General features: G+C 72.0%; 49 protein-coding genes, 1 tRNA gene and 3 pseudogenes (1 of these 53 cut by a window edge). 38 read left to right on the top strand and 15 right to left on the bottom strand.

Features of this window, described 5'->3' with window-relative positions; genetic code table 11:
• Nucleotides 1–1,030, bottom strand: a pseudogene (locus ACK8GG_RS20350) (hypothetical protein); the annotation flags it as partial.
• A gap of 3 nt (nucleotides 1,031–1,033) precedes the next feature.
• On the opposite strand from ACK8GG_RS20350, the gene ACK8GG_RS20355 reads away from it, so the two are divergent.
• Both ACK8GG_RS20355 and ACK8GG_RS20360 read left to right on the top strand, forming a co-directional pair.
• Nucleotides 1,034–1,987 (top strand): tetratricopeptide repeat protein, encoded by a 954-nt coding sequence (locus tag ACK8GG_RS20355; protein WP_440357009.1) that lies wholly within the window; start codon nucleotides 1,034–1,036, stop codon nucleotides 1,985–1,987.
• Nucleotides 1,984–2,862 (top strand): annotated as a pseudogene (locus ACK8GG_RS20360) (HAD-IIA family hydrolase); the annotation flags it as partial. The gene ACK8GG_RS20355 and the pseudogene ACK8GG_RS20360, both read left to right, overlap by 4 nt.
• Nucleotides 2,863–2,968: 106 nt before the next feature.
• Here ACK8GG_RS20360 and ACK8GG_RS20365 read toward each other — a convergent pair.
• Both ACK8GG_RS20365 and ACK8GG_RS20370 read right to left on the bottom strand, forming a co-directional pair.
• Nucleotides 2,969–3,121 carry a tetratricopeptide repeat protein gene (locus ACK8GG_RS20365; RefSeq protein WP_440357010.1) on the bottom strand — a complete coding sequence of 51 codons (153 nt, stop codon included), beginning with the start codon at nucleotides 3,119–3,121 and terminating at the stop codon, nucleotides 2,969–2,971.
• A gap of 83 nt (nucleotides 3,122–3,204) precedes the next feature.
• The gene (locus tag ACK8GG_RS20370) at nucleotides 3,205–3,543 is read right to left on the bottom strand and encodes an SCP2 sterol-binding domain-containing protein (protein ID WP_440352197.1); all 339 of its coding nucleotides are present in this window, start codon (nucleotides 3,541–3,543) and stop codon (nucleotides 3,205–3,207) included.
• A gap of 111 nt (nucleotides 3,544–3,654) precedes the next feature.
• Between ACK8GG_RS20370 and ACK8GG_RS20375 the strand changes: the two genes are divergently transcribed.
• From ACK8GG_RS20375 to ACK8GG_RS20435, 13 genes are all read left to right on the top strand, one after another.
• A complete protein-coding gene (locus ACK8GG_RS20375) occupies nucleotides 3,655–4,398 on the top strand; it encodes a phasin family protein (protein ID WP_440357011.1) in 744 nt (247 codons plus the stop codon).
• Nucleotides 4,395–4,646: a hypothetical protein gene (locus ACK8GG_RS20380; RefSeq protein ID WP_440352199.1), complete on the top strand. Its 252-nt coding sequence runs from the start codon at nucleotides 4,395–4,397 to the stop codon at nucleotides 4,644–4,646. The genes ACK8GG_RS20375 and ACK8GG_RS20380 overlap by 4 nt, the downstream gene beginning before the upstream one ends.
• A gap of 34 nt (nucleotides 4,647–4,680) precedes the next feature.
• Nucleotides 4,681–5,526: a TlyA family RNA methyltransferase gene (locus ACK8GG_RS20385; protein WP_440353305.1), complete on the top strand. Its 846-nt coding sequence runs from the start codon at nucleotides 4,681–4,683 to the stop codon at nucleotides 5,524–5,526.
• Nucleotides 5,523–6,407, top strand: coding sequence for an NAD kinase (locus ACK8GG_RS20390; protein ID WP_440352201.1), 885 nt, complete (start codon nucleotides 5,523–5,525; stop codon nucleotides 6,405–6,407). The genes ACK8GG_RS20385 and ACK8GG_RS20390 overlap by 4 nt, the downstream gene beginning before the upstream one ends.
• Before the next feature lie 100 nt (nucleotides 6,408–6,507).
• A complete protein-coding gene (recN, locus tag ACK8GG_RS20395; protein WP_440352202.1) occupies nucleotides 6,508–8,265 on the top strand; it encodes a DNA repair protein RecN in 1,758 nt (585 codons plus the stop codon).
• 113 nt (nucleotides 8,266–8,378) lie between these two features.
• Entirely contained in the window at nucleotides 8,379–9,557 is a 1,179-nt protein-coding gene (steA, locus tag ACK8GG_RS20400; protein ID WP_440352203.1) for a putative cytokinetic ring protein SteA, read from the top strand.
• Between the two features lie 28 nt (nucleotides 9,558–9,585).
• Entirely contained in the window at nucleotides 9,586–10,521 is a 936-nt protein-coding gene (locus ACK8GG_RS20405) for a copper transporter (protein WP_440352204.1), read from the top strand.
• Nucleotides 10,522–10,577: 56 nt separating this feature from the next.
• Nucleotides 10,578–11,438, top strand: coding sequence for a hypothetical protein (locus ACK8GG_RS20410; RefSeq protein WP_440352223.1), 861 nt, complete (start codon nucleotides 10,578–10,580; stop codon nucleotides 11,436–11,438).
• 1 nt (nucleotide 11,439) lies between these two features.
• A complete protein-coding gene (gene murJ, locus ACK8GG_RS20415) occupies nucleotides 11,440–13,098 on the top strand; it encodes a murein biosynthesis integral membrane protein MurJ (protein ID WP_440352205.1) in 1,659 nt (552 codons plus the stop codon).
• A 13-nt stretch (nucleotides 13,099–13,111) separates the two neighbouring features.
• Nucleotides 13,112–14,284 (top strand): glycosyltransferase family 4 protein, encoded by a 1,173-nt coding sequence (locus ACK8GG_RS20420; protein WP_440352206.1) that lies wholly within the window; start codon nucleotides 13,112–13,114, stop codon nucleotides 14,282–14,284.
• The gene (locus ACK8GG_RS20425; protein ID WP_440357012.1) at nucleotides 14,281–16,626 is read left to right on the top strand and encodes a hypothetical protein; all 2,346 of its coding nucleotides are present in this window, start codon (nucleotides 14,281–14,283) and stop codon (nucleotides 16,624–16,626) included. Before ACK8GG_RS20420 ends, ACK8GG_RS20425 begins: the two co-directional genes overlap by 4 nt.
• A gap of 145 nt (nucleotides 16,627–16,771) precedes the next feature.
• Entirely contained in the window at nucleotides 16,772–18,514 is a 1,743-nt protein-coding gene (pyrG, locus tag ACK8GG_RS20430) for a CTP synthase (RefSeq protein ID WP_440357013.1), read from the top strand.
• On the top strand, nucleotides 18,511–19,158 hold the full coding sequence (locus tag ACK8GG_RS20435) for an NUDIX domain-containing protein (protein WP_440352208.1): 648 nt from the start codon (nucleotides 18,511–18,513) through the stop codon (nucleotides 19,156–19,158). The genes pyrG and ACK8GG_RS20435 overlap by 4 nt, the downstream gene beginning before the upstream one ends.
• 75 nt (nucleotides 19,159–19,233) lie before the next feature.
• Here ACK8GG_RS20435 and ACK8GG_RS20440 read toward each other — a convergent pair whose 3' ends face one another.
• Entirely contained in the window at nucleotides 19,234–19,485 is a 252-nt protein-coding gene (locus ACK8GG_RS20440) for a TM2 domain-containing protein (RefSeq protein ID WP_440357014.1), read from the bottom strand.
• 271 nt (nucleotides 19,486–19,756) lie between these two features.
• Here ACK8GG_RS20440 and ald point away from each other — a divergent pair, with 271 nt between their 5' ends.
• The 10 genes from ald to ACK8GG_RS20490 all read left to right on the top strand — a co-directional run bounded on the left by ald (nucleotide 19,757) and on the right by ACK8GG_RS20490 (nucleotide 29,274).
• On the top strand, nucleotides 19,757–20,872 hold the full coding sequence (gene ald / locus ACK8GG_RS20445; RefSeq protein WP_440352210.1) for an alanine dehydrogenase: 1,116 nt from the start codon (nucleotides 19,757–19,759) through the stop codon (nucleotides 20,870–20,872).
• 2 nt (nucleotides 20,873–20,874) lie between these two features.
• Nucleotides 20,875–21,867, top strand: a complete 993-nt coding sequence (locus ACK8GG_RS20450; RefSeq protein ID WP_440357015.1) for a site-specific tyrosine recombinase XerD — start codon at nucleotides 20,875–20,877, stop codon at nucleotides 21,865–21,867.
• 217 nt (nucleotides 21,868–22,084) lie between these two features.
• A complete protein-coding gene (locus tag ACK8GG_RS20455; RefSeq protein ID WP_440352212.1) occupies nucleotides 22,085–23,008 on the top strand; it encodes a ParA family protein in 924 nt (307 codons plus the stop codon).
• A gap of 51 nt (nucleotides 23,009–23,059) precedes the next feature.
• On the top strand, nucleotides 23,060–23,977 hold the full coding sequence (locus ACK8GG_RS20460) for a segregation and condensation protein A (RefSeq protein WP_440353295.1): 918 nt from the start codon (nucleotides 23,060–23,062) through the stop codon (nucleotides 23,975–23,977).
• Nucleotides 23,974–24,849: an SMC-Scp complex subunit ScpB gene (gene scpB / locus ACK8GG_RS20465; RefSeq protein WP_440357016.1), complete on the top strand. Its 876-nt coding sequence runs from the start codon at nucleotides 23,974–23,976 to the stop codon at nucleotides 24,847–24,849. The genes ACK8GG_RS20460 and scpB overlap by 4 nt, the downstream gene beginning before the upstream one ends.
• Nucleotides 24,839–25,600, top strand: coding sequence for a pseudouridine synthase (locus ACK8GG_RS20470; protein ID WP_440357017.1), 762 nt, complete (start codon nucleotides 24,839–24,841; stop codon nucleotides 25,598–25,600). Before scpB ends, ACK8GG_RS20470 begins: the two co-directional genes overlap by 11 nt.
• Nucleotides 25,601–25,747: 147 nt before the next feature.
• Nucleotides 25,748–26,419, top strand: coding sequence for a (d)CMP kinase (gene cmk / locus ACK8GG_RS20475; RefSeq protein ID WP_440357018.1), 672 nt, complete (start codon nucleotides 25,748–25,750; stop codon nucleotides 26,417–26,419).
• Nucleotides 26,416–27,816 (top strand): ribosome biogenesis GTPase Der, encoded by a 1,401-nt coding sequence (der, locus tag ACK8GG_RS20480; protein WP_440357019.1) that lies wholly within the window; start codon nucleotides 26,416–26,418, stop codon nucleotides 27,814–27,816. The genes cmk and der overlap by 4 nt, the downstream gene beginning before the upstream one ends.
• 235 nt (nucleotides 27,817–28,051) lie before the next feature.
• Nucleotides 28,052–28,125, top strand: a tRNA-Pro gene (locus ACK8GG_RS20485).
• Nucleotides 28,126–28,341: 216 nt separating this feature from the next.
• On the top strand, nucleotides 28,342–29,274 hold the full coding sequence (locus tag ACK8GG_RS20490; protein WP_440357020.1) for a GNAT family N-acetyltransferase: 933 nt from the start codon (nucleotides 28,342–28,344) through the stop codon (nucleotides 29,272–29,274).
• A gap of 245 nt (nucleotides 29,275–29,519) precedes the next feature.
• Here ACK8GG_RS20490 and ACK8GG_RS20495 read toward each other — a convergent pair.
• A pseudogene (locus ACK8GG_RS20495) lies at nucleotides 29,520–29,790 on the bottom strand (site-specific integrase); the annotation flags it as partial.
• Nucleotides 29,791–29,879: 89 nt separating this feature from the next.
• On the opposite strand from ACK8GG_RS20495, the gene ACK8GG_RS20500 reads away from it, so the two are divergent.
• The gene (locus ACK8GG_RS20500; RefSeq protein ID WP_440357021.1) at nucleotides 29,880–30,689 is read left to right on the top strand and encodes an isocitrate lyase/PEP mutase family protein; all 810 of its coding nucleotides are present in this window, start codon (nucleotides 29,880–29,882) and stop codon (nucleotides 30,687–30,689) included.
• A gap of 237 nt (nucleotides 30,690–30,926) precedes the next feature.
• Here the strand turns inward: ACK8GG_RS20500 and ACK8GG_RS20505 are convergent, their stop codons facing one another.
• On the bottom strand, nucleotides 30,927–31,265 hold the full coding sequence (locus ACK8GG_RS20505; RefSeq protein ID WP_440357022.1) for a hypothetical protein: 339 nt from the start codon (nucleotides 31,263–31,265) through the stop codon (nucleotides 30,927–30,929).
• Nucleotides 31,266–31,316: 51 nt separating this feature from the next.
• On the opposite strand from ACK8GG_RS20505, the gene ACK8GG_RS20510 reads away from it, so the two are divergent.
• The 3 genes from ACK8GG_RS20510 to ACK8GG_RS20520 are packed head-to-tail and all read left to right on the top strand — an operon-like array spanning nucleotide 31,317 to nucleotide 33,000.
• Nucleotides 31,317–32,126 carry a DUF5984 family protein gene (locus ACK8GG_RS20510; protein ID WP_440353289.1) on the top strand — a complete coding sequence of 270 codons (810 nt, stop codon included), beginning with the start codon at nucleotides 31,317–31,319 and terminating at the stop codon, nucleotides 32,124–32,126.
• The gene (locus tag ACK8GG_RS20515) at nucleotides 32,123–32,665 is read left to right on the top strand and encodes a CbrC family protein (protein ID WP_440353288.1); all 543 of its coding nucleotides are present in this window, start codon (nucleotides 32,123–32,125) and stop codon (nucleotides 32,663–32,665) included. Before ACK8GG_RS20510 ends, ACK8GG_RS20515 begins: the two co-directional genes overlap by 4 nt.
• 38 nt (nucleotides 32,666–32,703) lie before the next feature.
• Nucleotides 32,704–33,000, top strand: coding sequence for a DUF3885 domain-containing protein (locus ACK8GG_RS20520; protein WP_440357023.1), 297 nt, complete (start codon nucleotides 32,704–32,706; stop codon nucleotides 32,998–33,000).
• A gap of 149 nt (nucleotides 33,001–33,149) precedes the next feature.
• On the opposite strand, the gene ybiA is transcribed toward ACK8GG_RS20520, so the two are convergent.
• A complete protein-coding gene (gene ybiA / locus ACK8GG_RS20525; RefSeq protein WP_440357024.1) occupies nucleotides 33,150–33,719 on the bottom strand; it encodes a riboflavin biosynthesis intermediates N-glycosidase in 570 nt (189 codons plus the stop codon).
• A gap of 320 nt (nucleotides 33,720–34,039) precedes the next feature.
• Between ybiA and ACK8GG_RS20530 the strand changes: the two genes are divergently transcribed.
• Nucleotides 34,040–34,255 (top strand): hypothetical protein, encoded by a 216-nt coding sequence (locus ACK8GG_RS20530; RefSeq protein WP_440352114.1) that lies wholly within the window; start codon nucleotides 34,040–34,042, stop codon nucleotides 34,253–34,255.
• Nucleotides 34,256–34,265: 10 nt separating this feature from the next.
• Here the strand turns inward: ACK8GG_RS20530 and ACK8GG_RS20535 are convergent, their stop codons facing one another.
• Nucleotides 34,266–35,057, bottom strand: coding sequence for an aminoglycoside adenylyltransferase domain-containing protein (locus ACK8GG_RS20535; protein WP_440353285.1), 792 nt, complete (start codon nucleotides 35,055–35,057; stop codon nucleotides 34,266–34,268).
• A 219-nt stretch (nucleotides 35,058–35,276) separates the two neighbouring features.
• Between ACK8GG_RS20535 and ACK8GG_RS20540 the strand changes: the two genes are divergently transcribed.
• Entirely contained in the window at nucleotides 35,277–35,711 is a 435-nt protein-coding gene (locus ACK8GG_RS20540) for a phosphotransferase (protein ID WP_440357025.1), read from the top strand.
• Nucleotides 35,712–35,825: 114 nt separating this feature from the next.
• Here ACK8GG_RS20540 and ACK8GG_RS20545 read toward each other — a convergent pair whose 3' ends face one another.
• Entirely contained in the window at nucleotides 35,826–38,873 is a 3,048-nt protein-coding gene (locus ACK8GG_RS20545) for an alpha-mannosidase (RefSeq protein ID WP_440357026.1), read from the bottom strand.
• Between the two features lie 332 nt (nucleotides 38,874–39,205).
• Here ACK8GG_RS20545 and ACK8GG_RS20550 point away from each other — a divergent pair, with 332 nt between their 5' ends.
• Nucleotides 39,206–40,321: a glycoside hydrolase family 183 protein gene (locus tag ACK8GG_RS20550; protein WP_440357027.1), complete on the top strand. Its 1,116-nt coding sequence runs from the start codon at nucleotides 39,206–39,208 to the stop codon at nucleotides 40,319–40,321.
• Nucleotides 40,322–40,530: 209 nt separating this feature from the next.
• Here ACK8GG_RS20550 and ACK8GG_RS20555 read toward each other — a convergent pair whose 3' ends face one another.
• Nucleotides 40,531–41,151: a hypothetical protein gene (locus ACK8GG_RS20555; protein ID WP_440352119.1), complete on the bottom strand. Its 621-nt coding sequence runs from the start codon at nucleotides 41,149–41,151 to the stop codon at nucleotides 40,531–40,533.
• A 141-nt stretch (nucleotides 41,152–41,292) separates the two neighbouring features.
• Here ACK8GG_RS20555 and ACK8GG_RS20560 point away from each other — a divergent pair, with 141 nt between their 5' ends.
• From ACK8GG_RS20560 to ACK8GG_RS20575, 4 genes are all read left to right on the top strand, one after another.
• Nucleotides 41,293–41,847 carry a hypothetical protein gene (locus tag ACK8GG_RS20560; RefSeq protein WP_440352120.1) on the top strand — a complete coding sequence of 185 codons (555 nt, stop codon included), beginning with the start codon at nucleotides 41,293–41,295 and terminating at the stop codon, nucleotides 41,845–41,847.
• A gap of 27 nt (nucleotides 41,848–41,874) precedes the next feature.
• Nucleotides 41,875–42,324, top strand: coding sequence for a hypothetical protein (locus ACK8GG_RS20565; protein ID WP_440357028.1), 450 nt, complete (start codon nucleotides 41,875–41,877; stop codon nucleotides 42,322–42,324).
• A 136-nt stretch (nucleotides 42,325–42,460) separates the two neighbouring features.
• Nucleotides 42,461–43,309: an ATP-grasp domain-containing protein gene (locus tag ACK8GG_RS20570; RefSeq protein WP_440353366.1), complete on the top strand. Its 849-nt coding sequence runs from the start codon at nucleotides 42,461–42,463 to the stop codon at nucleotides 43,307–43,309.
• 122 nt (nucleotides 43,310–43,431) lie between these two features.
• Nucleotides 43,432–43,872 (top strand): hypothetical protein, encoded by a 441-nt coding sequence (locus ACK8GG_RS20575; RefSeq protein ID WP_440353280.1) that lies wholly within the window; start codon nucleotides 43,432–43,434, stop codon nucleotides 43,870–43,872.
• A 9-nt stretch (nucleotides 43,873–43,881) separates the two neighbouring features.
• Here the strand turns inward: ACK8GG_RS20575 and ACK8GG_RS20580 are convergent, their stop codons facing one another.
• The 5 genes from ACK8GG_RS20580 to ACK8GG_RS20600 form a co-directional block, all read right to left on the bottom strand.
• Nucleotides 43,882–44,757, bottom strand: coding sequence for a metal ABC transporter permease (locus ACK8GG_RS20580; RefSeq protein ID WP_440353279.1), 876 nt, complete (start codon nucleotides 44,755–44,757; stop codon nucleotides 43,882–43,884).
• Entirely contained in the window at nucleotides 44,754–45,689 is a 936-nt protein-coding gene (locus ACK8GG_RS20585) for a metal ABC transporter permease (protein ID WP_440353278.1), read from the bottom strand. Before ACK8GG_RS20585 ends, ACK8GG_RS20580 begins: the two co-directional genes overlap by 4 nt.
• A complete protein-coding gene (locus ACK8GG_RS20590; RefSeq protein ID WP_440352127.1) occupies nucleotides 45,686–46,474 on the bottom strand; it encodes a metal ABC transporter ATP-binding protein in 789 nt (262 codons plus the stop codon). The genes ACK8GG_RS20585 and ACK8GG_RS20590 overlap by 4 nt, the downstream gene beginning before the upstream one ends.
• Before the next feature lie 2 nt (nucleotides 46,475–46,476).
• Entirely contained in the window at nucleotides 46,477–47,379 is a 903-nt protein-coding gene (locus tag ACK8GG_RS20595) for a metal ABC transporter substrate-binding protein (RefSeq protein WP_440352128.1), read from the bottom strand.
• Nucleotides 47,380–47,564: 185 nt separating this feature from the next.
• Nucleotides 47,565–48,824: a PucR family transcriptional regulator gene (locus ACK8GG_RS20600; RefSeq protein WP_440353277.1), complete on the bottom strand. Its 1,260-nt coding sequence runs from the start codon at nucleotides 48,822–48,824 to the stop codon at nucleotides 47,565–47,567.
• A gap of 219 nt (nucleotides 48,825–49,043) precedes the next feature.
• Here ACK8GG_RS20600 and ACK8GG_RS20605 point away from each other — a divergent pair, with 219 nt between their 5' ends.
• Nucleotides 49,044–50,813 carry a fatty acyl-AMP ligase gene (locus tag ACK8GG_RS20605; RefSeq protein ID WP_440357029.1) on the top strand — a complete coding sequence of 590 codons (1,770 nt, stop codon included), beginning with the start codon at nucleotides 49,044–49,046 and terminating at the stop codon, nucleotides 50,811–50,813.
• A protein-coding gene (locus tag ACK8GG_RS20610) for an SDR family NAD(P)-dependent oxidoreductase (RefSeq protein WP_440357030.1) crosses the window boundary here: on the top strand, nucleotides 50,810–56,599 show its 5' portion. It continues 594 nt past the right edge of the window; only the first 5,790 of its 6,384 coding nucleotides appear in the window; it begins with the start codon at nucleotides 50,810–50,812; its stop codon lies beyond the right edge, outside the window. Before ACK8GG_RS20605 ends, ACK8GG_RS20610 begins: the two co-directional genes overlap by 4 nt.

Genomic DNA, 56,599 nt, shown 5'->3' on the forward strand with positions numbered 1-56,599 from the left:
TGGCGACCGTGGTGCCTCCCGTGAGGGTGGCTTCCGGGGCGGCGATCGCGATTCGCGTGGTGGCGACTTCCGTGGTGCCCCCCGTGAGGGTGGCTTCCGCGGTGGTGACTCCCGTGGTGGTTCCCGCGAGGGTGGCTTCCGTAGCGGCGGTGACCGTGGGGCGCCCCGTGAGGGTGGCTTCCGGCGGGACGACCGTCCGCGTGACGAGAACCGTGGTGCCCCCCGTGAGGGCGGTTTCCGCAGTGGTGGCGACCGTGGTGCCTCCCGTGAGGGTGGCTTCCGGGGCGGCGATCGCGATTCGCGTGGTGGCGACTTCCGTGGTGGTTCCCGCGAGGGTGGCTTCCGTAGCGGCGGTGACCGTGGGGCGCCCCGCGAGGGCGGCTTCCGGCGGGACGACCGTCCGCGTGACGAGAACCGTGGTGCCCCCCGTGAGGGTGGCTTCCGTGGCGGCGATCGTGATTCGCGTGGTGGCGACTTCCGTGGTGGTTCCCGTGAGGGTGGCTTCCGCAGTGGTGGCGACCGTGGTGCCCCCCGTGAAGGTGGCTACCGTGGTGGCGATTCCCGTGGTGGCTCCCGTGAGGGCGGCTTCCGCAGTGGTGGCTCCCGTGAGGGTGGCTTCCGCAGTGGTGGCGACCGTGGTGCCCCCCGTGAAGGTGGCTTCCGGCGGGACGATCGTCCGCGTGACGAGAACCGTGGTGCCCCCCGTGAGGGTGGCTTCCGTAGCGGCGACCGTGACTCCCGCGGTGGATCGCGCGAGGGTGGCTTCCGGCGGGACGACCGTCCGCGTGACGAGCACCGTGGCGGCTCCCGCGAGGGTGGCTTCGGCGGCGGTGACCGCGACTTCCGTCGCGATCGTGACGCCGCGCCGGACCGCGCCCCGCGCGACGACCGCGGTGGCCGGCGGGAAGGCGGAGACCGCGCCCCTGAGCCGACTCTGGCCGACGACATCCTTGCCACCGATCTCGACACCTCGGTCCGCGCTGAGCTGCTCTCGCTGACCAAAGCGGTCGCCGAGTCCGTCGCGCGGCACCTGGTGGCCACCGGAAAGCTCCTCGACGAGGAGCCGGCGGAGGCACTCGCCCACGCCCTGGCTGCACGCCGCCTGGCCTCCCGTATCGCGGTTGTCCGCGAGGCGGTCGGTCTCGCCGCGTACCACGCCGGTGAGTGGCAGACGGCGATCGCCGAGCTGCGGACGTACCACCGGATGAGCGGGCGGCAGACGCACCTGGCGGTGCTCGCCGACTGTGAACGGGCACTCGGCCGTCCGGAGCGAGCGATCGACCTGTTCCGGGGCGCCGACCGTGACGCCCTGGACCAGGCAACCGCGATCGAGTTGCTGATCGTGGCCGCCGGCGCCCGTGGCGACATGGGGCAGACCGACGCTGCGGCAGCGATGCTGCAGGTGCGGGAGCTCACCAGCGAAAGCACCGAGCCCTGGACCGCCCGGCTGCGCTACGCGTACGCCGATGCCCTCCTCGCCGCAGGTCGGCGCGAGGAAGCACGGGAGTGGTTCTCGCGCGCCGCGGACATCGACGAGACCGGCGAGACCGACGCGGCCGAGCGGGTGCTCGAACTCGACGGCGTGGTCATCGAAGGCGACGACGAGATCGAGGAGGAGTCGGCAGAGGAGGACACCAACGCCGACACCGATTCGGACGACGCCGACGACGACGACGACGACGATGACGACGCCGATGACGACGATGACGACGACGACGATGACGACGATGACGACGATGACGACGATGACGATGACGACGACGACGCCGATGACGACGACGATGACGCGCCGGTGAAGGGCGACGTTGACGTCACCAGCGTCGACAGCGTCGATGACGGTGCCGATATCTCGGACGAGCAGCGCGTCGAGGCCGGTACGGTGGAGCCGGTCGCGGCCGACGAAGCCCCGGCGGGCGCGCGGGCCGAGGCCGACAAGCCGGCGGACGCCGACGTCGTGCAGGACGAGACGGAGTCGGAGAAGCGGTGACGCGGACGGTGCCGGGACGGCTGGTTGACGGTTACGACCTCGTCATCTTCGACCTCGACGGGGTTGTCTACCTCATCGATCAGCCGATTCCCGGCGCCGTCGCCGCCGTCGAGCGACTCCACGCCGACGGCATCCCCATCGCGTACGCGACCAACAACGCCTCCCGGCGCTCCGCCGAAGTCGCCGATCTGCTCACCGGAATCGGCGTGCCCGCCTCCGCGTCGGAGGTCTTCACCTCGGCTGCTGCGGCGGCGGAGGTGCTGCGGGAACGACTGCCGGCCGGCTCCGCCGTCCTGGTGGTCGGTGCCGATGCGCTGCGTGCCGAGGTACGGGCCGCCGGTCTGCGGCCGGTCGCGCTCGCCGCCGACGCGCCGGCGGCGGTCGTGCAAGGGTACGGCCCGCTCGTCGACTGGGCTGCCCTGGCCGAGGCGAGCGTCGCCATCCGCGCCGGCGCCCTCTGGGTCGCCACGAACACCGACCGGACACTGCCCAGCGGCCGTGGCCCGCTGCCCGGGAACGGGGCGCTCGTCGCCGCTCTGTGTGCCGCGCTGCAGCGGGACCCCGACGTGGTGGTCGGCAAACCCGAGTCGGCACTGTTCCGTACGGCGGCCCAACTGCACGGTGCCACGCGTCCACTGGTTGTCGGAGACCGGCTGGACACCGACATCGAGGGCGCCGTCCGGGCCGGGCTCGACAGCCTCCTCGTACTCACCGGTGTCGACACCGTCGACGATGTGCTCGCCGCACCGGCGGCGCGCCGCCCCACCTACATCGCCCGAGATCTCGCCGGTCTCGTCGAGCCCGGCGCGGCGCTGCCGGTGCCGGCCGCCGACCCGGCCGACGGTACGTCTGACGACGGCTGGGCGGCCGTACGAGCGCTCTCTGGCCGCTAGGCGAGCGGCCCTTCTTTCTCGTCGGGCCGGTGCAGCCGGTTGCTGTCTGCCCGGTGCAGCCGGGTGACTGCCCGTCCGACGGGACGGCTCAGCTGAGCTCGACCAGGAGCCGGGCGTAGTTGGCCATCGCCTGCTGATAGCGCGGCAGGTGCCGGGCAAGCGCCGTGACCGCTACCGACACCGCCTCCCGTTCCCGGCCGACGCTGGTCGCGCCAGGGCGAGCGTCGCGCTGAGTCTGCATGACAGAACCCAACGAGACCGGGTTCACAGGTCGCGACGCTCGGCTGCCGGCGGCGGCCGGGCAGCGGCTGCTGGGGAAAGCCGTCAGAGCAGCTTGCGCAGTTTGAGCAGGTCCAGCGGACCGGCCTTGATCGAGATGCGCCGGCCCGCCATTGCGCGGGCGACATCCAGCTCGCCGTTGACCAGCGCCAGCAGGTCGTCGCTGGAGGTGATCAGGGCGATCTTCGCCTTCGGGTCGTCGCCATCGGCGATGTCGAGCAGCCGCCCGCCGGCCAGCCGGCCGTGGAACGCCGCCTCGAGGTCGGTGATCCGGCAGGCCAGGGTCCGGTCGAGGTCGATGCGGCCCTGCACCTCGTCGGCATTGCGGTCAAGCTTGGCGGCCAGGTCCCGCAATGCCTGCCGGCACTCGTCCATACTGGCCACTTCTGCTCCTTCGCCTCGCCGATGTCCGCTTCCGGCACCGTACCTCACCAGGTCAGCCGGGCTGGCGGTAGCGTGACAGGCAGCGACCCGCCCGTGGAAAGGACCCCAGGGATGCAGGATGCGTGGCGCACCTACCTGGAGCTGGCCGTCGGCATGACCGACGAGACCCGCCGAAAGGTGCAGACGGTTGCCCAGAAGCTGGCCGGATCCAGCGGCGCCACCGCCGCACAGGTCCAGGCCTTCGCCGAGGAGCTCGTCTCCACCGGCCTGGCCAACCGTGAGGCGCTGACCAAGATCGTTCGCTTCGAGGTGGACCGTGCGCTGGGCGCGGTCGGCCTGGCCACCGCGGAGGAGGTCGCCGACCTGACCGCGCGCGTGCGGCAGCTCGAAGGGGAGTTGCGCCGCAGCAGGGCAGGCCGCGGGGCCGAGGTCAGCCCCGAGGAGGCCGGGGCCTTCCTGGCCGCCGCTGCGGACGCGGACTCCGCTCACGCCGGCACCGCCGGGGCCGGGGCCTCACCCGCCGCAGGTCGGGCAGCCCCGCAGAAGACCATGGCGAAGAAGACTGTGGCCAAGAAGACCGTGGCCAAGAAGGCACGGCCTGCCGGGCCGGTGGCCAAGAAGGCGGTCGCCAAGGCGCAGCTCGACAGTGCGGTGGCGAAGAAGACGCCGCCTGGGAAGGTCGTGGCCAAGAAGACCGTCGCCAAGAAGGCGATCGCCAAGGCGCAGCCCGACAGCACCGCTTCGCCGCAGCCGCAGCCGCAGCCGCAGCCGCAGCCGGGCACCGGCAAGCCGGTCAAGAAGATGGCGAAGAAGACGGTCCGGCCGGCGGCGAACCGGCAGTCGGAGCAGCGGTGAGCACTCCGGGACCGTTCCGCCCGGGTCCGCCGCCCCGCCTGCGGCCCGGCCCGCCGCCGCACCGCCCGCAGTCCGTCGCGCCGTCACCACCACCCCTCGACGAGGAGGCCGCGAGCCACCCGGCGGTGGACGCGGCCGTCACCGCCGTGACCAACGCCGCCGGGCTCTCGCCCGCCGACCAGATTGCGCAGTACGAGGCCGCGTACGAGACACTGCGTGAAACCCTCGCCACCATCGACCAGGCCTGAGGGCCGCACACCCCCGCGGAAGTGAACTCGCACGATGGCACGACGTACCCGCTTGGACGCTGAACTGGTCCGCCGCGGCCTGGCCCGTTCCCGTGAACAGGCCGCGGCCCTGGTGACAGCCGGCCGCGTCCAGGTGCGCGGGGTCACGGCCGCGAAGGTCGCGGCCATGGTCGACCCGGCTGACGCCCTGCACGTGCTCGGGGAGGACCCGCGCGACGAGTTCGTCTCCCGGGGCGGGCACAAACTCACCGGCGCGCTCGCCGCCTTCGGCCCGAAAGGGCTGACCGTCACCGGTCGCCGGTGCCTGGATGCCGGCGCTTCCACCGGCGGTTTCACCGACGTGCTGCTCCGCGCCGGCGCCGCCGAGGTCGTCGCCGTCGACGTCGGCTACGGCCAGCTCGCCTGGTCGCTGCGGACCGACGAACGGGTTCGGGTCTTCGAGCGCACCAACGTGCGTACGCTCACGCCCGAGGTCATCGGAGGTCCGGTCGAGCTGACCGTTGCCGACCTGTCGTTCATCTCCCTGCGGCTGGTGCTGCCCGCCCTCGCCGGCTGCACCAGCGCCGACGGGGACCTGGCGCTGATGGTCAAGCCGCAGTTCGAGGTCGGGAAGGAACGTGTCGGCGCCGGGGGAGTGGTCCGCGACCCGGCGCTGCGGGCCGAGGCAGTCCTCGACGTGGCCGCCGCGGCGGCGGCGCTCGGGCTGGGGCTCGCGGACGTGACGGCGAGCCCGCTGCCTGGGCCGAGCGGAAACGTGGAGTTCTTCGTATGGTTGCGCCGTGACGCGCCTCCCGCCGACCCGGACCGGGTGAGTGCGGTGGTGGCGGCCGGCCCTGCCGGTCTGCCGCCGGGGGAGCCGACGCAGGAGGAGGCCCGGTGAGCCGTACCGCGCTGTTGGTGACCCACACGGGGCGCCGGGACAGCACCGCGCATGCCCGGACGGTGGCGGGGGACCTGATCGCCGCCGGATTCGAGGTGCGGGTCGTCGCCGAGGAGGTCGCCGACCTCGATCTGCCCGGTGTGGTGCCGGTCTCGGGCGTGACCGCCGCGGAGGGGGCCGAGATCGTCTTCGCGCTCGGCGGGGACGGCACCTTCCTGCGCGCCGCCGAGCTGGCCCGTCCGGCGAAGGCGCCGCTGCTCGGCATCAACCTCGGCCGGGTCGGTTTCCTCGCCGAGGCCGAGATCTACGACCTCGACAAGGCCGTCCGCGACGCGGTGGCCCGCAACTACACCGTGGACGAGCGGCTGACCCTCGACGTCTCGGTGGAGTACGAGGGTCGGGTCACCATCGAGTCGTGGGCGCTCAACGAGGTCAGCGTCGAGAAGGGCGAGCGGGCCAAGATGCTCGAGCTGCTCGTTGACGTCGACGGCCGGGCGTTGTCCCGATACGGCTGCGACGGCGTGGTCTGCGCGACCCCGACCGGCTCCACCGCGTACGCCTTCTCCGCCGGCGGGCCGGTGGTCTGGCCCGAGGTGGAGGCGATCCTGCTGGTGCCGATCAGCGCGCACGCCCTGTTCAGCCGGCCGCTGGTGACCGCGCCGACCTCCACCCTCTCGATCACAGTGGACCCGTTCACGTCGCTGGCGGTGCTCAACTGTGACGGACGGCGGGTCTGGGACCTGCCCCCGGGGGCGCGGGTGACCGTGCGCCGCGGCCACCAGCCGGTGCGGGTGGTCCGGCTGCGGCACCAGGCCTTCACCGACCGGCTGGTGGCGAAGTTCGGGCTGCCGGTGGACGGCTGGCGCGGCGGACGACACTGACCGGGGCGTCGCCGGCCGGCGGCGTTGACGGGAGACGATGTCCACAGCGCCGGGCTGCCCGCTGGTCAAGTGTCGGTGCCCGCTACTACTGTCGGTTGCTGTGCTGGAAGAGCTGCGTATCACCGGACTCGGGGTCATCGAGGACACCACGCTGTCCCTGACGGCCGGCATGAACGTCATCACCGGCGAGACCGGCGCGGGAAAGACGATGGTGGTCACCGGGCTGGGTCTGCTCTTCGGCGGGCGCGCCGACGCCGGCCGGGTGCGGTCGGACCCTGGCCGGGCCGTGGTGGAGGGCCGGCTGCGACTGGCCGAGCCGGCCGCGACGACCGTCGGCACCCGGGTGAGCGACGCCGGCGGCGAGCCCGACGAGGACGGCAGCCTGCTGCTGAGCCGTACGGTCACCGTGGAGGGACGTTCCCGGGCCCACGTCGGCGGACGTAGCATGCCGGTGTCGATGCTCGGTGAGATCGGCGAGCAGGTACTGGCGGTGCACGGCCAGTCCGACCAGCTGCGGCTGCTGCGCCCGGCCGAGCAGCGCGCCGCCCTGGACCGTTTCGCCGGCGGCGAGCACGAGAAGCTGCTCGCCGCGCTGCGCGAGGCGTACACCGGCTGGCGCCGGGTCAGCGACGACCTGGCCGACCGTCGCCGCAACGCCCGTGAGCGCAGCCAGGAGGCGGACCTGCTGCGCCTCGGGCTCGACGAGATCACCCGGGCCGATCCGCAGCCGGGGGAGGACGCCGACCTCAAAGCCGAGGCACAGCGGCTGGAGCACGCCGAGGGGCTGCGAACGGCGGCGCAGACCGCACAGCAGTGCCTCGCCGGCGACGCCGATCCCACCGATGAGACTCTGGACGTCACCACGCTGCTCGGGCTCGCCCGGCGCACCCTCGAGGCGCAGTCGGGTGTCGACCCGGCGCTGGGGGAGCTCTCGGCGCGGCTGGAGGAGGCCGCCACCCTCGTCGGGGACGTCTCCGCCGAGCTGTCGGGCTACCTGGCGTCACTCGACGCCGATCCGGCGCGCCTGCAGACCGTCTACGAGCGCCGGGCCGTGCTGCGCGGCCTGACCCGCAAGTACGCCGACGACGTCGACGGCGTCGTCGAATGGGCCGACCGCGCGCGGGCACGCCTGTCCGAGCTGGACACCTCCGACGATCTCCTCGAGGAGCTGGAGCGGGAGCGGCAGCGGCTCGCCGACGAGGTCGCCGAGATGGCGGCCCGGGTGACCGCCTCCCGACGGGAGGCGGCCGGGCGCTTCGCCGATCAGGTCACCGTCGAGCTGGCGGGACTGGCGATGCCGCACGCCCGTATCGAGGTCGCGGTGCTGCCCCGTCCGGCCGGACGCAGCGACCCGACGCTGCGGGTGGACGGGATCGAGGTGGGGGTCAGCGCCGACGGCGCCGACGAGGTCGAGCTGCGGCTGCTGGCACACCCCGGCGCTCCGGCCCTGCCGCTGCAGCGCGGCGCCTCCGGCGGTGAGCTCTCCCGGGTGATGCTCGCCATCGAGGTCGTCTTCGCGGGCTCCGGCGGTCCACCGACCCTGGTTTTCGACGAGGTCGACGCCGGTGTCGGTGGCCAGGCGGCGGTGGAGATCGGCCGCCGGCTGTCCCGGTTGGCCCGCACCCACCAGGTGCTCGTCGTCACCCACCTGCCCCAGGTGGCGGCCTTCGCCGACCGGCACCTGGTGGTGGCCAAGGACACCGGTGGGGCGGTCACCACCAGTGGCGTTCGCGTGGTGGAGGACACTGAACGGGCCCGTGAACTCGCCCGGATGCTGGCCGGTCTGCCCGATTCCGATCTGGGCATCGCCCACGCCGAGGAACTGCTCGCGGTCGCGGCCCGGGAGCGTCGCCTTTAGTCGGCTGTGAGCTGCCGCACGACGGCAGGCCGGCGGGTGTGCTTCCCTGGGAGTGCGGCCCTGCTCTGCATGTCGCTACAGAAAACCCTGTCTCCCATGCCAGGATGGCCCCGATGCGTCTACCCACCTTGCGCCGAACCCGGACCGCCGAGCCCGGCAGAGTCGTCGGCGTCGCACGCCTCGACCGCCGGACCAAGCGGCTGACCGGCCGCCTGCGTCCCGGCGACATCGCGGTGATCGACCATGTCGACCTTGACCGTGTCGCGGCCGACTCGCTGGTCGCCGTGGGCGTGGCGGCGGTGCTCAACGCCAAGCCGTCGGTCTCCGGGCGCTATCCGAACCTCGGCCCCGAGGTGCTGATCGAGGCGGGCATCCCGCTCGTGGACGACCTCGGCGAGAGCATCTTCCAGCAGCTGCGCGAGGGCGATGTCGTCCGCATCGAGGGCAGCAAGATTTTCGTCGGTGACGAGGCCGTCGCCGCTGGCGTAGCCCAGGACGCCGAGAGCGTGGCGAAGGCCATGGCCGACGCCCGCGAGGGGCTCTCGGTGCAGTTGGAGGCCTTCGCCGCCAACACCATGGAGTACCTCAAGCAGGAGCGGGAGCTGCTCCTCGACGGGGTCGGCGTACCGGACATCCAGACCGAACTGCGGGGCCGGCACTGCCTGATCGTGGTTCGCGGCTACGACTACAAGGCCGACCTGGACGTGCTGCGCCCCTACATCCGCGAGTTCAAGCCGGTGCTGATCGGTGTCGACGGCGGTGCCGACGCGCTCGTCGAAGCCGGCTACACCCCCGATCTGATCATCGGCGACATGGACTCGGTCACCGACGACGTGCTGCGCTGCGGGGCCGAGGTGATCGTGCACGCCTACCCCGACGGGCGGGCGCCGGGCCTGGCCCGGGTGGAGGGGCTCGGCGTGCCGGCGCAGACCTTCCCGGCCGCCGCCACCAGCGAGGACCTGGCGATGCTGCTCGCCGACGAGAAGGGCGCCTCCCTGCTCGTCGCGGTCGGCACCCACGCCACCCTGGTCGAGTTCCTGGACAAGGGGCGCGGCGGCATGGCCTCGACCTTCCTGACCCGCCTCAAGGTCGGCGGAAAGCTGGTGGACGCCAAGGGCGTGAGCCGGCTCTACCGGCAGAGCATCTCCGGTTCGTCCCTGCTGCTGCTGGTGCTCTCCGCGATCGCGGCCATGGCGTCCGCGGTAGCCGTCTCCACCGTCGGAAAGGCGTACCTGGGCGTCGTCTCCGAGTGGTGGGACAATTTGGTATTCCAGCTCGGGCAGCTCTTCTAGCACCTCAACCGATCAAGAGGCTTCTGGCGTGATCAACTTCCGCTATCACGTGGTGTCCCTCACCGCGGTCTTCCTCGCACTGGCCATCGGCCTGGTGGTCGGCACCGCCGCCCTCAACGGGCCGGTCGCCGACTCGCTCAAGGCGAGCGTCGACGGGCTGAGCAAGGACAACCAGCAGCTGCGCCAGAGCGTGCAGAACCTCGAGAAGGAACTGGAGCTCGAGGAGGATTTCGCCGCCGAGGTGGCGCAGGTCATGCTCCCCGGCACGCTCACCGGCCGCCGGGTGCTCGTGGTGGTCCTGCCCAGCGGCCGCGACCAGGCCGACGGCATCGTCGAGATGCTCGCCACCACCGGCGCGACCATGACCGGCCGCGTCGACGTGCAGGAGAAGCTGGTCAACCCCGAGAACAACAGCGCCCTGATGGAGCTCGCGGTCACCGCGGCCCGGCCCACCGTGCCCACCGACGGGCTGCCCGGCAACGGCCACGGCGTCGAGACCTCCAGTGCCCTGCTCGCCAGCGCGCTGCTCGACCGGGCCGCAGGGGGGACACCGGCCAGCGAGTCCGACCGGCGTGCCGTGCTCAAGACCTACGCGGACGAGGGCTATCTCAACGTCGAGGAGCCCGTGGCCGCCGCCGCCGAGGCCGTCGTGGTGATCAGCGGACCGCCGTACGTCGACAAGGACGCCACCACCAAGGACGACTCGGTGGTCAAGGTCGTCGAGCAGTTCGACCAGCACGCCCACCTGGTGGTGGCCGGCAACGGCTCCGCCGGCGGCAATGTGGTGGCCCAGGTCCGGGCCGACCCGGCGCTGTCACAGACGATCTCCACCGTCGACAACGCCAACACCATCCAGGGGCAGTTGGTCACCGCCCTCGCGCTGGCCGAGCAGATCACCACCGACGTCGTCGGCCAGTACGGCGTCGGCACCGACGCGGCGCTGTTGCCTAAACTGCGCCAGTGACCGACAACGCCCGTTCGACGGGAACCTCCGCGCCCCGCAAGACCGGAACGGGAAGGTTGCGGCGCACCGCGGCCTCCGGGGCGGGAGCCCTGCTGGCACGCCTCGCGCTGCGCGCGGTGACCGCCCAGCCGGCGGCGGCCGCGCTGCGGCGTACCAACTTCCAGGGCCGTGAGGTGACGCTGGCGGCGGGTCCGGCGCTCGCCGCAGGTGCGGCCCTCGGCGGCGCGTTCGGCGCGCCCTCACGGCAGGCTGCCGCCGCCACCCTCGTCGCCGGCCTCGGCGCCGGCGCCGTCGGACTCTACGACGACGTCGTCGGCGCCCGCCCCGACCAGCGCACAGCCAAGGGCTTCGCCGGCCACCTCGGCGCGCTGCGCGAAGGACGGGTCACCAGCGGGCTGGTCAAGATCGTCGGCGTCGGGGCCGCCGGGCTGGCCGCCGCCGCGTTGCTCGCCGCCGACAACAGCGGCAAGGCCGGCCGCCGCCGTGCCCGGCAGGGACGGCTGACGCGCACCACCGACGTCCTGCTCGGCGCCGGGGTCGTCGCCGGCACCGCCAACCTGCTCAACCTGCTGGACCTGCGCCCCGGCCGGGCGCTCAAGACCGGTCTCCTGCTCGGTGGCCCGCTGTCGCGGGGCCCGCACGGCGGGGTCGCCGCCGGTGCCGTCGGCGCCTGCTCCGGGCTGCTCCGCGAGGACCTCGACGAGCGGGTGATGCTCGGCGACAGCGGGGCCAATGCGCTCGGTGCCCAGCTCGGCGTCGCACTCGCCGCGCGTACCGGCCCGGCCGGACGTGCCGGACTCCTCGCGGTGCTGGTGGCCCTCACCGCCGCCAGCGAGAAGGTCAGCTTCACCCAGGTGATCCAGGGCACGCCCGTGCTGCGTGAACTGGACGCGCTGGGCCGGCGGCCCACGGCCTGACGTGTCCATCCGGGCCGCCTCCACGGGTACCGCGCGTCTCGCCGGCGCCGCCGCGCTCATCGCGGTCCTCACCGTGCTGGCCCGGCTCGCCGGCTTCGCCCGTACGGGACTGTTCAGCTGGCTGTTCCAGCAGTCCGACCTCGGCAGCCTCTACGTCGTCGCCAACACGGTGCCGAACATCATCTTCGAGATCGTCGCCGGCGGGGCGCTCGCCAGCCTGGTCGTGCCGGTGCTCGCCGGGGCCGTCGCCGCCGGCGACCGGGAAGCGGTGGCCCGCACCGCCGGCGCCCTGCTGACCTGGGTGGTCACCCTCCTGGTGCCGCTGGCGGTGCTGGTGGCGGTCTTCGCCGCGCCGATCGTCGCGGTCATCGCCGACGACCCCGACCCGCAGCAGGTCGCCGCGGGCGCCCGGATGCTGCGGCTCTTCGCCCCCCAACTGCCGCTGTACGGCACCGGCATCGTCCTCACCGGTGTGCTGCAGGCACACCGGCGCTTCGCCTGGCCCGTCATCGCTCCGCTGCTCAGCAGCGTCACGGTCATCGGCGTCTACCTGCTGTTCCTGGCACTGGAGGGACGTGCCCCCACGGTGGCCGGTGTGGGCGCCGGCGGGGAGCTGCTGCTCAGCGGCGGCACCACCCTCGGGGTGGTGGCACTGTCGCTGCCGCTGCTGATCCCGCTGCGACGGCTGGGAGTGCGGCCCCGGCTCGGCTACCACTTCGACGCCGAGGCGCGCACCAGGATCGGGCCGCTGGTGATCGCCGGTGTCGTCACGGTCGCCGCGCAGCAGATCGCGCTGCTGGTCATCCTCAAGCGCCTCCCGATCGACCTCGGCGCGCCGATCATCTACAACCTGGTGCAGACGGTCTACCTGCTGCCCTGGGCGGTGTTCGCCGTGCCGCTCGCCGTCGCCGCGTACCCCACGCTGGCGGCCGCGAGCGCGGTCGGCGACGAGCAGGCGTACCGGCGCACACTCGCGCCGACGGTGCGCGGGGTGCTGCTGTTCAGCAGCCTCGGCGCGGCCGTCCTCGTCGGGGTCGCCGGACCGGTCGCCCGGTTCTTCTTCGACGCGCCGCAGATGGTCGAGCCGACCGCCGCGGCGGTGACCGCCTTCGCGCCCGGTCTGCTCGGCTACGGCCTCTTCGCGGTCCTCTCCCGGGCCCTCTACGCCCGTGGCGCCGTCCGCGACGCCACCCTCGCCATCACCGTCGGCTGGCTGGTGGTGCCCGCCGCGGTGATCGGATTCGCCCTGCTGGTGCCGCGCGAGGAGCGGGTGAGCGCCGTCGGCGCCGCCAACTCGCTCGGCATGCTGGTGCTCGGCGCGTTGCTCGTCGCCGCCGTGTACCGCTCGGCGGGAGCGGGCAGCCTCGCCGGCGCCGGCCGGGCCGCCGCCGCGGGAATCACGGCCGCACTCGCCGGAGCCGCCGCCGCCCGCGCCGTGCTGGCCGTACTGCCGCAGCTGGCCGGCAAAGCCGGTGCCCTGGCGCAGGGCGCGCTCGCCGCCGCGGTGGCCGCCGCCGTCTTCCTCGCGCTGGCGTACCTGCTGGACCGCCCCGATGTGCGGCCGTTGCTCGCCGCCCTCGCCCGCCGATTGGGTAGGTTGACCCGCCGGGGCCGCGGCGGTCGTGCCGACGGGGACACGAAGGAGACGGTGGCCCGGTGAGAGGGTTGGTTCGGTGAACGCGCAAGAGCCGCGGTCCGGCTGGGGCGGATCGGTACTGCAGCTGCTCGCATCGAGCACCGGCGGCGTGGGGCAGCACGTCGCCTCCGTCACCCGTGGCCTGCTGGCGCGGGGGGTGCCGGTCGTCGTCGCCGGTCCCGCCGCCACCGACGAACAGTTCGGCTTCGCCGCCGCCGGTGCCCGCTTCGTCCCGATCGAGATCCCTGCCAGCCCGACCCCGGCAGACGCCCGTGCCGTCGGGGCGCTGCGCGGGGCGCTGACCGCCCAGCCCGTCACCCTGGTGCACGCCCACGGCCTGCGGGCCGGGCTGGTGGCGGTGCTCGCCCGGCCGGCCGTGCCGGTGGTGGTCACCCTGCACAACGCGGTGCTCGCCGGCGGCGTACGGGGCCGGGTCTCGCGTCTCGCCGAGCGGTTCGTGGCCCGCTCGGCCCGGGTCACGCTCGGTGCCTCCGCCGACCTGGTGGAGCGGGCGGCGCAGCTCGGCGCCGCCGACGCCCGGCTGGCGCCGGTGGCCGCGCCCGCGCTGCCCGCGCCGCGCCGTGCTCGCGCCGCCGTCCGCGCCGAGTTCGGGATCCGCTCCGAGCAGCCGCTGATCCTGTCGGTGGGACGGCTGCACCCGCAGAAGCGGTACGAACTGCTCGTCGACGCCGCCGCCCGGTGGCGCGAGCGCAGCCCTGTCCCGGCCGTACTGGTCGCCGGCAGCGGCCCCAGCTACCTCCAGCTCGCGGCGCGCATCTCCGCCGCCCGCGCCCCGGTGACCCTGCTGGGACACCGCACCGACGTGGCCGACCTGCTCGCCGGCGCCGACCTGGCAGTGGTCACCAGCGACTGGGAGGCGCGTCAGCTCTTCGCCCAGGAGGCGCTGCGCGCCGGGGTGCCGCTGGTCGCCACCGCCGTCGGCGGACTACCCGAACTGGTGGGCGACGCGGCGGTCCTGGTCCCACCGGGGGATGCCGATGCCCTGGACGCGGCCGTCCGGGAACTGCTCGACGACCCCGAACGCCGCGCCGAGCTCGCACGGCGCGGTCCGGAGCAGGCGGCCGGCTGGCCGGACGAGTCCGACACCGTCGCCGCGCTGACGGCCCTCTACGCCGAGATCGCACCGGCCGCACCGGCACCGCCGGGTACGCCCGGCGGTGCGGACCAGGCGGGGGAGGACCGGGCATGACGCTGCGCCGCGGCGTCTACGCCCTGCTGACGATGCTGGTGGTCGCCGTCGGCATCACCGCGCTGGTGGTCCGCCCCGGCGTCCCCGAGCAGCGACCGGAGGCCGACTACGTCATCGTGGCCGGGGTCGCCGGGCTGCGCTGGGAGGACGTCGATCCGCAGACCACCCCGACCCTGTGGCGGATGGCCGGCACCGGCGGAATCGGTTCGCTGGCGGTCCGCTCGGCGCAGCCGACCACCTGCCCGGTCGACGGCTGGCTGACTCTCGGTGCCGGCAACTACGCGGCCTGGAATGACGCGCCGGTGCCCGCCGAGTGCCCGGAGGTCAACGTCGTCGTCGAGCAGCCCGACGGCATCGGCGCCTACCTGCCCGAACAGCAGACCGCGGTCTGGCACAACCAGCAGACCCGCAACTGGGGCGCGGTGCCCGGTTCGCTCGCCGAGTCGGTGCGCTGCACCGTCGCGGTCGGCACCGGCGCGGCGGTCGCCGCCGCCCGCCCCTTCGGCCGGGTCGACCGGTACGCCCCGGAGCTGCCCGAGAACCCCCGTGAGCTGCTCGCCTCCTGTGTGCTGAGCCTCGTCGACCTCGGCACGGTCAGCGGTGACGACCCGCAGGCCCGCCGGATGGCCGCGGCCGCCGCCGACGCGCAGCTGGCCCGGGTGCTGGCGGCCCGGCCGGCGGACTCCCTGGTGGTGGTCGCCGGGCTGGCCGACACCGATCAGACCAACCGGCTGCACGTGGTGGTCGCCGACGGCCCCGGCTGGGAAGGGCGCTGGCTGACCTCCGCCAGCACCGGCCGCCCCGGCTATGTGCAGCTTGTCGACCTGGCGCCGACGGCGCTGACCGTGCTGGACCGGCAGATCCCCGAACGCCGTTTCATCGGCCATGCGCTCGCCCCTGCCCAGGAGCGTCCGGCGGACCTGACCGAGGCGATCGGCGGGCTCGCCGACGCCGACGGCGAGGCCCGGGCCCAGCGGGCGGTGGCCGAATGGTTCTTCGCCCTGCTGGTCGCCGTCCAGGTGGCGCTCGCGGTGGGAATCCTGCCGTTGCTGCGCCGCGCCCGCCGCCCCGCCGGTCCGGTCGCCCCGGTTCCGGTCTCGCCGCGGGTCGTCGCGGTGATGGAGGTGCTGCTCATCGCCGCGGCCGTGGCGATTCCGGCGGCGCTGCTGGCCGATGTGCTGCCCTGGTGGCAGGGGAGCCACGCCGGCTGGTACTTCGCCGCCACCACCATGGTGCTGATCCTGGCCGCCACCGCCGCGGTGCGTTTCCTTCCCGGTTACCAGCAGACCCTCACCCCGCTGGGGGCGGTCGCCGCGCTGACCACGCTGGTCGTCGGCGCCGACGTGATCACCGGTGCGCGGCTGCAGCTCAACGGCGTGACGGGCTACTCCGCGCTGGAAGGCGGCCGCTACTCCGGGGTCGGCACTGTCGGGCTCGGTGTGCTGATCGCGGCGGCCCTGCTCAGCTCCGGCTGGCTGGCCCAGCGGATGCCCCGGCCGTGGCGTCCCGCGGTGGTGGTGCTGATCGGGATGGCGACCGTCGTGATCGTCGGCAGCCCGTACCTCGGCGCCGACGCGGTCGGTGCGATCGCGCTGACCGCCGGGGTGAGCATCGCCGCGGCGCTCTGCACCGGCGGATGGCTCACCGTCACCCGGGCGGCCTGGACGACGCTGGCCGGGCTCGCGGTCACCGTCGGCTTCGCGGTGGTCGACCTGCGCCGCCCGCCACAGGACCGGGGCAGCCTCGGTCGCTTCATCAACGCCCTCGCCGACGGCACCGGTGGCTCCACCCTGCACCGCTCCACCTCGGCGAACCTGACGGCGCTCGCCGGCAGTCCGCTGACGATCCTGGCCGTGGTCGGGGTGGCGCTGGTCGCTTTCGCGTTGCTGCAGCCCTGGGGCGGCCTGCGGCGGCTCTTCGGCATCTATCCGACGATGCGGGCAGCGATGGCCGGCATCGCCGTGGCCGCCGTCAGCGGTGGCCTCCTGGCCGGGGCGGGACTCGACGTGGCCGGAGCCGCGGCAGCGGTCACCGTGCCGATGGCGTCGCTGGCCGCGCTGCGGGTGCTGGGCCACGCCGCCGACCGCACCCAGCCCGACGGGCCGCGCCCGGTCGACTTCGGTCCGCCGCGCCCGGACTCCGCCGGCCCGCCTCCTCCGGAGCAGTCCGATCCGGCCGGCGGTGGCGGGAGTCCGCGTACCCGCCCGGTGGCCCCTGCCGCCCGGGCCTCTGGTGATGGTCTCGCCCGCGGGGACGGGGCGAGCGGAGACCGGGCCTGCGGTGACGAACCCGTCGGTTCCGGGCCGGCCCCGGGCCGCCAGGGGATGGCGGCCGCACCCTAGCGGGTGGCGTTCCGGGCGCTGCGACCGGTGCGACGGGCGCGGGCGGCTGTGGAGGTGTTAGCGTGGAATCCCGTGGATCGCGTGATCAGTTGGCTGATCGGCACGGCGGTCTGCACGACCGCTACGGATGACACGGGAGCAGGCGTTGGCGCCTTCAGCACGGACGACCAGGCACATTTTCGTCACCGGAGGCGTCGCCTCCTCGCTGGGTAAGGGGCTCACCGCCTCCAGCCTCGGCAATCTCCTCACCGCCCGCGGGCTGCGCGTGGTGATGCAGAAGCTGGACCCCTACCTGAACGTGGACCCGGGCACGATGAACCCGTTCCAGCACGGAGAGGTCTTCGTCACCGAGGACGGCGCGGAGACCGACCTCGACGTCGGGCACTACGAGCGTTTCCTGGACCGGCCGCTGTCGGGCAAGGCGAACGTCACCACCGGGCAGATCTACTCGGCGGTGATCGCCAAGGAGCGCCGCGGCGAGTACCTCGGCGACACCGTCCAGGTGATTCCGCACATCACCAACGAGATCAAGTCCCGGATCCTGGCGATGGCCGACCCGGATGACGACGGCCGCACCCCGGACGTGGTCATCACGGAGGTCGGCGGCACCGTCGGCGACATCGAGTCGCTGCCCTTCCTGGAGGCGATCCGCCAGATCCGCCACGAGCTCGGCCGCGACAACTGCTTCTACCTGCACGTGTCGCTGGTGCCGTACCTGGCGCCGTCGGGTGAGCTGAAGACCAAGCCGACGCAGCACTCGGTGGCACAGCTGCGCAACATCGGCATCCAGCCCGATGCGCTCGTCTGCCGCTCGGACCGGGAGATCCCGGCGAAGCTGAAGAACAAGCTCTCGCTCTACTGCGACGTCGACGAGGAAGCGGTCATCGCCTGCCCGGACGCGCCGAGCATCTACGACATCCCGAAGGTGCTGCACCGGGAAGGGCTCGACGCCTACGTCGTACGCCGGCTCGGGCTCTCCTTCCGCGACGTCGACTGGAGCAGCTGGGACGACCTGCTGGAGCGGGTGCACCACCCGAAGCACACCGTCGAGGTGGCGATCGTCGGCAAGTACGTCGACCTGCCGGATGCGTACCTGTCGGTCAGCGAGGCGATCCGGGCGGGCGGCTTCGCCCACCGGGCGCGGGTGAAGCTGCGCTGGGTGGCCAGCGACGACTGTGAGACCCCGGCGGGCGCGGCGAAGGTGCTGGCCGGTGTGGACGGCATCCTCATCCCCGGCGGGTTCGGCGTGCGCGGCATCGAGGGCAAGCTCGGCGCTTCCCGCTACGCCCGCGAGAACGGCGTGCCGATGCTCGGGCTCTGTCTCGGCCTGCAGTGCATGGCAATCGAGACGGCGCGCAACCTGGCCGGGGTGACCGGCGCGAATTCGCTGGAGTTCGACGAGCAGTGCGCCGCCCCGGTCATCGCCACCATGGCCGACCAGGAGGAGATCGTGGCCGGCAAGGGCGACCTGGGCGGCACGATGCGGCTGGGGGCGTACCCGGCGAAGCTGGTCGAGGGTTCGATCGTCGCCGAGGCGTACGGCACCACCGAGGTCAGCGAGCGGCACCGGCACCGCTACGAGGTCAACAACGCCTACCGGGAGACTCTGGAGAAGGCCGGGCTGCGCATCTCCGGTACCTCCCCGGACGGCCGGCTGGTCGAGTTCGTCGAGCTCGACCGCGAGCTGCACCCGTTCTTCGTCGCCACCCAGGCGCATCCGGAGCTCAAGAGCCGGCCGAACCGTCCGCACCCGCTCTTCGCCGCTTTCATCGCGGCGGCGCTGGCCCGCGCCGGCGCCGACCGGACCGCCGAGGCCGAGCCGGAGACGGGCGCCCGGGCGGGGCGCAACGGTGTGGCCCGTGGCGGCCGAAGCGGCGCCGCCAAGTGAGCACCGCGCCGGGCGCACAGCCCGAGGAGAGCGCCCCGGCGCACCGCTACGAGGTGTGCGAGCGTCAGGAGCGCTACCGCGGCCCGCTCTTCGGCGTGGTCACCGACCAGGTGCGGATGCCGGGCGGCGAGGTCGCGGCCCGCGACTACCTGCGGCACATCGGCGCGGTCGGCGTGGTCCCCCTCGATGACCAGGGCCGGGTGGTCCTGGTCCGCCAGTACCGCCACCCGGTCGGTGTGCGCCTGTGGGAGCTGCCGGCCGGGCTGATGGACGTCGGCGACGAGCCGCTGGTCGCGGCGGCGGCGCGGGAGCTGGCCGAGGAGGCCGATCTCACGGCGGGGCGCTGGGACACGCTGGTGGACCTGCACACCTCGCCGGGCTGCTCGGACGAGCGGATCCGCATCTTCCTGGCCCGCGACCTGGGTGAGGTGGCGGCCACGCGGCGGCACGAGCGCACCCACGAGGAGGCCGAACTCGAGGTGGCCCGCGTCGATCTGGACCGGGCTGTCGAGATGGTGCTCGCCGGCGAGATCACCAACGCGGCCTGCGTGGCCGGGCTGCTCGCCGCGGTGCGGGCCCGGGACGCCGGCTGGACCGGGCTGCGCCCGGTTGACGTGCCGCTGCCCGGCGGCGACCGGGTCTGAGCACGACAGGCTCTGCAGACGAGGGTGCCCGGGCGTTCAACGCCCGGGCACCCTCGTGCTTGCAGTGGTGTGAGGTCAGTCGCGCAGCGGGCGGCCCTGGCCGTCGACGCCACCGTTGACGAGGATCAGGATGCCGTCGATGACACCCCAGATGCCGCCTACGAAGCAGGTCAGCAGGCTGACGACGAGCTGCAGCACACCGGTCTTGGTGTCGCCCATGTAGAAGCGGCCGGCGCCGAAGCTGCCGAGGAAGATGCCGAGGAGACCGGCAACGGTCTTGCTCTTGTCAGAGACGTTCGGGTACTGAGGGGTTTGGGGGTAGGTCATGAGGCGACACTGTAATTGATCTGCACCACCGCTGTACTGCCGGTGGACACCGCAGCGTGACTATTGACCTCTCGGTTGACGTAAGCGCAGCTACAGAGACGATGTGGACCTGACATTCTGTAGTGAGACGCCCACAGTGGCTGTCATCGTGTCGCCTGTCCGGCTTCCCGTAGCGCCATAGACTCCCGTCACAGCCCACCAGCGCAGCGGGACACAATCCCGCGGGTGCGGTGGCGATTCGTGGCCCACCGGCCCGGGAAGGGTGTCAGTCATGAAGGTCGGAGTACCGCGCGAGGTAAAGAACAACGAGTACCGGGTGGCGATCACCCCGGCCGGGGTCAACGAGTTCGTCAGCGCCGGTCACGAGGTCGTCATCGAGGCCGGCGCCGGCCTCGGCTCCAGCATCACCGACGACGAGTTCGCCGCCGCGGGCGCCCGGATCCTCTCCAAGCCCGAGGAGGTCTGGGACGCCGCCGAACTGGTCCTGAAGGTCAAGGAGCCGATCGCCGAGGAGTACCCCCGGATGCGACCCGGCCAGGTCCTCTTCACCTACCTGCACCTGGCCGCGTCCCGGGAGTGCACCGACGCGTTGCTGCAGCGCCGGGTCACCGGCATCGCGTACGAGACTGTGGAGACCTCCGACCGGGCGCTGCCGCTGCTGGCGCCGATGTCCGAAGTGGCGGGCCGGCTGGCCCCGCAGGTCGGGGCGTACCACCTGATGCGCTCCGGCGGCGGGCGCGGCGTGCTGATGGGGGGCGTCTCCGGCGTCTACGCGGCCAAGACCGTTGTCATCGGCGCCGGCGTCTCCGGCATGAACGCCGCCGCCATCGCGCTCGGCCTGCAGGCCGAGGTGCTGCTGCTGGACAAGAACGTCGCCCGGCTGCGTCAGGCCGACGCCATCTACCGTGGCCACCTGCAGACCGTCGCCTCCAACGCGTACGAGATCGAACGGGCCGTCCTCGACGCGGACCTGGTCATCGGCGCGGTGCTGGTACCCGGGGCGAAGGCGCCGAAGCTCATCTCCAACGAACTGGTCTCCCGGATGAAGCCCGGCAGCGTGCTGGTCGACATCTCCATCGACCAGGGTGGCTGCTTCGAGGACTCGCGCCCCACCACCCACGCCGATCCGGTCTACCGGGTCCACGACTCGGTCTTCTACTGTGTCGCCAACATGCCCGGCGCCGTTCCGCACACCAGCACCTACGCGCTGACCAACGTCACCCTGCCGTACGCGCTGGAACTGGCCAACCACGGCTGGCGCGCGGCGCTGCGGCGCGATCCCGCGCTGGCGCTGGGCCTGAACACCCACGACGGGCACGTCACGTACGCCGAGGTCGGCCAGGCCCACGACCTGGACGTGCTCCCCACCGCGGAGGTGCTCGCCTGAGCGTGCAGGAGTTGTCGACGACCGGGGCCGGCGCCGAGCCGCAGCCTGCGCCGGCGCTGCGTCGCGCGGTCCGCGGCTACCTCGACCACCTGACCGTCGAGCGTGGCCTGTCGGCGAACACGCTCTCGTCGTACCGGCGGGACCTGGAGCGGTATCTGCGGACGCTGGCGCAGGCGGGGGTGGCCGACCTGGCGGCGGTGACGTCCGCGCACGTCACCGCGCACGTGGCCCGGCTGCGCAGCGGCGAAGAGGCGCACCCGGCGCTCTCGGCGTCGTCGGCGGCGCGGGCGGCGAGCGCCGTGCGCGGGCTGCACCGCTTCGCGCTGCGCGAAGGGCAGGTCGACCACGACGCCGGCCGCGACGTCCGGCCGCCGGCCGCGCCCCGCCGGCTGCCCCGCGCCCTCGACGTCGACCAGGTCGTCCGGCTGCTGGAGAGCGCCGGCGCCGTCGACGCCGAGGGCGTGCCCGCGGCGGCGCTGCGGGACCGGGCGCTGCTGGAGTTCCTCTACGGCACCGGGGCGCGCATTTCGGAGGCGCTCGGCGCGGCCGTCGACGACCTGGACCCGGCCGAGTCGGCGGTGGTGCTGCACGGCAAGGGTGGCCGGACGCGGATCGTGCCGATCGGCGGGTACGCCATCGAGGCGCTGCAGGCGTACCTGGTGCGGGCGCGGCCCGCGCTCGCGGCGGCCGGCCGCGGCACCCCGGCGGTCTTCCTCAACGCCCGCGGCGGTCCGCTGTCCCGGCAGAGCGCCTGGACGATCCTGCGCCGGGCCGCGCAGCGCGCCGGGCTGCCCACCGAAGGGCCCGGCGCGGTCTCGCCGCACACGCTGCGTCACTCCTACGCCACGCATCTGCTTGACGGCGGCGCCGACGTCCGGGTGGTGCAGGAGTTGCTCGGTCACGCCTCGGTGACCACGACCCAGGTCTACACCCTCGTCACTGTGGAGCGGCTGCGCGAGATCTACGCCACGGCGCACCCCCGGGCGCGGGCCTGAGCAGCGCCAAGCCGCCTCGACGGCGGCCCGACACGCCGAGCGGCTGCCGGTCGCGCCGTCGCCAGGTGGCGTAGAGTCGGACGCGGCGCGGGCTTCGTGGGGCGGCAACCCGGGCGTGGAGCGCAGTGGTCCGGCGCGGACAGTCACGGGGTTGCGGCGCCCAGCCGTCGCGGGACGTTGCGGCAGCGGGCAGTCGTCGGGAGGGGGCGAAAAGGACATGGCTGGCAACGATGACCGTGCCGAGGCGTGGACGTCAACGCTCCGGGAGCAGCAGGCGTCCCTGAACGCCGAGTTCGGGCCGGCGGATCCCGCCGCGTACACCATGCGCAAGCCCATCCCCGAACCGATGCCGACCGACCGGCACGGCCCGGCCCGCATCATCGCGATGGCCAACCAGAAGGGTGGCGTGGGGAAGACGACCACGACCATCAATCTCGGCGCCGCGCTCGCCGAGTACGGCCGCAAGGTGCTCCTGGTCGACTTCGACCCGCAGGGCGCCCTCTCCGTCGGGCTCGGCGTCAACCCGCACAACCTCGACCTGTCGGTCTACAACCTGCTGATGCAGGACGACATCACCGCCGAGGACGTCCTGATCAAGACCGATGTCGCCGGGCTGCACCTGCTGCCGGCGAACATCGACCTCTCCGCCGCCGAGATCCAGCTGGTCAACGAGGTCGCCCGCGAGATGGCGCTGGCCCGCGTGCTGCGCACCGTCCGCAAGGAGTACGACTTCATTCTGATCGACTGCCAGCCCTCGCTGGGGCTGCTGGCGATCAACGCGCTGACCGTGGCGCACGGCGTGCTGATCCCGCTGGAGTGCGAGTTCTTCAGCCTGCGCGGGGTGGCGCTGCTGCTGGACACCATCGACAAGGTCCGCGAGCGGCTCAACTTCGACCTGGAGCTCGAGGGCATCCTCGCCACCATGTACGACAGCCGCACGACCCACTGCCGGCAGGTGCTGCAGCGGGTCGTGGAGGCCTTCGGCGACAAGGTCTACCAGACGGTGATCACCAAGACCGTCAAGTTCCCCGAGTCGACCGTCGCCGGCGCCCCGATCACCACCATGGATCCCTCCTCCTCCGGTGCGCGCAACTACCGGCAGCTGGCGCGTGAGGTGATCGCCGCCGAGTCGGAGCGGTAGCCCGGCGGTGCGCCGACACCGCGTACCCGGGCGGTCGACTACGGTCGTCGGGTGACCACCGCCCCTGTCGACCCGCAACCGGCTCCCGCCGAGATCCCGGCACAGCCCGAGGCGGGAGCCGAGAGCGACCGGTCCGGTTTCACCGTCCGGCTGGCGAACTTCACCGGTCCCTTCGATCTGCTGCTGCAGCTCATCGGCAAGCACAAGCTCGACGTCACCGAGCTGGCGCTGCACCGGGTCACCGACGAGTTCATCGCCTACATCCGGGCGATGGGCGACGGCTGGGATCTGGACGAGGCGAGCGAGTTCCTGGTGATCGCCGCCACCCTGCTCGACCTCAAGGCCGCCCGGCTGCTGCCCGCCGCCGAGGTCGAGGACGAGGAGGACCTGGCGCTGTTGGAGGCCCGGGACCTGCTCTTCGCCCGGCTGCTGCAGTACAAGGCGTTCAAGGAGGCGGCCGCGCACATCGCCGCACTGGAGGCGGTCGGTTCGCGTCGCTGGCCGCGGGCGGTGACCCTGGAGCCCCGGTACGCCGAGGCGCTGCCGGACCTGGTGCTCGGCATCGGCGCGCAGCGGCTCGCCCAGCTCGCGATCAAGGCGATGACCCCGAAACCGGTCCCGACGGTCTCGATCGACCACGTGCACATGGTCCGGGTCAGCGTCCGCGAGCACGCCGGCATCCTGCGCGACCGGCTGCGCCGGGCCGGCACTGCCACCTTCACCCTGCTCTGCGCCGACTGCGAGTCGACCCTCGAGGTGGTCGCCCGCTTCCTGGCGCTGCTGGAGCTCTACCGCGAAGGGCTGATCGACTTCACCCAGGAACAGGCCCTCGACGAGCTGACCGTACGGTGGACCGGGCCCGCCGACGGCGGCGACGAGCTGCGGGTCGACGAGTACGCCGGCAGCCCGGAACCGGCCGCGGAGACGCCGCCGGAGACCGGCGCAACGAAGGAGGGAGCGCTGTCGTGAGCAGTGACGAACGCGGGAACTCCCTGGCCGACCAGGCCGCCGCCTGGGTGCCGCCCTGGGCCCGCCAGCCCGCCGAGCCTCAGTCCGCCGAGCCCCAGCCCGGGCCGGAAGAGCCCGACGAGCCGGCGCCGGCCGTGGCCGACGAGGTGCCGGAGCAGACTGCTGGCACCGAAACCGCGGGCGCGCCCGCGACCGCCCCCGACGAACCGGTACCGGCCGCAGTCGCGGCATCGGCCCCGGGGCCCGCGGACGTACCCGTGACCGGAAACCGGCGGCGGGTGCCGCGGCGGCCGGAACCGCGCCCCGCCGTTGACCTGCCGGCGCTGGACGACGACGCCGAGCTCGACGCCGCGCTGGAGGCGATCCTGCTGGTGGTCGACCAGCCGATCGGCGAGATGCTGCTGGCCCAGACTCTGGAGCAGCCCGTCGAGCGCATCGGCGCCGCGCTGGAGCGCCTCTCGGCCGGCTACACCGCGGCCGGGCACGGCTTCGACCTGCGCCGGGCCGCCGGCGGCTGGCGTTTCTACACCCGCGCCGAGTACGCCGGCTACGTCGAGCGCTACATCCTCGACGGGCAGACCGTACGCCTGACCCAGGCCGCGCTGGAGACACTCGCGGTGGTCGCCTACAAGCAGCCGGTCACCCGTTCGCGGCTCGCGGCGGTACGGGGTGTCAACTGCGACGGGGTGCTCCGTACCCTGGTAGTGCGCGGCCTGGTCGAAGAGTGCGGCACGGAACCGGACAGCGGTGCGTTCCTCTACCGGACCACCACGATGTTCCTGGAGAAGCTGGGCCTGAACACCCTGGCCGACCTGCCGCCCCTGGCCCCGTTCCTGCCGACCGACATAGAAGAGCTGACAGATGCCCCGTAACACCCGTACGACCCGCACTGAGAACCCCGACAACGTGCAGCGCCTGCAGAAGGTCCTCGCCGCCGCCGGAGTCGGCTCCCGCCGTGCCTGCGAGGACCTGATCTTCCGTGGCCGGGTGACGGTCGACGGCCGCCCGGCGCAGCTCGGCGACAAGGTCGACCCGGCCGCCGCGGTGATCCACGTCGACGGGGAGCGGCTGGTCGTCGACACCCGGCTGGTCTACCTGGCGATGAACAAGCCCCGCGGTGTCGTCTCGACGATGGCCGACGAGAAGGGCCGCACCGCGCTCGCCGACTTCCTCGACAGGGTCGATCAGCGGGTCTACCACGTCGGCCGGCTCGACGCCGACAGCGAGGGCCTGCTGCTGCTCACCAACGACGGCGACCTCGCCCACAAGCTGATGCACCCCTCGTACGCCGTGCAGAAGACCTACCTCTGCGAGGTGGCCGGCCCGCTGCCCCGTAACCTTGGCAAGCGGCTGCTGGGCGGAATCGAGTTGGAGGACGGGCCGGTCAAGCTCGACGCCTTCAAGGTCGTCGACACTCTCGGCCGCACCACGCAGGTCGAGGTGACCCTGCACGAGGGGCGCAAGCACATCGTGCGTCGGCTCTTCGACGAGGTCGGGCACCCGGTCTCGCGACTGGTGCGTACCTCGATCGGTCCGATCCGCCTGGGTGACCTGCGGACCGGGCGCACCCGCCGGCTGACCAACGCCGAGGTGGCGGCGCTCTTCAAGGTGGTTGGTGACTGAGCCGCCCCCGATGGGTAACTCTGCGCGGTGAGGCTGCTGTCGCCGGTGCCGCGCCGCTGTGGCGTGGGCCGGATGCGGCAGCAGGCCGCCGGAGCGTACGGGGCATGATTGACGGCGACAGGCGGCGAAGGAGGAACGGTGTCGGAGATGGCGCGTAGTGGTCGGTGTGTGGTGGCGGTCGACGGACCCTCGGGCTCGGGTAAGTCCACGGTCTCCCGGCGGCTCGCCGCGGAGCTGGGCGCCGGGTACCTGGACACCGGTGCGATGTACCGGGCGATCACGTGGGCGGTGCTGCGCAGCGGGGTGGAGCTCACCGACGCCGACGCGGTCGCCAAGGTCGCCGCCGACGTCGACCTGCGCATCGGCACCGACCCGCAGGGCTACCACGTGACCGCCGACGGCGTCACGGTCGACGCGGAGATCCGCGGCCCCGAGGTCACCGGCGCGGTCTCGGCGGTGTCGGCCGTGCCGACGGTGCGGACCATGCTGGTGGAGCACCAGCGGGCCATCATCGACCAGCTCGGCCGGATCGTGGTCGAGGGCCGCGACATCGCCGGTGTGGTCGCCCCCGACGCCGACCTGAAGGTCTTCCTCACCGCCTCCGCGGCGGCCCGCGCGGCCCGGCGCAGCGCCGAGATCGCCGCCGACGTCGCCGCCACCGCCGAGGACCTGGCCCGCCGGGACCGGCTGGACTCGACCCGCAAGGCCAGTCCGCTGCAGAAGGCGGCGGACGCGGTTGAACTGGATACCACCGAGCTGGGCATCGACGAGGTCGTCGCCCGGCTCCGCGAAATGCTGAACAGTAAAGGCGTGGCATGACGGATGATGGCTGGATCGAGCTGACCGAGAGCGACGAGGTCGCTGAGGAGACCGGACCTGTTCCGGTAGTCGCGGTGGTCGGCCGGCCCAACGTCGGCAAGTCGACCCTGGTCAACCGGATCATCGGGCGGCGTCAGGCCGTGGTCGAGGACAAGCCGGGGGTGACCCGGGACCGGGTGCCCTACGACGCGCAGTGGTCCGGCCGGCAATTCACGGTCGTCGACACCGGCGGTTGGGAGCCCGACGCGAAGGACCGGGCGGCGGCGATCGCCGCCCAGGCCGAGGGGGCGGTGCAGACCGCCGACGTGGTCCTCTTCGTCGTCGACGCGATGGTCGGCTCCACCGACGTGGACGAGGCCGCGGTGAAGATGCTGCGCCGCAGCGCCAAGCCGGTGATCCTGGTCGCCAACAAGGCCGACAACGCCAACATCGAGATGGACGCCACCTCGTCGCTCTGGTCCCTGGGGCTGGGGGAGCCGTACCCGATCTCGGCGCTGCACGGACGCGGCGCCGGTGACCTGCTCGACCTGATCCTGCGGGCGCTGCCCGACGCCCCGCCGATCATCGAGAACCGCCCGCGCGGCCCCCGCCGGGTGGCGCTGGTCGGCCGCCCGAACGTCGGCAAGTCGAGTCTGCTCAACCGGCTCGCCCGCGAGGAGCGCGCGGTCGTCGACTCGGTCGCCGGCACCACCGTCGACCCGGTCGACAGCCTGGTGCAGATCGGCGGCGAGACCTGGCAGTTCGTCGACACCGCCGGCCTGCGCAAGCGGGTCGCCCGGGCCAGCGGCACCGAGTACTTCGCCAGCCTGCGGACCGCCGGCGCCATCGAGGCCGCCGAGGTGGCCGTGGTGCTGCTCGACGCCAGCGAGCCGATCAGCGAGCAGGACCAGCGGGTCCTCTCGATGGTCGTCGAGTCCGGCCGGGCCCTGGTGATCGCCTTCAACAAGTGGGACCTGGTCGACGAGGACCGGCGCTACTACCTCAAGAAGGAGATCGAACGGGAGCTGCGCCGCATCCCCTGGTCGATCCAGCTGAACCTCTCGGCCCGCACCGGCCGGGCGGTGGAGAAGCTCGCCCCGGCGCTGCGCAAGGCCCTGGCGAGCTGGGAGACCCGCGTCCCCACCGGCCAGCTCAACCAGTGGCTCACCGAGCTGGTCCAGGCCACCCCGCACCCGGTACGCGGTGGACGCGCTCCGCGCATCCTCTTCGCCACCCAGGCGGGTGTCGCGCCGCCGCGCTTCGTGCTCTTCACCACCGGTCCACTCGACCCCGGCTACCAGCGGTTCGTCGAGCGCAAGCTCCGCGAGACGTTCGGCTTCGAGGGCAGCCCGGTGGAGATCTCCGTACGCGCTCGCAAGAAGCTGGGCCCTGGCGGCCGCGGCAAGGCGCACGGCTAGTTCTTCGTACGTCCCTGATGCCGGGTGGAAGCTTGTCTTCCACCTGGCATCACCTTTTAACCCACCCTCCTAGGATGCTTTAGAGGGAGTGGCGGCGCTCGCACGCGGCACCGCCCGCGAGGGTGGCCTTCCGAGGCGTCGGAGAGGGCCGGCGATCGGGGTGGGGCGTGTGCGCACTGTTCGGGGCACTGCGCTACGCTGTACCGGCTGCCGCAGGGGAGTTCCACTGCGGCAACGGGACGTGGCGCAGCTTGGTAGCGCACTTGACTGGGGGTCAAGGGGTCGTCGGTTCGAATCCGGCCGTCCCGACAGGATGTAACCGCAGGTCAGAAGGCTGATTCGAGTAATCGGGTCGGCCTTCTTGGGTTCTTGGGGACCACGCGGGTCAAGTGGGCCGTCTGTAGCGCTCCTTCACCGTTGGTCAAGCCAGGTGGCTAGCCCTTGCCCTGCCTGATGGTGCTCTTCGCGTCGTCAAGGCAGCCTCGGCTCCTACGAACATGGTGGGAGCTTCGCTAGCCTCTGCAGGTGATCTCCTACCGCGCTACCGCCCCCACGGACATCGACTGCGTGACCTCGTGGATCGTGACCGAGCCTGTGGGGTGGATCCCCGCCGACCGTTACCTGGCCGAACTGGCCGAGGGCATGTACCGGCCGGAGTGGACATGGATCGCCGAGCACGACGGCCGGGTCGTGGGACGGGCGTTGTGGTGGGGGGCGAAGGCCAGCCTGCATCCGGTCGCGCTCGATTGCCTCGACGTCGATCCTGCCGTGGGCGACCGTGCCGCCGTCGCCGCCGAGCTGATCGGGGCCGCGCTGGCCGGGTTCCCGGAGCCGGTGCAGTACGAGATCAAGGTCACCGGTGGCTGGCGTGACGATCCGGCCACCTTGGCGGCCGTGGAGTGGCGGCGGGCGGCGGCGCACGCGGCGGGCCTCACCCGCGAGGTGGAGCGGCTGCAGTTCGAATGGGCACCCGCCGACGGGGTGCCCCCCGCGGCCGGCAGGCTGCGGTTCACCGAGGCCTCCGACGAGGAGTTCCTCGCGGTGTTCAGGAGAATCGCCGAGGGCAGCCTGGATGCCCAGACCCGTGCGAACCTGGCCGCCAGGGGCGTGGACGCGACCGCGCGTGAGGAGATGGACTTCTATCTCGGGGCGCCGGGCAAGCGGGAGTGGTGGCGGATCGCCTCCACGCGCGAGGGCGAGGTGGCGGGCATGGCGATTCCCTCCGCCACGCCGTACAACGTGAACGTCGGCTATCTCGGGGTGGTGCCGGAGTTCCGCGGACGCGGCTACGTCGACGAGGTGCTCGCCGAGATCACCCGCCTTCACGCGGCGAACGGGGAGTCGCGCATCACCGCCACCACCGACCTGGGCAACGCGCCTATGGCGGCCGCTTTCGGTCGCGCCGGATACCGCAACACGGAGATCCGGATCAACCTTTCCAACGACATCCAGCCCTAGACGAGTAAAGGCCGGCACCCTGGGACCAGGTGGGGACCACACGTCGTACGCGATGGCGGTCGGCATGCCGTCGACCTCACGGCCTGACGTTGCGGATAGCGTGTGTGACGTGCGTGGACGTGTGGCAGATCGTCCTGGGGGTAGAGGGGTCGTCGGTTCGAATCCGGCCGTCCCGGCACAGCTCAGAGGGCACATCCGATCGACGGACGTGCCCTCTTGTCGTAGCTGGGTGTCCAACTGGGTGACTATCCCTCAGCGCCGAAGATCCGGTCCATGGTGACGGCACCGCCCAGAAACACCGGCCGGAGTTGGTGCAGGTAGACGCTCTCGGTGACAGTCGTGCCAAAGTGCCCGCAGAGGTCGGCAATCTGCTCGATGCTCATCCCGCTGTCCGTTGTGTCGATCAAGGGCGGTGTCGACGGTGGAGCTGAAGACCAGACGGGCAGGGGTTGGCCGGCACTGGCGCGGCCCGCTCCCCAAGGGGGCGCGGGTCGAGGGCGTACGTGATGGCAAGGAATCAAGGCTAGGGGCAGCGGCGTGACACCGTGACGGCGTGGTCTGATACCCGCCAGACCGGTTGCCCGATTGGCGGTTTACTTAGGTCCATGACCAACTCGCACCACGAACAAGCCCTGCACTTCCGCTCCCTGCACCGCCCCGGTCAACCGCTGGTGCTGCCCAACGCCTGGGACGCCGCGAGCGCGCGGCTGATCGAGGAGGCCGGAGCAGCCGCCATCGCAACTACCAGCGCCGGGGTGGCCTGGAGCATAGGCGCGGGCGATGGCGAGGCGGTGGGCCGTGACCGCGCACTCGACCTGATCGCCCGCGTAGCGTCCACGGTCAGCGTGCCGGTCAGCGCCGATATCGAAGGCGGGTACGCGGAGGACCCCGACGGGATCGCCGAGACGATCCGTGGGGTGCTCGACGCCGGAGCGGTAGGTGTCAACCTGGAAGACGGTCCGCGACCGGCCGCCGAACATGTCGAACGGATTGCGGCTGCGCGGAAGGCCGCCGGTTCGGCGCTGTTCATCAACGCCCGGATCGACACCTACCTGATGTCCCTCGGAGATCCCGCCACCCGACTGCGGGACACGCTTGACCGGGCGGCGGCCTACATCGCCGCCGGCGCGGACGGCATCTTCGTGCCCGGCGTGGCCGACGCCGAAACCATAGCGGCGCTCGCCGCCGAGCTCGCGGTGCCGTTGAACGTCATGGCCGGGCCGGGCTCACCCTCGATCAGTGAGCTTGCCGGCCTGGGCGTCACGAGGGTCAGCCTCGGCCCGGCGATCGCCCTGGCCGCCTACGCGGCGGCGCGGCGCGCCGCCCGCGAGTTGCTGGCCGCTGGGACCTACCAGGCCCTCGACGGCTCACTGGGCTTCGCCGAGACCGATGCGCTGATGGCTGCGCAGGCCTGACGGGTGACGAACTGAGTGCAGCAGCGAAGTACCGCAACCAACCAGATCAGACGGGACCACGCTGACCACCATCAGACCGTGGACCAGCGGTCCAAGCCGAACCAGGCCGCGTTGCCGATCTCTGGGGGTCAAGGGGTCGTCGGTTCGAATCCGGCCGTCCCGACACAGATCAGAGGGCATATCTGATCGGCGGATATGCCCTCTTGCCGTAGTTGGGTGACTGCTCGGTGCCGAAGATCAGGGCCCGGCGGGCAAGGGGAGGTCCACGCGTCGTCCCATTCCGAACTCCTCCGCTTCGTCGTCGGTGACCATCGCGAAGGCCCCGGCGGGCACCCGGTCAAGAGCCGCCACCCGGGAGGCGACAGCGAGCATGGCCTCCTCGCAAACGCCGGTCACAAAGAAGACGTAGACGTCTCCGTACTCTTCACCGTTGTCGTACTCCTGGACGTCGCCCTGTTCGTCCAGGTCGGCGAGGAAGTCTTGGACGTCGTCGATCCATGGGAAGGCGTACTCATCCTCTGCGATTCCTGAAGCAGCCACGAGCGGGACATGAATCTCAACAATGGTGTTTGGCACGGAGCCATCTTCGTCCAAGTCGGCGGAGACGTTGAGGGATACTCTGCCGTAGTGATCAAGTTCCGGTTCGAGCTGTATCCGCTGGACGAGGTGTCGCCGTGGGGCGGTGACCGGCCAGGGCTCCACTGGTTTGGACTCACCGAGGGCTGGTACTGGATCGAAGCAAGCGGGCAGGAACTGCTGCGCCGCACCCGGCAAGTCGACCCGCATCCCTACATCGACTACTACCTGGCCCGGTTCTGGGAAGACCTCATCGCGCTCACACCCGAGGTGCTGGAGCCGGTGCCCGATGATCTGCAGCCGTTCATCGCCTCCGAGGATGCGCAGTGGTTGATCGACCCACTCGAGTTCGTGCAGGAACCGGATGAGCAATGGCCCGACGGCGGGAGCGCGGACGTGCCCGACCATCCGGTCGTTACAGCCGCGATCTGGCACAGCGAGCACCGCCTGGACTTCGGCTACCTACGCAACCCGCCCAAGCTCCGACTCTGGCGTACCACCCGCGGCGATCGCGACGAGATCACGATGAATTGGCGACACGAGGACGACGGCGAGATCGGCTTCACCGCCGACTCGACGGTCCGGCTCAGCGTTCCGACCACCGCATACCTTGAAGCCGTACATGTCCTGGACCGTGAGCTGATGGACGCCATGGGGAAGCGGGTCCAGGATCTGGAACGGCGCGGTGGGCTACCTGGCGTGGACCTCGACCTCGTCCATCTGCGGCAGGAACACGAAGACCGGCGGCATTGGCTCGCCAAGAACCTTGACCGCTCTCCGAAGACCGACTGGAACGTCGTCCGCCAAGGTGCCCGCCTGCTCCTCGGTGACGTTCAAGCGGATCTGAGAGGAATCAGATGACACCGTCATTTCGCTACCACCCCGATCCGGTTGCGACGGGATCGGCCATCCCCACGGCCGAGGGGTGTGTGCTGTGCGGGGTTGAGCGCGGCTCGCGGTACGCCGGGCCGATCTACGGCCGTCAGGTCGATGTTCTGTGCCTGTCCTGTATTGCCTCGGGTGCAGCGGCGCGGGCACTGACGGGCGTTGCTGATTACCCGTGTACGTTCACGGACGCGACCGACGTGCCGCCGGACGTACCGTTCGTGGTCGTGGAGGAAATCACGCAACGCACGCCGGGGTTCGTGTCCTGGCAGCAGCCAGGCTGGCTGTATCACTGCGGCGACGGAGCCGCGTTTCTCGGTGCCGCCGGCTACGAGCAGTTGCGCGCCCACCCTGACGCGCTGACGATGATCCGGGAGGATCTGCACCAGCTCGGGTGGTCGGCGGAGCAGGCCGACTCGATGCTGCGGCGGATGGACCGCGGCGGTGAGCCGACGGCGTACCTGTTTCGGTGCCTGCACTGCGGCGTGCACCTGGCCTCCTGGGATATCGGATAACCGGCGGGGAGCCTTTCCGGTCACCGGAAACCGTCGCGGTGCACCCGAAGGCCGGGTACTGGACGAGCGTCTGCATGAATGACGAACCGGGCTTGGAGAGCTGGATGCACCTGTATGTGAGCCGGATGGCGTGGTCACCCGGCTCTCTCGATGCGCTTTTGCGGAAGGTCGCCGACGACGTGATTGCCAACGTGCTCATCGCCGACCTCGGGTTGCGGTGGCTGTATCACCCGTATGACGGCGGCATGGACGTGCTCATGTCCTCCAACGCTGAGCGGGACGCGTTGCGGGAGCGGCACCGCTACTGGCTGTCCACACACCCGGCCGGGTGGTAAGCGCCTTGTATGGCGCGAGGTGTGGCGGTGTCACGCTGCCGGTCAGGCGCTTTGTCACCGCCATCTGACGAGGTAGATGCCTTGCCCGGGCAGATGACGCGGAACTGCTCGGCGCCCGAGGCGGCTCTGATGTACGCGGATTCCGAGCTTCATCCGGTGGCGAGCTGCGCGCGGGCGTGCATCAGGGCGAACCCGAGGAGGTTACGGCCGCGCCATCGGGCGGGATCGTGTGCGCGTGGGTCCGTGGCGGTCAGGCCGATGCCCCAGACCCGGTCCACCGGACTGGCCTCCACCAGTACCCGCTCGCCGGTGCGGGACAGGTACTGCCCGAGGTCCGGGTGCTGGCCGAACTTGGCCACGTTGCCCGCGCCCACCAGGTCGAAGGCGTGCGCATCCCAGACGGCCTGGTCGAAGCCGCGGACCTTGCGCCCCAGCGCTTTGACCGCACCCGGATGCCCCGTGGTGAGCATCTGCTCGGCAATCGCTTCATCGCCGAAGAGACGGGCCTTGCCGACCATCATGTAGTGCTCGGCCGTGGCGTACCGGATGCCCTCGACGACGAACGGGGCCGGCCACCACTGGCTCAGGCAACCCGCTCCGATGCTGCCGTCGGGATGGGCCTGGTGACCCCAGAAGAACAGGTACTTGACCCGCCGGCCCTTAGCGGCGAGTGCGCGCAGTTCGGGCAGGTCGCGGGGCGGAGAGGCGAGGTCGGGCATGTTCGGCAGGGTGGCAGAACCATTTGGGCACGCGCCACAGGTTTCTCAGTGAGTAGGGCCGTGGCCCTGGCCGTGGATCGTGGCATCTCCAAGTGCCGGGTCCTGCTGTCCGAGTCGTGTGCCGCCGGCGGACCAGCGCGAACAGCGCGTTGCTGGCGGTGGACGTCCCTGCGTGTGCCCACCTTTCGCGGGCTGGAGACCGTTGATCCGACAGGCTCGGCGTTGCGATACCGTCAGGGTGCCCACACCGGCGTCGAGTACTTCGCGTCCGTCGGCTGTCGATGGCCGACAGGGCGCCCCACGAATCCAGGGAGATACCGATGCCGGAGCCTGAGCTCGTCCAGGACGACCACGTGGCGGATGCCGACGCCTCGACCACGGGTGAGACCGACCAGCCTGCCGTTCAGGAGAATCGGGCTGCCCGACGCGCGAAGGGCAAGGCCACCTCGCCCCAGCCGTTTGGCAAGGGTCAGCATTTCGGCGGCCGGGGCTCGGTCCAGAGCCCGCGCCAGTACGGTACCCGCCGAAGCGGCTGATTGCCGCCAGTCATCGGGCGGTGTTGGCCCGGGTGGCGCGTTCCGACGCCAGGATGCCGGCGCTGAGTTCGTTCACGAAGGCCCGGACGTCGTTGGCGTTGCCGTGGTCGGTGTCCTGACCGGCGTCGTACCACCAGTCGCGTGCCCAGATGATGAGGTGCGCCCATTGCGGGTGGGCGGTGATGGTCTCGTCGGCGGCCTGGCGTTTGGACAGTTGCCGGCCGTACTGAAGGCGTTGGAAGGCTCGGCAGAGGGTGAGCACGGCGTAGGACTGGGCTCCGGGGTTGGTCATGTCGGTTACCCAGGTCGGCCAGTCGCGGACGTGGTCGAGCAGGGCCGAGCGGACGAGCTCGGGGTCAACGGCGGGTAGCAGTGCGTCGGCTTGAGGGCCCAGGAGGCTGCGGCCGTGGTCGCGGACGGCGGACCAGGTCACGACGCGGTGGGTGGTGGCGGGCAGCAGGTGCAGCAGTTCGCCGGGGCTGACCCGGGCGATGACCCGGTCCCGGCCGGTGCCACCGTTCGCCGCCTGGCGCACGGTGGCCAGCGAAACGTATTCCACCTCGATCCTGCCGGCCCACTGCGGGTGCCGCCGGTCGAGGTCGGCGTGCAGTCCGGCAAGCAGTTCGAGGAGGTTCTCGTCCGGGTCGTCGTCGAGTACCGCGAGCAGATCAAGGTCGCTGCGGTCCGCAGCGAAGTCGCCGGCTACCAGCGAGCCGTGCAGGTACAGGCCGAGAAGCCTGCCGGCCAGCGCAGAACTCCACGCGTCACGAAGATCGGATAGAACCATCTGGGGTGGCGTCATCCGGTCATCCTGCGCTGCCGCCCTCCGGCCCCGCCAGCGAGTAAACGGGAGAGCGGGCCGGAAGCTTCACTTACGAGTGGGCGCCTCCTGCCGCGGGTTACCCCGTGATGGTCGAGTTCCTGGCGGCTTCTGCGGGACCACCACGTCCCGACCGGTCCTGAGACGGCGTGGATCGAATTCGATTGACGGGGTGTTCGAGCGGGTCTTACGGTCGCGCCGATGCGTCCTGGAGAGATCGTTGTCGCTGTCGAGCAGGTACGTGCGCTGATCGAGGAGCAGTTTCCCGAATGGTCGGATCTGCCGGTCGTCGCGCTGCCGTTGAGCGGTACCGACAACGCGTTGTTCCGGCTGGGTGATCGTCTGACGGTACGGCTGCCGCGGGCGCCGTGGGCGGTCGATCAGGTGGCGACCGATGCGTCCTGGCTGCCGCGGCTGGCGCCGCATCTGCCCGTGCCGGTTCCGGCGCCGGTCGCGGTGGGCCGACCCGGCGGTGGAGCTGCGCCCGGCCTGGACCCTCTTCGACGCCCGTGCGCGGGCCGCCTACCGGGAGGCGCTCGGGTTCGACGAGGCGACCTGGGTACGCGGATGGGGCTGGGTGCTGTCGGTCTCGCTCTTCTGGCTGGCGGACCTGTGGGACTCGATCAGCCCCGATGATCGCGAGGAGACGATCCGCTACATCGGCCACGTCGTGCGCCACCGCCACGACTGATCGTGCGTCAGCGGGGATGAGCCCGTTGCCGGTTGACCCGCCGATCGGTGAGTGCCCGATCAGTGCTGCGCGGGGGTGAGCCGCAGGGTGACGACCTGGAACGGTCCCAGGGTGAGGTGCACCGCGTTGCCCTCGACGGAGACCCGGGCGAGCGCGCCGATTTCGGGGTTGTCCCGCTCGAGCAGGTCACAGACCCGCGCCTGCGCAAAGTCGAACGACGCGGTCAGCCGGGTACGGGCGCGGCCGCCGAGCGCCTCGTAGAGCCGGATGACGACGTCGCCGGACCGGTCGTCGGCGAGTTTCACGGCCTCCACCACCACGGCGGGGTTGGTGACCTCGATCAGCGGTGCGGCCGGTCGTCCGCCCCGGTGCCGGCGGATCGGCAGGTTCGCCCGGTAGCCCTCGCGTACCGCGTCGGCGATCTCCGCGCCGCAGACCAGCGCGTACCCGAACTCGTGCGAGCCCTGGTCGGTGTTCGGGTCGGGGTAGCGGGGACCGCGCAGCAGGGAGAGCCGTACCGTGGTCGGCTGCGCCCCCAGCACGTCGCCGGGCGGCTGGCGGGTCACGTCGTGGCCGTACGTGCCGTCGTTGACCAGCGCCACGCCGTACCCGGGCTCCCCGATGTGCAGCCACCGGTGGGCGCAGATCTCGAACCTCGCCGCGTCCCAGGATGTGTTGGTGTGGGTGGGGCGCCGCACGTGGCCGAACTGGATCTCCGAGCTGGACTCCGCGGCGTGGACGTCGATGGGGAAGGCGACCTTGAGCAGGGTTTCCTGTTCGTGCCAGTCCACCTCGGTGGTGAACCGCAGCACGCGCTCGCCGGCCGTCAGCGACACGGTCTGGACGTACGCGGAGTTCCGGTCGTCGCGGTGCACCCGGACCCGGGCCTGCCGGGGGTCGTCCGCCTCGACCACGATCTTGGTGACCTCGGTCAGGTCACGGCACCGGTGGCGATGAAATTCGTCGATGTCCCACGCGTCGAACCTGTTGGGCCGGTCCGGGTGCAGTTGCAGGACGTTGGCCGCGGTCCCGGGCCGGAGCACGTCGCGGTCGGCGACCAGGTCGCGGATCGCCGACACCGTCCCGTCGGGGCCGAGGTGCACCCGGAGCAGGCCGTTGTCCAGCACGGTGCTGTCCGGTCCGGACCGCACCGACACGTCCGCAGCGTTCGCGGCGTCGCCGCCGTGGCCTGCGGAGACCCCGAGCGCCGGTACGCCGTCCCGCGCGTGCGGCGCGGCGTTCGCGGTCAAGGGAACCGACCCGGGGCCGGTCAGCGCGGTCAGCGCCGCCTCGATCACCGCTTCCAGCCGTTCCGCCAGCTTCGCGTACGTCTGCCGTGCCTCGCGGTGCACCCAGGCGATCGAGCTGCCGGGCAGGATGTCGTGGAACTGCAGCAGCAGCGTCTCCTGCCAGATGGCGTCGAGTTCGGCGTACGGGTACGGGTGCCCGGCCTGCAGCGCCGCGGCGGTTGACCAGAGTTCGGCCTCCCGCAGCAGGTGCTCGGTGCGCCGGTTGCCGCGTTTCATCGCCGACTGGCTGGTGTAGGTGCCGCGGTGGTATTCGAGGTACATCTCGCCGCTCCACACCGGGGCGTCCGGGTATTCCCGCTCGGCCTCGGCGAAGAACTCCGCGGGGGTGTCGATGGCGACCCGGGGCGAGCCTTCGAGGTCGGCCACCCGCCGGGCCGTTTCGAGCATTTCCCTGGTCGGGCCGCCTCCGCCGTCCCCGTAGCCGAACGGCAGCAGCGACACGGTGGAGCGCCCGTGTTCGGCGAAGTTGCCCACCCCGTACGCCAGGTCCTTCCCGGACAGCTCCGAGCTGTACGTGTCGGCGGGCGGGAAGTGGGTGAAGACCCGGCTTCCGTCGATGCCCTCCCACCAGAAGGTGTGGTGCGGGAAGCGGTTGGTCTGGTTCCACGACATCTTCTGGCTGAGGAACCAGCGGAACCCGGCCAGCCGGGCGAGCTGCGGCAGCGCCGCCGAGTAGCCGAACGAGTCCGGCAGCCAGACCTCCCGGGGCTCGACGCCGAACTCGGCGGCGAAGAACCGTTTGCCCTGGGTGAACTGGCGCACCATCGCCTCGCCGCCCGGCATGTTGGTGTCGGACTCCACCCACATGCCGCCGACCGGGAGGAACTGGCCGGTGGCCACCTTCTCCGCCACGCGGCGGAACACCGTCGGATGGTGCTGTCGCAGCCACGCGTACTGCTGGGCGGAGGAGCAGGCGAAAACCAGTTCCGGATAGTCGTCGGCGAGCGCCACGACGTTGGAGAAGGTCCGGGAACACTTGCGGATGGTCTCGCGTACCGGCCAGAGCCAGGCCGAGTCGATGTGGGCGTGCCCGACGGCGGTGATCCGGTGAGCGCTCGGCACGGCGGGGGAGGCCAGCACGCCGGACAGGCAGGCGCGGGCGGCCGCAGCCCCGCCGCAGACATCGGCGGCGACGTCGAGCTCGTCGAGCATCAGCTCGAGGGCCCGGCGGATCTCGTGGCGACGGGGGTCGGTCTCGGCCAGCTGCAGCGCCAGCTGGTGCAGCACCTGTACGTCCAGGACGAGCGCCTGCACCTGCTCGTCCAGCACCGCGAGTTCCGCCCGGTCCAGCCGGTAGAGCGGGCGGTCGGGGATCGTCGCGGGATCGCCGAACGGGGAGACGCTGCCGTCGAAGCGGGGGTTGGCGGCCCCCTCGACATACACCTCGACCCGCTCGCCGCCGGCGGCGGGCCGGGCGATCGGCACGTACGCCGTCCGCGGCTCGATGCCCTTGATCGGGGTGCCGTCGGCGGTGTACGCCAGGCCCTCGGACCGGAATCCCGGCCCGGCCCCCTCGAAGCCGAGGTCGACGAGGAGCTCGACCCGGGCGCCGCGCATCCGTGCCGGTACCTCGCCGGTGAACCGGAACCACGTGGTGCTCCAGGCGCGCCCCCACGGCTGACCCACCGCGAAGGGCTCGTACGTCATCGCCAGCGCTTCGCCGGCCGGCACCGGCTCGCCGGGCAGGTGCGCCGCTTCGACACGTACGGGTTCGGTGTCCCGGTACAGCGCCGGGATGAGCCGTTCGTGGAGAGCGCGTTCGATCCGCTCGGTCAGGTGGGACAGGGACCGGTGCATCCGAACTCCGGGGGGTGGTGCGGGACTGCATGGGGTCGGGGATTGCCACCCTACCCGCTGATTACGCTTCGTGACCATGCCGGTGCGCTCAGGTGTGGATGCATCGCCGCGATGCCGGCCAATCCCGGTGACCTTTCCAGCTCCGTATCTGGTGTCGACCCCATTGGGCGAATCCCAGCGGGTGGTTCCCGGCAGGGGTGAGCGTGGCCCCCGCGTTGCCCCTCGGTACTTGACCCGTCACATCGATGGATGTAGTTTTCCTTCTGGTTGAGAAATCGATTTCTGCTGCTGGAACTCTCGAGATTCCCCTCCATCCGCGACGAAGGACGGTCATGATGATCACTCGCCGCTCACTTCTGGGCACGATGGCCGCCGCCGGCGTGGCCGCGGTCGGCGCGCCGATCCTGGCCCCCGGTACGGCTCACGCCGCCACCTGGCGCAAACGCCTCACCGGCGCCGACCTCGACACCAACCACCGGTGGCGGGTCGCGGGCACGGACCTCGGTATCCCGTACGTACTGGAGAACGGCTCCATCGGCTACCTCTTCGGTGACACCTTCGACACCCCGTGGCCGGAAGGGCCGCCGCTGCCCAACGACTGGCGTTCACCGGTGATGCTGCGATCGGCCGTACACCCCGGCGCCGCCGGTGGAATCGTCTTCGACAGCGCTGCCCGCGTCGCCGGCAACGGTCGCGCCCCGGAGTTGATGCACAACGGCCACAACGGGATCGGCATCGACGGACTCTGGGAGGTGACGGTCATCCCGAACGACGGCATCAGCTTCCCGGAGACCGGCCGCCAGCTCGTGTCGTACATGAGCATCGAGAACTGGAACTCCGCCGGCCCGATCGGGCCGCACTGGCGGTCGCGCTACGCCGGGCTGGCCTACAGCGACAACGGCAACGACTTCATCCGTACGCCGCTGAAGTGGTGGAACGACGGCCCCAACACCGACCCGTTCCAGATGTGGACGATGCAGCGCGACGGGGACTGGGTGTACGTCTTCTCGGTGCGCTCCGGCCGCCAGTTCGGGCCGATGATGCTGCGCCGGGTCCGCTGGGACCGCATGTTCTTCCCCGAGTCGTACGAGGGGTGGGGCCACAACGGCAGCAACTGGGGTTGGGGCCGTCCGTGTACGCCCATCATGAACGGTATCTTCGGCGAACCGTCGGTGCGGCGGCTGGCCGACGGCACCTGGGTGATGGCCTACCTCAATGGGCTCACCGGTTGCATCGTCACCCGCACGGCGTCCGGGCCGGACCATGCCTGGACGGGGGAAAAGATCCAGGTCACCTCCTTGCAGGAGCCCGCACTATACGGTGGCTTCATCCACCCGTGGTCCAGCCGGCGGCCCAACGACCTGCACCTGATGGTCTCGAAGTGGACCAAGACGCCGGACAACCGCAGCACCGCCTACCACGTCAGCCAGTTCGCCGGCACCGTGTGAGCGGTGCTGTGGGGGATTGCTGCTCGCGCAGCGGTCCTGCCTCCGGTGGTGGCGCGCGACGGAGGAGCCGCCGACCCTGCCGCTGCGTGACGGAGGAGCCGCCGACCCTGCCGCTGCGTGACGGAGGAGGCGCCGGACTGTCGCTGCGCGAGGTGGCCGCCTGCCACCTCGCGCAGCGGCGGGGCTGTCGGACGGCGCTACCGGGTGCGCTAGCTGCCGTCCGCCGGGTCGTCGACGTAGGGCGGCGACACCTCACTGTTCCAGGAACGTTGCACGTGACCACCGGTGAGGTCCTGGAGGTGCAGAGTCACCTCGATCATGGTGTTGATCTCGTCGAGCGCCTCGTTGAGATCGTCGAAGGTGACCTCGAACCGGCGGTCGTAGGCGGCCATCGCGGGGATGCTGTGGTCCTCGGCGACCTCGGCGGCCTCAGCGACAATCCGCGGCCCCGCGGCGGAGGTCACCTCCATCCGGGGGCCATCGCCCCATTGCACGGTGAATCGGTCGCTCTCCTCGGCCACCATCATCCACTTCTTCAGACGCTCGGCGGCGTCGGCAAGGGTGGCGGGTCCGCTGAAGTAAACCCGAAAACCGTCGCGCGGCCAGATGTACGCCGAAGCGGGACCGTCCTCGACAAGCACGTCGACCGCGGCGTCGAATGTCGCCTCGGCTTCGGCCAGCGGCACACCAAATTGCGGAACGTAGGCGACGAGACCCGCGTCCCACACCTGCGGATCGGGCGGCCCACCCGAATCTCTCCGTTCGCCGTGTGTCGCCTCCAGCCACGACTCTCCCACGGACTCGGGTAGCAGGATCAGATAGAAGATCATGCCCGTCAGGCTCGGGCCTGTGAATGCAGCTGTGGGGGCCGCTGCCGCATCGGCACTCGCAGTTTCAGGTCAGTCCGTATCGACCAATCTGCCCTTCGCCCCGCACCGGCCGGCCTGGTCGGCGTCGGCGATGATGCGGTCATGGCCGATACCACGTGGATTCCGTTCGCCAGCACGGCGCTGGGCGCCGTTATCGCCTTCGGTGGCACCGTTCTGGCCGGAGTGCGCAATGACCGCAGCCAGCGTCGCCGGGACCGGGAGTCGGACCGCCTCAGGACGTACATCGACTTCGCCGTGGCACTCGATGAAGCTCACGCAGCTCTGCGCGAGGTCGCCCGCACCCCACCCGACGAGCCCGGGCGGAGCGCCGCGGCGTCCTCCGCGGTTCAAGCGAGCGGGATGTACAGCGTGCGCGAACGGCTGCTCATGTCGGCGAGCCCGGCTTTGGTCACGGCCGGAGAGGCTGCCTTCGACCGGCTGATCGGCGTCCGCAACGCAGTCCGGTCCGGCGTCGTGCTCTCCGCCCGCGAATACCACGACGCTTACCACCCGTTCGCCGAAGCACTGTGGATGTTCCGGGTCGCCGCCAGGGTCGAAGTCGGGCAGAACCGTCTTGCTCCGAACCATCTCGACCGCGAGTCATGGTCCGAGCGGGAGCGGTGCGCGCGCTGCGGTCAGGTCGGAGATCTCGTCTGAACGGGAACCCGGCCATAGGATCGGGCGATGATCTCCGAGTCGTCGCATCCGGTGCCCTGGCCGACGGCCCGGAGGCCACTGCGTCGACCGCGCAGCATCGTTGCGAGCACCGTGCTGCTGGCGCTCTGGTGGGCGTACACGCTCGCCGTTGACGTGGCGCTGCTCGCCGAGGTCGGCGGCGCGGGGAACTGGCTCGCACTGGCCGTCTGCACGGTGGCGGTGGGTGCCGTGCTCCGCGGGCTCTGGTACGGCGGGTCGTTCGCCTGGCGGGTGATGCACTGGTTCGCTGCGCCGGTCGCGGCCGCGTTCCTGATCGGGATCGGCGGTCTGCTGTTCTTCGGGCCGCTTCTCGAGGTGCTGCGCTCGGATGAGACCGGCCTGGCCGTCGCCGCTGCCATGACGTGCAGTCTGTCTGCTCTGCTGGCCAGCGGCCTGCTGGTCCGCACCCGGCCGGCCCGGGCCTGGTGCGGTCGCTGACTCCTGCCCCGGGTTGAACGTCCGGCCGGCGTCACCGCGCCCCGTGACCAGCGCTGCGGGCAGCCTGGCCGGGTGAGCAGGCAGGAAGTGAATCCCGGTTGCGCGGTTCGGTCGCGTGGCTGATCGTGTCGGCATGATGTTGCTGGTGCCTGCCGATGTCCTGCGCCCTCGCCGCCCCGATGAGCACTTCGCCGAGGAGGCTGAAGCCGCTCGTGAGGCCTGGATCGAGGTCGCGGTGATCGACCACGACGCCGTCGTACGTGGGCGGCCGGACGGGGCCGCGATCGCCAGGGTGCCCGAGGGTGCGGACGCGGTGTACCGCGGGTGGATGCTGAGCAGTGAGCAGTACGCGGCACTGGCGCGTGCCCTCGCGGATCGGGGCGTGAGCATGCGGACCAGTCCCGAGCAGTACCGGCGGGCACATGAGCTTCCTGGTTGGTACTCCGAATTGGAGGGCCGCACTCCCGAGTCGGTCTGGACCTCCGGCGATGACCACGGCGACTTTCTCAAAGCGTGCGCGGCCCTCGGTGCCGGTCCCGCGGTGCTGCGTGACTACAGCAAGTCGATGAAGCACTACTGGCATGAGGCGGCGTTCATTCCGGACGTGGCCGACGGTGACGCGTCGTGGCGGGTGGCTGCCCGCTTCCGGCAGTTGCGTGGCGACGACTTCGCGGGCGGATTCGTGCTGCGCCGGTTCGAGTCGTTCGTCGGGGCGGAAGTGCGGACCTGGTGGGTCGGGGGTTCCTGCCGGCTGGTCACCGCCCACCCGGACACCCCGGAGCACCGGCCCGACGCGGAGTTCGATCCGGCGGCCGTGGAAGCGGCGGTGCGGGCCTTGGACCTGCCGTTCGCGACCGTGGACTTCGCGCGGCGTGACGATGGCCAATGGCGAATCATCGAGGCCGGCGACGGCCAGGTCAGCGATCGGCCGCGCAGCACCCCGGCGGCCGAGCTGATCGCGGCCGTCAATCCCGGCAGCAGTTGACCAGTCGGGGACGAAGAGTGGTGGGCCGTAGGCGGCCGAGCCGAAGCCGCTGAGCGGATCGTCAGGGCCACCACCCTGCGGCGCCTCTGTCGGGGTGCCTCTGAAACCCGGTAAGGAGAGACATGCAAACCGTGGCGGACGCCGATGACCGGCAGTGGCGGGTGGGGCGACGTCGGCTCGCCTGGCAACCACGCGTGCCGGATTGGCTGAAGATGTTCGTCTGGATAGTGGACGGCCCCGGCGACCCGATCCTCTGGCTGCCGGCTCTCGTCTCCCTCGTGGTGGTGATTCCAGGACTGCTCTGGTACGGGCTCAACTGGCTCGTGTGTCTCCTGGTCACCCCGTTCACCTGGCTCGGTAGAACGGTCTTCGGCCGGCCGTGGCTGGTCGTCGCCTACGCCGTCAACAACTATGGCGCCGAGTACCGGGCGAGCGCAGCGGACCTCGCCGCCGCGGACGCTCTCGTGAAGCAAGTGGCGGCCGAGATCCGGGACGCAGGACGACCGCGGTCATTGCGGGCGCCGGGTCTGCAGCAGACGTTCCGGGTCTGGCGGCAGGGCTGAGGCTGGGCATCAGGCGGGGGCAAGGGCACGGATGCCCTGCCGCCTGCGTTGTCCGATTCGGGTCGCGGCGAGCACGATGACGAACACCAGGCCGTAGAAGACCGCCATCCCGGCGCTGGTGGCGGCGTCGAGGACGTACGCGGTCCAGAATCCGGCCAGGGCGCCGGCGACCGCGATGACAGCGGTCAGGGTGATCATCGCCGGCAGGCTCTGGCTGAGCAGGTAGGCGGTCGCCGGCGGGACGATCATGAGCGCGATGACGAGGATCGCGCCGGTGGCGTTGAACGCCGCCGTGACGGTCAGCGAGACCAGGAACATGAACGCCGCGTTCACCAGCCCCGCGCGGATGCCGATGCTGGTGGCGAACTGGGCGTCGAAAGTGGTGACCTTCAGCTTGGTGTGGAACACCCCCAGGAAGATGATGTTGAGGGCGAGCACACCGAGCATCACGTAGAGGTAGGCGGGGCCGATCGAGGTGCCGTTGACGATCAGCTGTTCCCAGGCGGCGAGATTGAGGTCGCCGACGAGGACCGCGTGGGTGTCGAGGTGGACGTTGGCGAAGTTCAGGGTCACCAGGATGACGCCCGCACTGAACAGCGCCGGAAAGATCAGTCCCTGCGGCGCGTCTCCGGTGATGAGCCCGGTACGGGTCAGCCATTCGCTGCCGAGGACGACCACGAGGCCGGCGAGGGCGGCCCCGATGATCAGCAGCGGTGAGTCGAGGTCGCGGGTGAAGAAGTAGCCCACGACGATCCCGGGCAGGACGGCGTGGCCGATCGCGTCGACGAGCATGGAGCTTCTGCGCAGCACGACGAAGACGCCCGGCAGGGCGCAGGCGAGAGCGGTGACGACAGCCAGCAGCGCGGTGCCGACGACGAAACTCATCGCGCGGCTCCCTCCAGCACGAGCTCCCGCTTCAGCGCCGTGCGGGCCCGTCGGCGGGCGACGACGCGGGTGATGATGCTGCGGCGCGGTGCCGCCAGGAGCGAGACGACGAAGATCGAGGAGAGGGTGAGCACGATCAGCGGCCCGGTGGGGATGCCGCCGAGCACGATCGACAGGTACGCCCCGATGCCGCTTCCCACCGCGCCGAACACCGCCGAGAGCGTCACCATCCCGGGGAGGGTGCGGGTCCACTGCCGGGCCGCGGCGGGTGGGGTGACGACGAAGGCGACCATGAGTACCAGGCCGACGGCTTTGACGCCGATCACGGTGGCGATGACGATCGTGGCGAACATCAGCGTGTCGACGGTGCGGGCGCGGAAACCGAGCACGGTGCAGTGCTGGGGGTCGAAGGTGCGCAGCCCGAATTCCTTCCAGAACGCGAGCATGAGCACCAGGGCGAGTGCGCCGACGACGAGGCTGGTGGTGAGGTCGGCGACGGTGATGACCGAGGCGTTGCCGAAGAGGTAGTCCTGGATGCCGCCCTTGCCGTGGAACGCGCCGTTGGCGATGATCCGCAGGAGCAGCATGCCCGCGCCGAAGAAGATCGTGAGGGCCACGGCCATCGCGGTGTCGATGCGGATCTTGGAGGTGCGGGCGACCCAGTTGGCGAAGAGCACCGCGATGGTGCCGATGATCACCGCGCCGACGATCAGGCCGATCATGTTGCGCCCGTTGGTGCCGAGCACGACGACCGCGGCCAGGAACGCGAGCAGGGCGCCGGGGAGGGCGGCGTGCGAGATGACGTCGCTGATCAGGGACTGCTTGCGCAGGTAGGCGAAGCTGCCAAGCGCCCCGGCGACCAGCCCGATGGTCATGGTGCCGAAGAGCACCATGCGGTAGGTGTGGTCGTCGAGGAACTCCAGTGGGCTCATGACGCGAACTCCAGGAACGTGTCGTCGTCCGCGGTCACCTCGTACGTGGTGCGGATGTTGCCTTTGGTGAACGACTCTGCCGCGGGCCCGCAGGCCACGACACGGCGGTTGAGCAGCGTGACGTGGTCGCAGTAGTCGCGCACGGTGGTCAGGTCGTGGTGGACGATCACCACGGTCCGGCCCTGCTCGCGCAGGCAGTGCAGCACCGTGACGATGGCCTGCTGGCTCTTCGCGTCGATGCCCTGGAACGGCTCGTCCATGAAGTACAGGTCGGGCGCCTGCACGAGGGCGCGGGCGAGGAACACCCGCTGACGTTGTCCGCCGGAGAGTTCACCGATCTGCCGGGCCGCCAGATCCGGGATGCCCGTCTGTTCGAGGGCGGCGAGGGCACGAGCGCGTTCGGCGCGGCCGGGCCGCCGGAGCCAGCCCAGGGACCCGTACGTGCCCATCGTCACGACGTCGCGCACGGTGGTCGGGAAGTCCCAGTCCACGCTCGTGGACTGGGGCATGTACCCGACGCGTCGCCGCACCCGCGACAGCGGCTGCCCGAAGAACTCGCTGGCGCCGGTGAGCGGTTTCACCAGCCCCAGCATCGCCTTGATCAGCGTGGATTTGCCGGCCCCGTTCGGGCCGACGATCCCCATCACCACGCCCTGCGGGACGCGGAAGTCCACGCCGCGCAGGACCGGCTCGGCCCGGTACGCCACCGAGAGGTTCCTGGTGGCGCACGCGAGGGCGCAATCCTGCCCCGCCGCTGTGGTGCTCTCGGCCGCTGGGGTGGACATCGTCACTCCGTTCCGAGGGCGGCGGCGACAGCTTTGGCGTTGTGGCCGAAAACCCCGAGGTAGGTGTCCACGCCGGGGTCGGCGCCGAGGGAGTCGGCGTAGAGCTCCTCGGCGGAGATCTGCACCTCCCAGCCCAGCGCCCGCACGGCCTCCCGCAGACTGGTGACCGCCTGCGGGTTGGCCTGGTTGTCCTGGAAGATCACCGGCACCCGGTTGTCGGCGATCAGGCGCGCCAGCTTCGACAGCTCCTCGGCGCTCAGCTTCGCCTCAGTGGAGACGAAGTCGGTGGCGTGCACGTCCAGGTCGTAGGTGTGGCCGAAGTAGTTGAACGCGTCGTGCCCGGTGATCAGGATCCGCGGCTGCGGCACGCTCGCGAGCAGTCTCTGCGCCTCGGCGGCCGCCTTCGTGATTTCTGCCTGGTAGGCGGCAGCGTTCTTCCGGTACTCGTCTGTGTTGTCCGGGTCGATCTCGCCGAGCTTGTCGGCGATGGATCCGACGACCCGTGACCACGCGTCAGGGCTGTTCCAGATGTGCGGATCGTGCAGCGGGTTGCCCTCGTCGTCGGTCTCGGGCCACGACAGGAGCAGCTCTGCGGGGAGCCGGTCGCCGACCGCGATCTGCCGTTCGTCGAGGCTCCCGAGCTGGTCGATCATCTGTGCTTCCAGGTGCAGCCCGTTCCAGAGCACCACGTCCGCGCGCTGGATGGTGCCGATGTCCCTGGTCGACGGCTGATACGTGTGCGGGTCGCCGCCCGGGCCGACCATCGTGGTGATCTTCGCATCCGGGGCGATGTTCGCGGCAGCGTCGGCGAGATAGCCCGTGGTGGCGTACACGGTCAGGGCGTCATCATCGCCGCCGTTCTGCGAAAGGGCGGAGCAGCCGGTGATCACGAGGGCAGCGGCCACCGCCGATCCCAGGCCGGTCATCAGTCTCGAGCGCGTGCGCATACCGCGCCTCTCTCGGGTCGGTTGACCATGTGCGGTCCGACAGTTGTCGAGCCTAGCGACGCACCACCTCGCCGTCGGCGTTTTGGGCAGCCGTCGGCCGCACGGGTGAATACCGTTCACGTGTCATGGCGCGGCGCCGTCCGCTACGCCGAGTGGACCGCACGCAGCCGGGTGACACCGGTGATCGCCGGCGGGCGCGTAGTCGGGCCGCTCGGTTGAACGGGCACCGCCGAGCGTCCGGCCCGCCCCGCCCGCTCGGCGCGCAGTGCGATCTCGAGTTCGAAGCGGGCGTCGCCGTCGTGCAGCTGGTCGCCGAAGAGGCGGTCCAGCTGGTGCAGCCGGCGGCGTACGGTCTGCGGGTGGAAGTGCAGTTTGGCCGCGACCGCGCTGGCGTTCATGTTCTCCTGCAGCAGGGCGAGCAGGGTGTCCGCCAGCAGGGCCCGCTGGCTTTCGCGCACCGTTGACAGCGGGTGCAGGCGGCGCCGTACGAGCGCGCCGAGCAGCTCCTCGTCCTGGAAGAGGATCAGCGTGGCGAGGTGGTCGCCGCACCAGAGCAGGCCATCGCCGGCCAGTACGCCCCGGACGGCGAGGTCCAGCGTGCGGCGGGCCGAACGCAGCGACAGCGCCGCTCGGGGTGGCGGCATCGGCAGCCCCACCGCCGCGCGGAGCCCGGCGAGCGTGTTCTCGATGACCCGCCGCTGTGCGGGGCTCTCGGGGTCGGGCACGATCAGCATCGGCTCCGGGCGGTCGAAGCCGACCAGCACCTCCGGCGGCAGCATCGGTGGTTCGCCGGTGGCGGCGCTCGGGTCGACGGCGACCACGGCGAGTCGGCGAGGCAGCTGCCAGCGTGCTGCCACGGCCGCGGCCGTCACCGCTTCCTCCGCCGCGGGCTGTTCGGCGACCAGCAGTTCGATCAGTCGCCGCCGGCGGCGGTCGAGTTCACCGGCCTCGGCGATCCGGGCGCGCGCGTAGCCGGCGACGGAGGCGGCGGCGAGGTCGTCGAGGTGCACCCAGATGGCGTCCGAAAGGGCGCCCATCGTGGTGGCCGAGAGCGACTCCTGCTCGCCGAAGACGATCAGTTTCCGCCAGCCGGTCCGCGCGCCGACACGCATCGCGGCCTGGAGCACGTCGAGGCTGCGCCCCTCGTGCATCTCGCCGGCGCCGATGGCCTCGTAGACCTCGCGCCAGTTCGTCTCGTCGCGCCGGTCGAGCAGGTCGATGAAGCGGCGCATGGCCAGCTCCACGCCCGCCCGGACGGTACGCCGGTAGGTCTCGTCGGTTGGCCGGGCGTACTCCGGAATGCGGGTGTGGATCTCGCGCATCGTCTCCTCGACGAGCTCGTCGATGTGCGAACGCATGAAACGCACCGCCCGCGGCAGGACCTCTTCGATCTCGGTTCGCATTCGTCCCTCAGCTTCCGTGATCAATGCACCGAGTTGCGGGAACGGGATTGTATGCGCCGATTTATCACATTGAACCATGACGATCTTGTTTTGATCGTTTCTTGTCAACCGGGCTGACAACACCCGGGCCAAACAAGCGCAGCCGGGGTCGATGTGCGTGCGGTCGCGCCACAACTACCTTGCTCCTGCCATCACCCGAGCAAGCCCGGGAGGACCCCCATGCCGGTTCGTCTGCCCGCCCCCGTTCCGACCACCGCGCAGGCCGGCGAATCGCTGGTGGGACGGCTGGTCACCTGGGCCACCGATCGCCCGGAGGAGCCCGCCTACACCTTTGTGGACTACCTCGTCGAGCCCGGAGGACGGCCCCAGACGCTGACCTGGGCCCAGTTGGACCGCCGGGTGCGCACACTGGCCGGGCGGCTGCGTCAGATGACCGCGCCCGGCGACCGGGTGGCCGTGCTCGCACCTTCGGGCCTCGACTACGTCGTTGCCCTCTACGCCGCCTGGTACGCCGGAGCAGTCGCGGTTCCGCTGTTCGCCCCCGGCCTGCCCGGGCACGCCGAGCGCCTGGTCGCCGCCTACGACGACTGCGCGCCGCGCTGCGTGCTCACCGTCGCGGACGCCGCCGCCGCGGTACGGGACTTCGTCGCAGACCGCGCGCAGCCGGCGGAGGTGCTCGTCGTCGACGCGGCCGGCGATCCGGCGGAACCGCCCGCGGACGAGCCGGTCTCCTTCGACCTCGACGAGGTCGCCTACCTGCAGTACACCTCCGGTTCGACCCGGACGCCGGCCGGTGTGGAGATCACCCATCGGAACCTGACCGCCAACGTGGCCCAGCTCTGGAGCGCGCTGACCGGCGGCCGCGAACGGATCACCGGTGTGAACTGGCTGCCGCTCTTTCACGACATGGGACTGCTCTCGACGGTGGCGCTGCCGCTGTGGAAGGGCACGGACTCGGTGTTCCTCGATCCGGTCGCCTTCCTCATGCAGCCGGCCCGGTGGCTGCGACTGCTCAGCGGACGCGACGCGGCGTTCACCGCGGCACCCAACTTCGCGTACGAGCTGTGCCTGCGCCGGTTGCGTCAGGAGGACCTCGACGGCCTGGACCTCAGCGGTGTCTTCCTCTGGCTCAACGGCGCCGAACCGGTCCGCGCCGACACGCTGCACCGGTTCGCCACCGCGCTGCGGGACACCGGCGTCGACGAGCGGGCGCTCTGCGCGGCGTACGGGCTCGCCGAGGCGACCGTCTTCGTCTCCGGGCAGTCACCGGAGCTGCCGCCGGCCGTGTGGCGCGTCGACCGCGACCGGCTCGCCGCCGGGGAGGCGGTCCCGCCTGACGGGGACGCCGTCGCCTCCGAACTGGTCTCCTGTGGACCACCGGCCGGGCAGCAGGTCGCGATCGTCGACCCGGCGACCGGCGCCGTGCTCCCGCCGGGGCGCGTCGGTGAGGTCTGGGTGCACGGGCCGAACGTGGCCCGACGGTACTGGCGCCAACCCGAACGCAGCGACGCGGTCTTCGCGGCCCGGCTCGACCCGGCACCGGACGGTCTGCCGGCCGGCCCGTGGCTGCGCACCGGCGACCTCGGGACCCGGCACGACGGCGAGCTGTTCATCACCGGGCGGCTCAAGGACCTGCTGATCGTCGCCGGGCGCAACCACTACCCCCAGGACATCGAGGTGACGGTCGCGCAGGCGGCCCCCGCGATGCGGGCCGGCCGCATCGCCGTCTTCGCCGTCACCATCGGCGGCGAGGAACGGGCGGTCGTGGTCGGCGAACGTTCCCGCTCCGCGCCCGCAGGTGAGCCGGACGGCATGGCGCAGACGATCCGCCAGGCCGTGTGGCGGGGCCACGATCTGGCCCTGCACGACGTGCTGCTCACCGAACCGGGGGCGGTGCCGCACACCTCAAGCGGGAAGATCTCCCGCAGCGCCTGCCGGGAGCAGTACCTGGCCGGGGCGTTCACCGCCGAGCAGGGCGAGCGGCGATGAGCGCGGACGAGACGACTCTCGCCGCCGAGGTGGCGGCCTGGGTGGGTCAGCGGTGCGGCCGCCCGGCTGAGGAGATCGACCGGGACCGACCGTTGGTGGAGTTCGGGCTCTCCTCCGTGGACGCCGTCGAGCTGGCCGGGCGGCTCGAGCAGTCCCTGGGCCGTACGCTGCCGGCCACGCTGCTCTGGGAATACCCGACGATCAATGCGCTGGTCAGCGGACTTGTCACCCCGGAATCCGCGCCGCCCCCGCCGGCACCCGCGTCCGCGCACGCCGAGCCGGTTTCCAAGCCGCCCGCGACGGTGGCACCGCCCGGCGGCGAGACCCCGGAGCGTGCCGGGCGGCCGGACCACGTTGAGCAGATCGCCGTCATCGGCATCGGCTGCCGTTTCCCCGGCGGTGCGAACAGCCTGGAGTCGCTGGCCCGGGTCATGCACGGCGACACCGATCCGGTGCGCCCGGTGCCGGCCGGACGCTGGCCGGAACTGGAGTCGTCGTCGGACCTGCTGGCCCGGACCGGACGCGAGGCGGGCTTCCTCGACGACGTCGCCGGCTTCGACGCGGAGTTCTTCGGCATCCTGCCCAGCGAGGCGGCGTTGATGGACCCGCAGCAGCGGATCCTGCTGGAGGTTGCCTGGGAGGCGCTCGCCCACGCCGCGGTCGACCCGGCCGGGCTGGCCGGCAGCGACACCGGTGTCTACGTCGGCATCAGCGCCGGCGAGTACGCGCACCTGACCACCGCCGACCTGAGCCGGGTCACGGGCTGGACGGCGACCGGCGCCGCCCTGAGCATCGCCGCGAACCGGCTCTCCTACCTGCTGAACCTGCGCGGGCCCAGTCTGGCCGTGGACACCGCCTGCTCGTCCTCGCTGGTCGGCGTGAACCTGGCGGTGCGCGACCTGCGCGCCGGGACCACCGATCTCGCCCTGGCGGCCGGGGTCAACCTGCTGCTCGCCCCCGCCATGTCGGTCGCCTTCGAGCAGGCCGGCGGGCTCGCGGAGAACGGCCGGTGCCGGCCTTTCGACGCCGCGGCCGACGGGATCGCCCGCGGCGAGGGCTGCGGTGTCGTCGTGCTCAAGCGGCTCTCCGACGCGCGGCGCGACGGCGACCGGGTGCTCGCTGTGGTGCGCGGCGGCGCCGTCAACAACGACGGGCGCTCCAACGGGCTGGTGGCTCCCAACCCGCAGGCGCAGGAGGCGCTGCTGCGAGCCGCGTACGCCGATGCCGGCTGCGACCCGGGCACGGTCGACTACGTGCAGACCCACGGCACCGGCACGCCGCTGGGCGACCCGATCGAGGCGGGTGCGCTGGCAGCGGTCTGCGGCGCCGGCCGCCCCGCCGAGGCGCCCCTGCCGATCGGCTCGGTCAAGTCGCACCTGGGCCATCTGGAGGCCGCCGCCGGGATCGCCGGCTTCATCACCGCGGTGCTGGCCCTGCACACGGCCACCGTCGCGCCCACCCGCCACTTCACCCGTCCCAACCCGCACATCCCGCTGCAACAGTGGCGGTTGCGGGTGCCCAGCGAGCCGGAACCGCTGACCCGCCCGGACCGTCCGGCGCGCGCCGGGGTCTCGGCGTTCGGGTTCGGCGGCACCAACGCCCACGTGGTGCTCGAGGCGGCGCCCGAGCCGGAGCCGGAAACCGGTTCCGCCGCAGCGGAACGCGTGGTCTGTGTCCTCTCCGACCAGGACCTGGACCGGGTGCGGGATCAGGCGGCCGGGCTGGCGCGGTGGCTCGGCGACCGGCCCGACACGTCGCCGCGCGACGTCGCCGGCACCGTCAACCGGCGGGGGGAGCGCGGACCGGCCCGGGCCGCGCTGGTCGCCGGCGACCGTGGCACACTCCGCGCCGGCCTGGCCGCGCTCGGCGCCGGCCGCCCTCAGCCGGGCGTCGCCACCGGCACCGGGAACGCGGCGGCCGGGCCGGGAGTGTGGGTCTTCTCCGGCTACGGCGCGCACTGGCCGGCGATGGGACGCCGGCTGCTCGACACCGAACCCGCCTTCGCCGCGGCGGTCGACGAACTGGAGCCGCTCTTTCTGGCCGAGACCGGGGTGAGCCTGCGCGACGGCCTGCGCGAGCCCGCCGACCACCGGATCGCCGTCGCCCAACCACTGACCTTCGGCCTGCAGGTGGCACTGGCCGCCCTGTGGCGCTCGTACGGGCTGCGGCCCGCCGCCGTCCTCGGCCACTCGATGGGGGAGGTGGCCGCCACCGTCGTCGCGGGCGCGCTCACCCCGGCCGACGGCGTACGGGTCATCACGCACCGGTCGCGGTTGCTGGCCGGGCTCACTCCCGGCGCGATGGCCGTGGTCGAACTGGCCGAGGAGGAGTTCGCCGAACTCGCGGCGGGGTTGCCGCAGCTCTGGATCGCCGTGCACACCGCGCCCGGCCAGCTGGTCGTCACCGGAGCGCCGGAGTCGGTGGCTGCCTTCGGGGCCCGCGTCGAGCAGCGCGGCCGGCTGGTCCGCATGGTCACCTCGGAGGGGGCGGGGCATTCCCCGGCGGTCGACCCGATCCTGCCGGCACTGGGCCAGGCCCTGGCCGGGCTCCGGGCCGAGGCGCCGCGGGTGCCGTTCTACAGCACGGTCAGCGCCGAGCCGCGGGAGCTGGACGCGGAGTACTGGCTGGCGAATCTGCGCCGGCCCGTACGGCTCGCCGACGCCGTCCGGGCCGCGGCCGGCGACGGTTTCCGGTTCTTCCTGGAGCTCTCGCCGCACCCGGTGCTGGTGCGACCGATCGGTGCCACGCTCGCCGCCGAGGCCGTGTCGCAGCCGCTGCTCGTCGCGTCGCTGCGGCGCGACGAACCGGAGTCATTCCCGGCCGCGCTGGCCACCGTGTACGCGCACGGCCACCCGGCGCCGCCGGTGCCGCAGGCGCGGATTCTGGACCTGCCGGCGCCGCCGTGGCGCGGCACCACCCACTGGTTCGACGCCCGGACGCCGGCCGCGCCGCAACTGGCCCTGCCCGGCGAACACGCCGAGGTGCCGGGCGAGGAGCGGCACGTGTGGCGGCTGAGCGCACCGCCGGGCCGGCTGGTGCGGCGGGCACCGGGCGGCGCGGACGTGCTGCCCCTCGCCGGACTGGTCGAACTGGCCCTGGCGGCCGTGGCGAGCACCGGCGCCGACGAGGTGGTGCTGACCGGCGTCGAGTCGGACCCGGCCGGATATCCGGCGGAGGCCGAACCGGCGACAACCCTGGCCCGCAGCGATGACGGCGGGTGGCAGGTGACCGTGCACGCTCCCGGCGGCGACACCGGCTGGTCGCTGTTGGGACGGGCGACGGCGCAGCCCCGCAGCAGCACCCCGCCGCAGCCGCCGGACCGGACCAGCGATGTCGAGATCGACGTTCCGGGCGGCCCCGACGCGATCAGCACCTGCTTCGGTGCGCTCGCCGACGCGATGGGCGGCGAAGCGGGCCCCGTCGAACCGGGCCGTGCGGATCTGGTCTGGGCCGGTGCGGATCCGTCCGGCGGCGGCAGCTGCCGGCTCTGGCGCGCCGACGAGCCGGCCGGCGGCGCGCGCTTGCGGCTGCTGGACCACCGTGGCGTGGTGCTGCTGGCGGTCGACGGCGTGCGTACGCACCCGCAGCCGCAGCGGGACCGCCCGGCGCTGCTGCGTGGCCTCTTCGGTGTGCAGTGGCAGGAGCAGGCGATCGGCAGCACGGCCGGCGCCGCCGCCCGGGTGCGACTGCTCGCGGTGCCCGGCGACGACCTCCTCGCCGCGGCCCTCGCCGACCCCGCCGCGCCCGCCGACGCCGAACACGCCGACCTCGCCGCCACATCCGCCGACGCCGAGCAGGCCGACCTCGCCGCCGCCGCCGAAGAGGCGGGCCGCGGGGCCGGGCAGCCGCCACGGCCCGGATCGTCCGCTGCGGACCGGGATGTCGTCCTGATCGCACCGCCGGCCGGCCCGACACCGGACCCGAAAGCGGCACGGCAACTGGCGCTGACCGCGATCCGTGCCGCCGCCCACGCCGGGGGACGCCTGTGGCTGGTCACCCGCGGCGCCGCCGCGGTGCGGCCGGACGAAGCAGGACGGCCGGACCTGGCCTGGGTGCGCGGCCTGGTACGCACGCTCGCCTTCGAACAGCCACGTACCCGCACCCGCTGGCTGGACCTGGACCCGGGCGACGATCCGGCGACGCAGGCGGCAGCCCTCTGGACCGAACTGCACGCCGAAGCCGGTGAGGACGAGGTGGCCTGGCGGGGCCGGCGGCGGTGGAGCGCCCGGCTGGTCCGCGCGTCCCTGCCGCAGCGACGCCGGGAACCGGCAGTACGCCGCGGCGCGGCGTACGTGATCACCGGCGGTTACCACGGGATCGGCCTGCTGGTGGCACGCTGGCTCGCCGAGGCCGGCGCCGGCCGGCTCATCCTGGCCGGCCGCTCCGGCCCGCCCGCCGACAGCGTCTCGGAACTCGCCGCGGTGCGCGCCACGGGTGCGGACGTACGCATCGTCCTGGGTGACGTGGCGGTCGCCGGCGTCGCCGAGGAACTGGTGGCCGCCGCCGGGGAGCTGCCGCTGGCCGGTGTGGTGCACGCTGCCGGCGTACGGCACGACCTGCTGCTGACGCATATCGGCGGCGAGGATCTCTCCCGGGTGTGGGCGCCGAAGGTGGACGGCGCCTGGCGGCTGCACAGCGCGGTCCGTGCCGCGGGGGCCCGTCTCGACTGGTGGCTGTCGATGTCGTCGGCGGCGGGACTGCTCGGTTCACCCGGGCAGGCCGCCTACGCGACCGCCAACGCCTGGCTGGACGCCTTCGCGGCGTGGCAGCGCGCCGACGGGCTTCCCGCCTGGTCGATCCAGTGGGGCACCTGGTCCCGCATCGGCGGCGCGATCGGCGTCCACCTGCCCGGCCTGGACCCGGTGGAGCCGGACGAGGGCATGACCGCGCTGCGCGGGCTGCTCGCCCGCCGGCCCGGCATCGTCGGCGTGCTGCACTTCGACCCCGGGCCGGCGCTCGCCGCGTTCCCCGAGGCGGGCCGGCTGCCGTTCTTCGCGGCGGTGACCGGGGCAGCGCCGGAGGCTCCGGCCGAATGGTTCGGCGCGGACCGGCTGCGGGCGCTGCCCGCGGCGGAGGCGATCCGGCTGATCGACGAACGTCTCGGCGAGCGCATCGCCGCGGTGCTCGGCGCCGACCGGCCGCCGCCCGCCGCGCAGCCGTTGACCGAGGCGGGGCTGGACTCGCTGGCCGCGGTGCGGGTACGCAGCCTGATCGAAGCGGACTTCGCCCGTGCCCTGCCGACCTCGGTGCTGGTGGGGGGCGTGACCCGCGCCGATCTGACCCGCGCGCTCGCCTTCGAGCTCGGCCTGGCCGTGCCGGAGACCGGCGAACCCGTTGTCAGCGGTCCGCGTGACGCCGCGGAGCGCGCCGCGGTACGGCTCTTCGAGATGGTGCTGGGTGGCGAGCGGGATCTGACGGCGCGGCTGGCCGGACCGCACGACATCACGCGGATCGTCGCCGCCGCCCGGCAGGAGTACGGCGTCGAGGTCGACCCCGAGGCCCTGCTCGCCGACCCGAGCCCGGAAGGGCTGGCCGGCCCGCTGCGGGCGGCGGAGGAGGCGGCCGTGGCCGCCGGCGGGGCGCTGCGCACACTGCGCACCGGGCAGCCCACGCGTCTCCCGCTCTTCCTGGCCCACCCGGCCGGCGGCAGCACCCACGTCTACCGGCAGCTCGTCGACCTGCTGGGCGAGGAGCAACCGGTGTACGGGCTGGAACGGCTCGACGAGGCCGGTGCGGTGCCCGAGCGGGCCGCGCACTACGTCGAGCTGATCCGGGCGCGGCACCCG

The organism is Melissospora conviva (assembly GCF_049523535.1).
Classification (GTDB): Bacteria; Actinomycetota; Actinomycetes; order Mycobacteriales; family Micromonosporaceae; genus Melissospora; species Melissospora conviva.

What these genes read in the sequence shown, in the direction of transcription:
- steA (WP_440352203.1), top strand. Translation starts at nt 8,379, where the DNA reads ATGCGTCTACCCACCTTGCGCCGAACCCGGACCGCCGAGCCCGGCAGA.
- ybiA (WP_440357024.1), bottom strand. Translation starts at nt 33,719, where the DNA reads ATGCCCGACCTCGCCTCTCCGCCCCGCGACCTGCCCGAACTGCGCGCA.
- ACK8GG_RS20590 (WP_440352127.1), bottom strand. Translation starts at nt 46,474, where the DNA reads ATGTCCACCCCAGCGGCCGAGAGCACCACAGCGGCGGGGCAGGATTGC.
- ACK8GG_RS20580 (WP_440353279.1), bottom strand. Translation starts at nt 44,757, where the DNA reads ATGAGTTTCGTCGTCGGCACCGCGCTGCTGGCTGTCGTCACCGCTCTC.
- ACK8GG_RS20515 (WP_440353288.1), top strand. Translation starts at nt 32,123, where the DNA reads ATGACACCGTCATTTCGCTACCACCCCGATCCGGTTGCGACGGGATCG.
- ACK8GG_RS20555 (WP_440352119.1), bottom strand. Translation starts at nt 41,151, where the DNA reads ATGATCTTCTATCTGATCCTGCTACCCGAGTCCGTGGGAGAGTCGTGG.
- ACK8GG_RS20425 (WP_440357012.1), top strand. Translation starts at nt 14,281, where the DNA reads ATGACGCTGCGCCGCGGCGTCTACGCCCTGCTGACGATGCTGGTGGTC.
- ACK8GG_RS20570 (WP_440353366.1), top strand. Translation starts at nt 42,461, where the DNA reads ATGTTGCTGGTGCCTGCCGATGTCCTGCGCCCTCGCCGCCCCGATGAG.
- ACK8GG_RS20440 (WP_440357014.1), bottom strand. Translation starts at nt 19,485, where the DNA reads ATGACCTACCCCCAAACCCCTCAGTACCCGAACGTCTCTGACAAGAGC.
- ACK8GG_RS20560 (WP_440352120.1), top strand. Translation starts at nt 41,293, where the DNA reads ATGGCCGATACCACGTGGATTCCGTTCGCCAGCACGGCGCTGGGCGCC.
- ACK8GG_RS20385 (WP_440353305.1), top strand. Translation starts at nt 4,681, where the DNA reads ATGGCACGACGTACCCGCTTGGACGCTGAACTGGTCCGCCGCGGCCTG.
- ACK8GG_RS20585 (WP_440353278.1), bottom strand. Translation starts at nt 45,689, where the DNA reads ATGAGCCCACTGGAGTTCCTCGACGACCACACCTACCGCATGGTGCTC.
- ACK8GG_RS20600 (WP_440353277.1), bottom strand. Translation starts at nt 48,824, where the DNA reads ATGCGAACCGAGATCGAAGAGGTCCTGCCGCGGGCGGTGCGTTTCATG.
- cmk (WP_440357018.1), top strand. Translation starts at nt 25,748, where the DNA reads ATGGCGCGTAGTGGTCGGTGTGTGGTGGCGGTCGACGGACCCTCGGGC.
- ACK8GG_RS20575 (WP_440353280.1), top strand. Translation starts at nt 43,432, where the DNA reads ATGCAAACCGTGGCGGACGCCGATGACCGGCAGTGGCGGGTGGGGCGA.
- ACK8GG_RS20530 (WP_440352114.1), top strand. Translation starts at nt 34,040, where the DNA reads ATGCCGGAGCCTGAGCTCGTCCAGGACGACCACGTGGCGGATGCCGAC.
- ACK8GG_RS20550 (WP_440357027.1), top strand. Translation starts at nt 39,206, where the DNA reads ATGATGATCACTCGCCGCTCACTTCTGGGCACGATGGCCGCCGCCGGC.
- ACK8GG_RS20565 (WP_440357028.1), top strand. Translation starts at nt 41,875, where the DNA reads ATGATCTCCGAGTCGTCGCATCCGGTGCCCTGGCCGACGGCCCGGAGG.
- ACK8GG_RS20535 (WP_440353285.1), bottom strand. Translation starts at nt 35,057, where the DNA reads ATGACGCCACCCCAGATGGTTCTATCCGATCTTCGTGACGCGTGGAGT.
- der (WP_440357019.1), top strand. Translation starts at nt 26,416, where the DNA reads ATGACGGATGATGGCTGGATCGAGCTGACCGAGAGCGACGAGGTCGCT.
- ACK8GG_RS20365 (WP_440357010.1), bottom strand. Translation starts at nt 3,121, where the DNA reads ATGCAGACTCAGCGCGACGCTCGCCCTGGCGCGACCAGCGTCGGCCGG.
- ACK8GG_RS20455 (WP_440352212.1), top strand. Translation starts at nt 22,085, where the DNA reads ATGGCTGGCAACGATGACCGTGCCGAGGCGTGGACGTCAACGCTCCGG.
- ACK8GG_RS20500 (WP_440357021.1), top strand. Translation starts at nt 29,880, where the DNA reads ATGACCAACTCGCACCACGAACAAGCCCTGCACTTCCGCTCCCTGCAC.
- ACK8GG_RS20470 (WP_440357017.1), top strand. Translation starts at nt 24,839, where the DNA reads ATGCCCCGTAACACCCGTACGACCCGCACTGAGAACCCCGACAACGTG.
- ACK8GG_RS20605 (WP_440357029.1), top strand. Translation starts at nt 49,044, where the DNA reads ATGCCGGTTCGTCTGCCCGCCCCCGTTCCGACCACCGCGCAGGCCGGC.
- ACK8GG_RS20375 (WP_440357011.1), top strand. Translation starts at nt 3,655, where the DNA reads ATGCAGGATGCGTGGCGCACCTACCTGGAGCTGGCCGTCGGCATGACC.
- ACK8GG_RS20545 (WP_440357026.1), bottom strand. Translation starts at nt 38,873, where the DNA reads ATGCACCGGTCCCTGTCCCACCTGACCGAGCGGATCGAACGCGCTCTC.
- ACK8GG_RS20540 (WP_440357025.1), top strand. Translation starts at nt 35,277, where the DNA reads ATGCGTCCTGGAGAGATCGTTGTCGCTGTCGAGCAGGTACGTGCGCTG.
- ald (WP_440352210.1), top strand. Translation starts at nt 19,757, where the DNA reads ATGAAGGTCGGAGTACCGCGCGAGGTAAAGAACAACGAGTACCGGGTG.